This window comes from Roseateles sp. P5_D6, from assembly GCF_054049415.1.
Genome location: NZ_JBFUMK010000003.1, coordinates 282,181 through 339,212 on the forward strand (window position 1 = coordinate 282,181; position 57,032 = coordinate 339,212).

Here is a 57,032-nt window from a genome sequence, read left to right on the forward strand (position 1 = left end):
CGCCTGGCTGATCTGGTCGCGATCCAGCGGCCAACGCAGGTCGTCCGGGGCTTCGACAGTCAACGCAATGCCCGGCCAACGGCCGGCGAACAGCCGCGCCAGATCGCCCAACATCGGCCGCACCGCCACCGGGAGCAGCAAGGGATCGGGCAGACGGGCCAGCGCGCGATAGGCCTCGGCGAAGCGCTGCAGGCCTTCCGCGCGGCGCGCCAATGTGGCGAGGATTTCCCGCAGCAGCGTCAGGTCGGCGTTGGGCTGCCCAACCGCCGCCAGCCCGCTCTCGGCCAGAGAAGCGATCGGGGCCAGGCCGTTGAGCAGCTCATGGCCGAGGACCTGAATCAGTTCGGCGCTCGCGCGCGCCTCTGCCGCGCGTTCTTCCTGTTCGATGTCGATGAGCGCGACGACCATGCCGCTGCCCAGCATGATGCGATCGATGCGCCAGCTTCGCGCTTCATGGCGCAGGTGGCGGGCATCGCGGTCCAACAGTTCAAGGGGCACCGGCAGGACACGGTCGTCGGTGGCGAACAACCGGCGCGCGGCGCGGTTGAGCGCACGGGCGCAGCCCCTCTCGATCGCCAGTATCGGCGTCGGCGCGACGTCCAGCAGCAGGCGAGGCGTGGCCGCATCCGGCGCTGCGGTGACAGCGTTGGGCGTCGATCGTGGCCTTGCGGCTCGCCCCCAGTCAAGCGCGCCGAGCCACACGGCAGCCAGCGTCGCCCCGACGAGCAACCCCCAATATCCCTGGTGCACTGCCGTGCCCGCGGCGACGCCGCATGCGACGAACCCGATCGCATGGAGTGCCGCCCGCAAGCCATGCCTAGAGCCCATGGCGCGCCATGCGGCGGTACAGCGCACCGCGGCTCAAGCCCAGCGCGGTGGCGGCATGGGTGACGTTATGGCGATGCTCACGCAACGCCGCTGCGATGACGGCGCGTTCGGCGTCGATCAGGTCGAATCCACCCGTGGGCGTTTCAGCGACGGGCACGGGCACGGGCGGCGCGAGCGCCGCGGCGGTGATCGTGCCGTCCTCGGCCAGGAGCACCGCACGCTCAATCGCAAGCGCCAGGCCGCGGACCTCGTCGGGCCACCCGCCCGCTTGCACCGCCGCCTCGGCTGCTTCGCTCAGCCTTGCCGCGGGACGTGCGAATCGCTCGGCGGCGACGCGGGTGAAGTGCCGCGCGAGCAAGACCGCGTCTTTTCCACGCGCGGCCAGCGGCGGCACCGCGATCTCGACCGTCGCCAGGCGACGCTGCAACGCAGGTGTCAGCGACGCCACGCTTTCCGCAATCGCGATGCATCTCACCGCTGAAGGCAGACGGTCGAGCAGACGTGCCTGCGCCACCGCATCCAGCCGGTCAGGATGGCGCAACAAAACGGTACGCGACGCGCCGTCGAGCCGATCCCATGCGGCATCGTCGCGAAGGTCGATGCGCAGCAGGGGTGTCGCGGCATCGGGCGAGTGGGCGTGCATCGCCAGCGCGGTAAGCGTGCGGCCGCTCCCCGCCGGCCCCGTGATGGTGACGCCCGCGCCAGTCGGACCGAAGCGGCGCACGAGATCGCGCAGCCGCTGCATCGCCGCGCTGTCACCGAGCAGCCGGGCCAGCTCCTGTGTCGCAGCGGCCTGCACCGCCGCCATCGGCCGGTTGCGCGCGACCGCGGCTTCGACCTTGGCAACCAACTCCGCGTTGCGCCAAGGCTTCATCACGAAGTCCCGGGCGCCGGCTTGCATTGCCGCCACTGCGATGCGGATGCCGCTGTGCGCGGTGATGACGACGGCGCACGTCGCTGGATCGTCGGCGACGATCCGATCGAGGCATTCCAAGCCTTCCGCGCCGTCTGACCGGCCCGCGGCAAAGTTCATGTCCAGCAGCACCGCGTCGTAGCGGGACTGGGCCAGGCGTGAATACGCGGCCTCCGGCCCGTTCGCGTTGTCCAGTCGATGCCCGGCGATACGGAACGCGATCTCCATCGCCTCTGCAACGGCCGGGTTGTCATCCACCAGCAGGATTGACAGGCTTTTCGACCGTCCACTTCCGGACAGTGTGTCCACCGCCGGACGGAGGGCTTCCTGCGGATCCTCGCTAAGTTGTTGCGGCATCACGTTTTAGTCCTTCAGGCCTTCTGCAACCACACTGTCAGCATGATGACCGAACGGCTCGTGCACGCAAATATGCCGCCTGCATCAATCACCGGCGTGGGCATGGACAGCCGCGTCGAACGCGCCGCGACGCCGTGGTGGCGCCACCGTGCAACGCTGATGGCGGCGACGCTGGTGCTTGCAACGGCGCTGGTCTGGCGCTTCCTGCCCGCCAGCGGGTCGACCGACATCGCCGCCGCTGACATCGAAAGCGGCGCGGTCGTCCGCGCGCCCTTTGCCGACTACCTGCCGGTGCGTGCCACGGTCGCCCCGAAGGTGACGACGCTCGTCGGCGTTCTGACCGGGGGGCATGTCGAGAAGCTGCTGGTCCAGGACGGCGCGACGGTGGCTGAGGGACAGGCTCTGGCGACCCTCGCCAATCCTGCGTTGCGGCTCGACGTGTTGACGCGTGAGGCGCAAATCGCCAGCCAGTTGGGCGGTGTCGCGGGCGAGAACCTGGGCATTGCGCGCAACCGGCTGGATCGCGCGGCCCAGATTGCGCAGGCCACCTACGACCTTCTGAAGGCGCGGCGCGAGCTGTCGACCCGCCAGCAGCTGCACGAGGACGGGTTCGTGTCCGCGGCGGGAGTGAAGAGCTATGCAGAGGAGGCCGCCTATCAGCAGAAACGGCTCAACCAACTGCAAGCAGGCAACGACGACGAGGCGCGCATCACCGCGACCCAGGGCGCACGGCTGGATGACACGCGCGGGCAGTTGGAGCGCAGTTTGGCCGCGGTCCGTGCTGGCCTGGATACGTTGACCATCCGCGCGCCCAACGCCGGGCGGTTGATCAACTTCACGATCCAACCCGGCCAGACGCTGCGCCCCGGCGATGCGGCGGGGCAGGTCGACAGCGAAGGCTCGTGGAAGCTGACCGCGGACGTCGATGAATACTATCTTGGACGCATCGCCGTCGGCCAGCGGGCGAGCGCAGAGAGCCTCTCGCTGACCGTCTCGAAAGTGCTGCCTGCGGTGAAGGACGGCCGCTTCCGCATCGAACTCGCGGTCGAAGGCATGCCACCCGCTGGCCTCAATCGCGGTCAGACACTCGACATCCGCATCACGCTCGGCAGCACCGCACCCGCCCTGATCGCGCCGGTGGGTGGCTGGCTCGACGCCGGCGGCGGCACGTCGGTCTTCGTGTTCGACGCCGATGGCGAACACGCCCGCCGCCGCGCCGTGAAAACGGGCCGTCGCAACCCTGAGCAGGTCGAAATCCTGTCCGGCCTGAAACCCGGCGACCGCATCGTCACCTCCCACACCGCCTCCATGAGGGGCGACGTTCTCAACATCCGCTGAAGGGCAAGCCGTGATCCGTCTCGAGAAGATCCAGCGCCGCTACGTCTCTGACGAGGTGGAGACGACCGCGCTCCACGACATCGACCTCCACGTCGAAGCCGGCGAGTTCGTCGCCATCATGGGGCCATCGGGCTGCGGCAAATCAACGCTGCTCAACACCCTTGGCACCGTCGACCGCCCGACCGCTGGCCGCTACCTGTTCGGTGATCGCGACCTCGCCGCGCTCAATGAGAAGGAGCTGGCGAAGTTCCGCGCCGCGACGCTGGGCTTCGTCTTCCAAAGCTTCAACCTGATCGACGAGCTGACGATCGAGGAGAACGTCGCGCTCGGCCTCGCTTACCGGGCCGATGTTGGCGACCGGCGCGCACGGGTGGCGGCGGCGATAGACAAGGTCGGCATCGGCCACCGCGCGCGCCACTTCCCGCATCAACTGTCCGGCGGCCAGCAGCAACGCGCCGCGATCGCTCGCGCGATAGTCGGCGATCCCAAGTTGATCCTCGCTGACGAGCCGACCGGCAACCTTGACACCGTCAATGGCGAGCAGGTGATGAGCATCCTCGCCGGCCTGAACGCGGAGGGCGCCACCATCGTCATGGTCACGCATTCGCCCAGCCACGCCGACGTGGCGAAGCGCCGCATCGACATGCTTGACGGCCGTATCGTGGCCTCCGCGGCCCGCTCGATCTGAGGACCGCGCTCATGAACCGCTTCGCGCTGCTGTCGCTCTACCGCTCGCTGACTCGCCACAAGCTCTACGCTGCGCTCAACATCGGCGGGCTGGCTGTGGGTATCGCTGTGTTCCTGGTGCTGTCGCTCTACGTCCGGTTCGAGACCAGTTACGAGAGATGGCTGCCAGGCCATGGGCAGATCTACCTGGTGCAGACGCGCATTGACCTGCCCGGCAGTCCATTCAGCGGCGCCTATTCGATGACGATGGGAGGCTTGCTGGAACAACTGCGTGAGGAACATCCGGGTGTCGTGGGGACGCGCATCCGCGGCGGCAAGGATGGCGGGAGCGTGCAACGCGGCGCCGAAGCGATCAAGGAAGACGTGGCGCAAGTTGATCCATCGTTCTTCGATGTGTTCGCCCTGCCGATGCTCAAGGGCAGCGGCAGCGCGCTCAACGATCCGACCAGCGCGCTCATCAGCCGGTCGGCCGCCCGCAAGTATTTCGGCAGCACTGATCCGGTCGGCCAGACACTGACCGTCTCGATCGACTGGCCCGCCGCCTACCGGATTGCCGGCGTTTTCGAAGATCTGCCGGCGAATAGCGAACTGCAGTTGTCGATCCTCATCCCCCTGCCCAAGGGTGCGCCTGCGGGCCAATGGCAGTGGTACATGTGGGGGACGGCGTCGGTCTCCACTTTCCTGCGCTTTGACACGGCGGCGCAGCGGCTGGCGCTGGCTCAAACGCTGCCAGCCATGATCGATCGCCGAGCCACGAGCATGGGACCGCAGCCGTCACGGTTCCTGTCCTTGCCGTTGCTGCCTTTGTCTGACATTCACCTGCAGCCGCAGGGATCCGAAAGCGCGGGCCGCAAGATGACGGTGGTGGCGCTGGGCATCGTCGGGCTGATCGCCCTGCTGATCGCCATCGTCAACTACGTCAACCTCGCGACCGCCCGGGCCGGGGTGCGCGCGCGCGAAGTGGCGATGCGCAAGGTGCTGGGTGCGGACCGGCGTGCACTGGTCGGCCAGTTCCTGGGCGAAGCGGTGCTGACGGTCGCCATTGCTGCGTTGGCCGGGTTGATCCTTGCGGAGTTGAGCCTGCCGTGGGTCAATGCTGCTGGCGGGCTGTCGCTCACCATGCCCTATTCGCTGGTCGTGCCGGCCCTGGCGGCGGCCACGCTGCCGATCGGGCTGGCGGCAGGCTTCTACCCGGCCTTGCTCCTTTCACGTTTTCCCACGGCGACGGTGCTCGCCTCGGCGCGAGCACCGGGTGGCGGCCGCGCCGGCGTCCGCGTGCGTGAGGCGCTGGTCGTCTTGCAATTCGCACTCGCGACTGCCTTCGTCATCGGCACGGCAGTGCTGGTCGCACAGACCCGTCACATGCGCAACGCCGATCTCGGCTTCCAGCGCGAAGGCCTGCTGATGGTGCCCTCGCTCGCGGAAACCGGCGTCAGCCCACCGCAGGCCCGCGCGATCCTTGCAGCATTGCGCGAGCTGCCCGGGGTCCGCGCCGTCGGCAGCGCGAACGTGGGTGCGGGCGTCGATGGCAATGCCGCGCTCGACGCCATCGACATGCCGGGCCGCCCGGCGCCGGGCTTGACGATCCGCGTGATCAGCGTCGGCCCGGGGTTCTTCGAGGCCTATGCGCCGCGCCTGCTGGCGGGCCGGCTGTTCGATGACGCGCATGCCGCAGACGACGCCAGCGACTGGCAGAAATGGAAGCTCGGCCGCAACATCGTCATCAATCTCGAGACCGCGAAGCGGCTCGGTTTCGCATCGCCACAGGAGGCGATTGGCAAGACCGTCGGCGGCGCGATGCCGCGCACGATCATCGGCGTCATCGACCAGTTGCGATTCTTCTCGCCGCGCGCACCGGACGACACCACCAGCTATCAGTACTACCGAGAGGGTCCTGCAAAGCCCGTCGCCGCGGTCCGGTTCACCGGCGATCCGCAGGTGACCTTGGCCGCCGCGCGGCAGGTCTGGCTGCGCCTCGCGCCGCAGGTGCCGTTCGTGGCCGCCACCGCGGACCGGCGGCTGGCCCAGTTCTACGAAGCCGACGATCGCGCCACTCACCTGTTTGGCATCGGCGCGGCGCTGGCGGTCATGATCGGCTGCTTCGGGCTATGGGGCCTCGCATCGTTCAATACCCAGCGGCGGGTGAAGGAGATCGGCATTCGAAAGACGCTGGGGGCGTCGTCGGCCGATATCGCAAAGCTCCTCGTCGGCCAGTTCCTGCGGCCCGTGCTGATCGCGAACCTGCTCGCATGGCCATTGGCATTCGTGGCGATGCGGGCGTGGCTGGCCGGTTTCGACGACCGGATCGAACTCTCGCCGCTTTACTTCGTCGGCGCGACATTGCTTGCCACGGTCATCGCGGTACTGACGGTGCTCGGCCAATCACTGCGCGCCAGCCGCGCCGCGCCGGCCTGGGGGCTACGTCACGATTGATCTATCAGAGGCGTGTATCCAAAGCGATCAATCAATCTCATGAGGGGCGTGCTTAACTTGCAACTGCTCGAAGGCTGTGTTGGTTCTCTTTCGACCTTAGAAATCGCACCGCCGCTAAGTCAATGACTTAAGGCCGACAACTTCAGCACAGGCTGACCTGGCGTTTCAGCGAAGTCTGAACTTACGGGAAAACGTTTCACCGAAGTTTGAACTTGGCCACGTGCGGCCAGCATACCAAGCGAGAGGCTATAGAGCACGCCCAATCGAGCAGCTCTGCTCCTCGCTTCACGACACTTGCTCATCACCGTCGCCCCAGCAGTTCAGGACTTTTGGTCCCAGTTCGGCCTCACCACGAAGTAGCGAACCTTGAGCGTATGCACGTCGGCCGGCTGGGCCGCGCGGCTGATAGCTTTGAGGCGCCGCACGACATTTCTCCACAGCCTAGACGACGGAAGCCGGTGAGCGCTTCTATGAGCGTGGGCCGGCGAGCTCCTGGAGGGCATCGAGCAGCAGCGGCAGGACGAGTGCAGCGCAGGCGTGCCGAGCCGCGGCCGTGAAGGCTTGGCGCGCGAATCAGGATCACAATCATCGGCACTCGTGACAAGCCCGGATTGCTGAAGACGGACGATGGCGAATAGACAAATGAGCGCCGCGCGGGCGTCGCCCCAGCAGGCGCCGGCGGCCCAGTGGCCGAACTACAAGCGGGTGCGCGAGTTGATCGCGCTGTATGGCGGTGCAGGCGTTCCCCGGGTGGCTGGGGCACCGCCGCGCGTGGCGGTGGTGGGGGCGGGGATCGCTGGGCTTGTGGCGGCCCACCTGCTCACGCTGGGCGGCTGTAGGCCTAGGGTATTCGACGCTGCGGAGACCGTCGGAGGGCGCATCCGCACCGACCATGGTCAGCTGGCGCCGGGCGTGGTGACGGAGCTGGGTGGCGAACTGGTGGACACTACCCATGCGGACATGATCGCGCTGGCGCGCAGCTTCGGCTGCACGCCCATCGACACCGAGGCTCGCAGCGAAGCCGGGTTGGCGGCGTTGATCCACGTCGGCGGCCGGTCACACTCGCGCGACGAGGCGGCTCGCGCCTTCCAGCCTTTCGTGCAGCGCATCGCGCGCGATGCCGCGAGCCTCAGCACGCGCGTGGGCCGCAGGCGCCACACCGAGTTGGACGTCGGCTTCGACCGGCTCTCGATCGACGACTACCTGGACCGCATCGGGCTGGACGGCTGGCTGCGCCAGCGCATCTGTAGTGGCTACACCACCCTCAACGGGCTGGACAGCTGGGACCAGTCCAGCATCAACCTGCTGCAGCGGATCGGCGTGACGGCCCGCGACGGGTTCTCTTTGTTCGGCAGCAGCGACGAGCGCTGGAAGGTGGCAGAGGGACTGGACTGCATCGTCCAGGGGCTGGTCGGCAGCTTGAAGGCCCCGGCCTTGACGGGGCATCGTCTGGTGCGCGTGGCACGGCGGGGATCATCACTGCTGCTGGAATTCGAGACTGCGGGCCGCGTCGTGTCCTATGAGGCGGATGCTGTCGTGCTGGCCCTGCCGTTCACGATGCTGCGCCAGGTGGAGGCGCCTGGCGTGTTCTCCGAGGCCAAGGCGCGGGCCATCCGTGAACTGGCCTACGGCACCAACAGCAAGGTTATGGTGGGCACGCGAAGGCGACTGTGGCGCGAGAAGGGCAGCAGCGGCGACGTCATCACCGACGGCGTGCTGCAGTGCGGCTGGGACGGCAGCCGCCTGCGTCCTGGCGAGCAAGGCGTGTTCACCTATTTTCTAGGCGGGCGCAACGGGCTGGATATCGGGCAGGGAAGCACCGAAGCACAAGTGCGTCGCCTGAACGCCGAGGCTGAGGCTCTGTGGCCCGGTTTCGAGGCCGCCTGCACTGGCTGCGCCGTCCGCGTGCACTGGCCCTCCGAGCCCTGGGCCCAGGGCTCATACTCGACCTACCGACCCGGTCAGCGCACGAGCCTCGCGGGCGACGAGGCCACGCCCGACCGCGAAATTTACTTCGTGGGCGAGCACTGTTCGGTGGTTTGGCAGGGCTACATGCAGGGCGCGGCCTCCACGGGCCGGCAGGCCGCGTTGGCCATCTTGCGCAGGATGGCTTGAGGCGCCGCCCACTGGGGCAGGACGCGAATGTCTCGTCACAAGGGCGGCTACCACCTACACCGGCCAGAAGAGGCGCTCACGATCCACGCGTCAGCCGGCCGCAGTCGAATGCTTCATGACGAAGGTGTGTGGACCTCCTGCGTCGTCTTTCCAACGCGTCAATTCGCTCGACGATGAGCCGGGAGTTGCACAGCCCATGTTTACACTCAGCCGCGGCTCAACCTGGTGAACGCATCCGATGATGACGATCCCCGATTCCACCCGAGGCTTCCCGATCATCGTTGGCATAAGCGGCCACCGATTGATCGACCCCGAAGGCGCCAGCTCGGTGCGATCCAGCCTGTTGGATGCGTTAAAGCGGCTGCAGGACCGCCTGGACGGCAATCTCTACGTTGCCACTGGCCTAGCCGAAGGCGCGGACCAGTTGGCGGCGGAAGTGGCCGGCGAGCTAAAGATCGCGCACATCGCCGTACTGCCGATGCGACTCGCGGATTTTGAGGCCACGCTGTCGACGGACGATGCCAAGGCCAGCCTGCACCGGCATTGGCAAGCATCGGCGCTGCGGGTGGAGTTGCCGCCGATACCCGCCGAACCTGGCGACACGGCCGCTGACGCCGACAAGCTGCAATACGAACAACTGGGCGCAGTGCTGTCGCGCTTCAGCCATCTGTTGATCGCGATGTGGGATGGCGTCGTTTGGCCCAGGGACGACGTCGCGGCGCGGCAGGCGAGGCGTGGCGGCACGGCGCACGTGATCGAAATGCACAGCCAGGGCGAACGCATGGCTATGGGTTTTCGCCGCAGCCCGCTGTTCCGTGGCGCCAGCTCGCACCTGGACATGGCCAGCGGCGGCCCCGTGCTGCACATCATGGCGCCGCGCTCGGGGGAAGGCAGCCCGCCTCGGCCGGCCGGCAGTTGGTCGCTGCTGGACGCTCCGGCGCTGAGCGATCGTGCAAGCATCATCAACGAATTACTGGGAGACGCCCGCGACGAGAAGACGGCCAGCGCGACCTCGCAGTTCTTCAAAGAGATCCTGCATCTCAATGAACGCGAACGCTGCTTCAACGAGCACTACCTCGCCATTCTTAAAAGGCAGATGAGCTATCTGCGCATCGACCGCGCCGCCGACACTGATCCTTATCTGGACTTCCTGCGGCGGCGCCAGGCGGCTGCGGATACGGCGGCGCAGTTCTACCAGCACAAGCTGCTGGGCGATGCGCCCACCACGGTGAGCGTTGTTCAGCGCATGCGGCATTGGGCAGATAGCCTGTTTCGCCAACGACGTGTGGCCAGGTTGGGCGTTGTCTTCGGGTACGCGTTCTGGCTGATGGTCAGCGTGATTTGTTTCGAGCTCTTCGCTCATGTTTTTCTCGAGGCCGCGTGGCTGCTCGTCATTCAACTCGGCATCCTGTGGGGGGCCTATGGGTTCCACAGCGGATTGGTCAAGGAAAGGAAGTGGCAAAACCGCTTCCAGGACTACCGCGCGGTGGCCGAGGCGATGCGGGTGCAGGTGTTCTGGGCGCTGGGCGGGATTCCCAGCGCGGTGTCCGACCAGTACATGCGTAAGCAGCGCGACGAAATGAGCTGGATCTCGTTCGCCTTGCGCGGCCCGGCTTTATGGTCCATCGCGGTGGCGCTGAAGCAGGCAGGCAAGCCGCAGCGCGACCTGATCGAGAAGGCGTGGCTGTGCGACCAGCGCGACTATTTCTCGGGGCCGGACGGCGCGACCGGCAAGGCGATGCAAAACCACCATGCGCACAAGCGGAACCAGCGCCTGCGCAATGTGCTCGTCGGCGTCGCCTTTTTCCTGACCTTCGTGCTGATCACGCCGCTGCTTCTGCAGCTATGGCAGTTCGTGAGCGGCGCACCGCTGCATAGCCTGGAGAGCTGGAACGAATGGCTAAAGTTCGAGCATGTGCACGGCAGCTTTGTCACGGCCATCGTGCTGCTCCTGGCCCTGGGCGCAACCGTGCACCTGGTCAGCGAGAAGTTCGCCTTCGAGGCGCATGCGCTGGCCTACTCCGCGATGGGTAAGCTCTTCGCGCAGGCCATTGATGTGGCCCAGGGCCGCGAGTGCAGCACGGACGACGCGGCCTACCAGACCCTGCTGAGGGAACTCGGCCGCGAAGCGCTCGCCGAGAATTCCGACTGGCTCGAGGACCACCGGCGCCGGGAAGTGGCGCCGGAGCAGCCGGGCTGAGTTCCGCCTAGGGCTGGTGCTGCTCGACGAGCCTGTTCGCTTTGTTGACCGTCAGCCCGGTACTCGCCTGCGATTGGCTGTACAGCAGCGAGGGCGGCTCGGTGTCCAGGCTCAGCATGCTGTCGAGGTTCACCACGCGGATGATCCCGTCCAGGCCACCATAGGCCAGCCGGGTGCCCTGGTTGTCGAAGGTCACCCACCAGATCGTGCCCTGGTGTCCGCGCAGGCTGCGCACGCGCTTGTGCAAGTCGCCCACCTCATAGATCTCGACGCTGGGGCCGACGCCGCCGGCCGCCACCCAGTGGTGCTTGGCGTCGTAGCCGATGCTGTTAATTGTGGGGTTCACCTTGGCGTCCTCGTCGGACGTGCTTTGCTTGTCACCCTGAGGCTCGCCCTTCCAGCCGGGATCCTTGGGTATCCAGCGGTACACGCGGCCGTCGGAATTGCCCGACAAAATCGCGTGCGGCGCATCGGCCAGCGCCAGGCTCCAGACGTTGACCTCGCCCTTTGTCACGTTGACGGTCTGCGCCTTAGTCGTCAGGTGCTCGGCATCCAGCACGACGACGCGGGCCTTGGAATCGCCAGAGACGAGGCGGTTCCCTGCAGCGTCACACGCCAGTGCGTAGACGCTGTCCTGCAATTGCCCCGGCTTTGTCTCATCCTTCAATGACCAGTCGGCCACGTTCCAGCGCTTGATCTGCACGTCAGGGCTCATATTGCTGGAGGCCAGCCACTGGCTGCCTGGGCTGAAACACAGGCCCCAGATCGCGCCCCCGTGCGTCATCGTCTTGCCGGAGTCGGCCACCAGCGACCACTGCGGCGCTTTGCGATCCCAGACATGGATGAGGTTGTTCTGGTCGTTGCCGCCAGCAGCGGCGACCCAGCGGCCATCCGGGCTGAAGGCAATGCCATTGGTCGCCTCTTCCTTCGACTGCGGATCGAGCAACTGGACCTGGCGATTGGCACGATCCCAGACGCGTACGCGGCCTTCATCACCACTGCCACTGCTCGCCATCAGATCGCCAGTGGCATCAAACGCGATGGCATTCACGGTCGCGCCTCCGTTCCACAGCCGCGTCACTAGAGAACTGCCGTTTACCAGCCAGTGGCTCCAGCCGCCCTCGCTGCCGATGTACACGCCCTCTTCAAAGCGGGCAGAGGTCACCGAACGCACGATGCCATGGTCCGGCTTGAAGGCGTTAAGCAGTCGGCCGGCGCCAGCATCCCAGAGCCCTGCCGAGCCATCGCTTGCGCCGGAACTGAGCAGCTTGCCGTCGTCGCTGAACGACAGTGCGAAGACGGTGCCTTCATGTCCTGCCAGCGTGGCCACTGTCTGCGGCTGAGGGCGCTTCTTCTTGTCGGGCCGGGTGATCGCGAAGTCCCAGATCCGGATGGTGCGGTCGTAGCCGCCGGAGGCTAACCGCTTGCCGTCGGGGCTGAAGGCGACAACGAACACCGAGTCGTAGTGACCACCCATGTCGAAGACCGGCTTGATGGCGTGCTCGCGATACGGTTGATCCACCGCATCCCCTTTCGTCATGGCAGCCGTATCCCAGACCTTCACTCGGTAGTCACCGCCGCCCGAGGCCAGGCGCGAAGCGTCGGCGCTGAAGGCAATGCCGTGCACGTCCGGATCGTGGGTGTCCGCCTGTTCCCAGATCAATCGGGGTCGTTCCTGTGCCAGATCCCAAAGGCACAGCTTGCCGTCCTCGCCCCCAGTGGCGATCCAGGGCCGGTTCACCGCCCGGCTGAACGCGATGGACGGGATGCGCTTACTGTGGCGCCCGGGCGCGCGGGGGCCGCCGGTGAGTTCGCGGAACTGCATCGGTGCCGCCTGACCCGGGACCAGCTTCCAGATGCCGACACGAAAGACCGTGCCATCCTGTTCGGGCCAGGCGATGGCAAGCTGCCGCGCCGACCCGGCGTCGGCCTCGCTAAAGGCCATCGCGTCGGGCGTGCCCGCGGCGGGCGGCAGCGTGATGCGCCATGCCGCCTTGGAATCGGCATTGGATGAGTCCACCTTCACCACCACCGCGCCGGCCTGCCGGTCATGTAGCGCGGAGGCGACCAGTTGCCCGTCGCGGCTGAAGATGTTCTGGTCTGAGGCCAGCGCGCCCTGCGAGCCGGCCTGGAAATGCACGCCACCCAGCCGCGCGGTCAGCAGCAGTTCGCGCGTGGCCGTCAGGTCCCGATAGGTCAGCGCCTTGGCTGCGGCGATCTCAGCGCGGGCATAGTCGCGCTGCGCTAACTGCGACCTCGCTTCGGCGACGAACTGCGCCGAGTTGGCATCCTTGTTCTGGCCGATCAGGAAGTAGACGATGATGCCGAGCACTCCCGCCGTGACCATGCCACCGATGGCAGCCTGCGTCAGTCGGCGCAGACGCTGCCGTTCAAGTTCGCGCTGCTTGAGGGTGTCGTAAGGGATTCTCAGCAAGCCCGCGATCACTTTCAGCATCGCGTTCTGCCAGCCATCGCCCTCGCGCTGCGCGTCGGCCGCAAGAGGCTCTGCAGGCGTGCTGCTCAGTTCGCCATCGGGCCCAAGCATGAAGCGCAGGGCTGGGGGAAAGCATTCCAGCGCCGGGTTGCTGCCCGGTGTGGTGCTGGCATATGGCTCGCCCTCGATGATGAACGGGAAGATGCGGCCCTCCCGCCCCAGCCGTTTGAAGCTCAGGATTTCCTCGTTGACCCATTTGCTCTTCGCGCTGTGCGGCGAGCAGACGACGATCAAAGCGGGAGATTGCCCCAGCGCCTCAGTGATCTTTTGCGTCAAATTGGCGTCGGCCGGCAATTCGTCGCGATCACGAAAGATGGGGAACAGGACCTTGCCATCCTCCTTGCTTGCGCCCGGCTTGAGCAGGCGTTTGGGTAGCAGATAGCTCTCCAGCGCGCTATGCAGCTTGACGCCTTTGCGTTTGTCGCGATGGCTGTAACTGAGAAAAGCCTTGTACGCGCCACCCGCTGCCGGTTCGCTGGATGTTGTCGTCTGATTCACGCCGTCGCCTCCTTGCGCTTCTCGCGGCCGCCGCAGAATAGCTGGGGTGGGCGCGCGGAGGCGCAACGTACATCCTGCCGGGAGAGGATGCACCGGCGTGCGTCGTCAGGCTAGATGGCCTATTTCCGCAGCCCTTTGAAATTCACAAACGCCGATGAACCCCATCTCCCGCCGCGACTTCCTCAATGGCACCCTGATGGCACTGGCCTCCCCGCCAGCCGCCGCGCAGGCCGGACCTCAGGGCCAGACGCTAGAACTGGCTGCCGTAGCGCACCGGATGCGCGACTCGCCCGGGCTCTACCGCGATGCAGTCGTTGAGCTCGACGAGGCGACAGAAGACTTGGTCGTCGTCGGCGGCGGCATCAGCGGCCTGAGCGGCGCCTATCTGTATGCGCGACATGTCGGACGGCCTGTGCGTATCCTGGTGCTCGACGCCCTGGACCAGGTAGGCGGCCATGCACGGCGCAACGAGTTCGTCTCGCGCTCCGGCAAGACCCTGGTCGGCTACGGCGGCTCGCAGTCGCTGGACACACCGAGCCTGTTTTCACCTGCGGTGCATGGGTTGCTGAAGGACGTCGGGATCGAGCTATCGCGCTTCGAGAGCGAGTTCTTCGACGAAGGCTGGGCGACGCGCCAGGGCTTGAACCGCGAGGGCGTGTTTTTCGGCCGGGAAGTCTGGGGCGAAGAGCATCTCGTGCTGCGCGATAAGGATGAAGCTCCCGAGAGCTGGCTGGCACGCACGCCGATGCCGGATCGCGCAAAGGCTGACCTGGCCCGCGTGATGGCGTCCGATGCCTTCAACCCGATGGCACACCTGCGCCGGGCGCAGCGCCGCGACCGGCTTGCGCGCATCACCTACAAGGCGTTCCTGTCCCGGCTGTGGAAGGTCGACCCAGCGGTGCTGGCCTATTTCCAATCGGCGACGACGGCCTACTTCGGCGTCGGCATCGACGCCACCTCGGCATTGGACGCCTGGGCCGCTGGCCTCCCGGGCTTCGACGGGCTGGACCTGGGCGACGCCGTCGACCCGCGCAACAGTCCCAGCGGGCGGCAGCTCAAGATCGGCCAGGACAAATACATCTACCACTTCCCCGACGGAAACACCGGTGTGGTCCGGGCCCTGCTGCGCGCGATGCGGCCGGCGCTGCTGCCCGGACATGGAATGGAGACGCTCAGCAGCGCGCGGCTCGACGAGGCGGCTCTGGATGAGCCGAATGCCGCCATCCGTTTCCGGCTGCGCGCCACAGCAGTCGGACTGCGCCATCTGGGAACCCCGTCAGCGGCCGAGTGGGTGGAGATCCGCTACGTCGATAGCCTTGGCAGGCTGAGGGCCGTGCGCACACGAAACGTCATCCTGGCCTGCTGGCACCGTGTCATCGCACGGATGACCGACGAGATCCCGCAGGTACAGGTGCAGGCGATGAACGACCAGGTGAAGGTCCCACTGCTGTATGCGACGGTACTGCTCTCGAACTGGAGGGCCTGGGCCAACGCCGGCGTGCGCTCGTTCAGCGTGCCGGGCGGGTTCTGGGAAGAGGCGACGCTCGATTTCCCGGTCAGCATGGGGTCACTGAAATTCCCGCAATCGCCCGATGAGCCGATCCTGATGCATCTTTCGAAGGTGGTTGTGATCGGTGATGGCAGCCCTGCGCGGAGCCAGGCCGCGGCAGGCCGGGCGCAGTTGATGGGCTGGTCCTTCGAGGACCTGGAAGCGCGCATCCGGGAGTTGCTGCAGCGCGCATTGGGAGCGCATGGTTTCGATGCAACGCGGGACATCGAGGCGATCACCATCAATCGCTGGTCACACGGCTACAGCTACGAGTACATGCGGCCGTGGGATGCATATTGGCCCGCGGGACCGCTGCCGGCGTCAACGGCTCGGAAAGGATGGGGCCGCGTAGTGATTGCCAACAGTGATGCCGGTGCCTATGCCTATGCCCATTCAGCTATCGACCAAGCCACGCGAGCGGTTCACGAACTACTGCCCGACGCCCAATTGCCCGCCTGGTCGACCTTTCCCGGCCCAAACCGCCCGGCGCCACCTTAACCCCGAACGACCACCCGCTCGCCCTACGTTTTGGCAGAGTTCAGCCTTCAGTGTCGGTTTGCGTTCAACCCAAAACTGAAAACCGGCGCTGATCAACCACTTGACTCTGGACGGGTCAGCAGGCTTTGACCCGTGTCTCACTCAAGTCTGAACTATCGGTTTTTTGTTTCACTCAACTCTGAACTTCCGGCACCGTCAACGCGGCCACCAGAGGAAGCGGCGCTGGCCGATGCGGAAGCCGGATCAACCCGCCGACCGTTGACGTAGACCACGCCATCCCGCGCTTCGATGAGTATGTCGCTGTCGGTTTGTGCTCAACCCAAAACTGAAAATTGGCCCTGATCAATCACTTGCCGCTGGACGAGTCAGCACGCTTTGAACCCGTGTCTCACTCAAGGCTGAACTTTCGGCTTTCCGTTGCACTCAACTTTGAACTTTCGGCCCCAGGGAAGCGCCCGCAGGCAGGCGCAGGCGCAGGCGCCGCATCAACCCGCTCACTGTTGACGTAGGCAGCAGGTTTGGCGTCATTGAGTTGAGAGAGTTCGTACGACGCGGAAACCGAGGTCGTTTCGTGCAGTGTCCCGATCCACATAGCTACGAGAGGCAGAGCGAAGCATATTGACGACGCCGTCCCAACTCCCGCCTCGCACCATTCGTGATTTCCCGTTTTCTTGACAAACGCCACTGCTTGCAGATGCGCTATTGGTGGCAATGTAGATAGTCGATGGCATACCCTCTCGACTGGCTTTAGGCTGAAATTTTGTAAGTTTCAAGCAATCCCGAGTCCATTCACGTGCATTTCCTGCCATATCGAAAAGTCCAAAAGCGTTGGGGAGTAAGTGGCGAACTTCTGTCGTCCCTCGGTGTCGGGGACAGAATTTCATGCTCTGAATTGAGCTCCGAGCGTTGGCGTACTTACACCATTCTTGAGGCTCATGGTCATCACCCCAGTAAAAGCGCCAATGCTGATCGCTGGCACTTGTGACCGCACGAGCTGCATATTCCCATTCGAACTCATGGGGCAATCTAAAGCGATCAATTGCATCTTGGCGAATGCCAGCTTCATCGTTCAGCCAGCCGATGTATTGTTGAACTAAGTCATAGCTGACACAAACAACTGGATGATCTGCACTCTGCTCGAACCCTACATTGCTCCAATTTCCGAGTGATTCACTCCAGGCACCGCAGGCTGCCGACAGAACCTTGTGTTGCGGGCGGGCATCCATGAACCTCTTGAACTGACCCACGGTGACCTCAGTAGCACCGACGGCCATGATGTGGCGAATGTCGACCCTTGTCGGCGAGGTCTCCGACCCACCGCTCCGGCCTCGCTCAGTCTGGGGGCTCCCCATCATGTAGCTGCCCTTGGGCAGCACAACAAGTCTTGGAGCGTCAGCAAATGCGGGTGGCATTTCGGTAAGCTTCGTAGGCGAAACGGGCAGTTGGCGCTTTGTCTCGGAAGTGGCTGAGGGTGCAACGTCGGTCGAAGCCTCTGTGCGATTCGAAGGTTCGCTAGGTGATGGTTCCGCGCGTGCCTGTCTTCGCGGCTCAGGAAATGCCGCCGGCGGAGACGATGGCACGGGCACGGCCGAAGCAGCCGACGCTAAGCCCGGCGTCTTATCTTCGCCAGGAAGTTTCTGCCGCACCGGAGAGCCTGACTTCATCACGCCAACGACCGCAGCCAGTCCGATGACGCCCACCAACGTGGCAATCCCAAGCCGACCCATGCTCAAACGGCGCATCTGGTTGAGCGCTGTGACCAGCCCTATTTCGGACGGCGCATCTCCTACCTTGCGAGGCCCCGTCGAAGTTCGCTGGCTTATGTCTGCAGTTGGTGAAGGAGCAGCGGCTGGCGCGCGCAACCGCTGCATCAGGTGCTCGAAGGAATCTTGGTACCGGGCGAAGTCCCTGAAGTCTCCGTAGAGCTTCCCGGCGAGGAAGGTCGGCAACGAGCAGTCGTCAATAACCAGCGGGAGCACCTTGACTCGGCGTCCGGCAATCTCGTGATTGATGGCGATGTCGAGTTCGCGAGTGACCCAAGGCGACTTCACCGAGTGAACCGACAGTACGGCTCCGACAAAGCTCATCGTTTCAAGCGCTTCCCCGATCTTGGCTACCAGGGAATCGCCAATCATCATCTCCGCTTCATCCACCCAGACACGGACACCGTGGGCTTGAAGATCTGCAGCCAGTCGCCGAACGAACGGCTTGTCCTTGTGACTATGGCTTAGGAAGATGCTGGCGGGCACCGACACTTGGCTGCTCCTTTGATGCCGCAAACCACCAGCGGGCGCAGCGCATGACATGATGTTATCTAGTGTTGTTGTCGCCGACCGAAAACTGAGCCACTGGGGGTACGGCCAAAAACTTGGACTGGTTATGCAGCGATCCCCAAGCTCCTGCGGTGCTCGGCGGGGCTGCGGAACCCGAGTGAACACCACAGGGGTCGTCACTCGTTGTGGAGATGTCGCCCAGTCTGAAGGGACTCGGCTCGCGGGTCCCGGAGACGGTAGATCAAGAGGGTGAGCACGTCACTTTCGCGAAGAAATAGAGCATGCGGCATGCGCGGATCTGGCTCTAGCGTGCAATCTCGTTGAGCATCTCGTGCACTGGCTCGCGTGGCAGGCCTTTGCCAGGCCAAGCGCGCCACGCCATGACCTCCCAGTCGCAGCTGTCCTTGGCGAAGGTCGCGGTCACGGTCTCGCCGGACTCGCACTTGATCTCAAAGCCGTCTGAGCACCACCTCGTGTCGCTCGCGCTCACCTCCACCTTCCCTTCGTGCTTGCGGCTGGACTGCGGCCGGCGCAGGGCCCTCGGTACCAACCAGGCCAATTGCTGTGCGTCGAGCAGCCCATCCCCCCAAATCTGCAGTCTGTCGCCCCCCGCTAGGCCTCCCCCGGGGTCGGAGATATGGTGTGCTACATCAGCAACACACCTCGGAGCTCCCATGACTCCCACCTGGACAGACCAGGCACCGATCTACCAGCAGCTCGCCGACCGACTGGCCGTGCAGCTGCTTGACGGCAGCCCCCCGGAAGGCGAGGCGCTGCCGTCGGTGCGACAGCTCGCCAGCCAGTACGTCATCAACCCGCTCACCGTCACGCGGGCGCTGCAGGCGCTCAGCGAGCACGGCCTGATCGAGTCGCGCCGCGGCCTGGGCATGTATGTGATGAGCGGCGCCCGCGAGCGCTTGCTGCGCCAGGAGCGCGAGCAGTTCCTGCAGAAGGACTGGCCGGCCCTGCGCGCCAAGCTCAAGCGGCTGGGCCTGACCGCCAAGGATCTGAACTGGGAGTCGACATGAACCTCATCGAAGCCAAGAACATCACGCTGCGCTACGGCAAGAAGACGGCGCTGAACGACGTGTCCGTCGCGGTGCCCAAGGGCCGCGTCGTCGGACTGCTGGGCCACAACGGTGCCGGCAAGACCTCCCTCATGAAGGCGATGGTCGGCCTGCTGCCGGTGCAGGGCGAGCTGAGCGTGCTGGGGCTGGAGCCGACCAGGAACCGCCAGCAGCTGCTGACCGAGCTCAGCTACATCCCCGACGTGGCCGTGCTGCCGCGCTGGGCCCGCGTGCACGAGCTGATCACGCTGATGAGCCGGCTGCAGCCCAAGTTCTCGGCCGAGCGCGCCCGCACCTTGCTCAAGCGCACCAGCGTCAGCGAGGGCGACAAGATCAAGAGCCTGTCCAAGGGCATGGTGGCCCAGACGCACCTGGCACTGATCGCCGCCATCGACGCCAAGCTGATGATCCTGGACGAGCCGACGCTGGGCCTGGACGTGGTGTCGCGCAAGAGCTTCTACGAGATGCTCATCGACGAGTGGTGCGACGGCGAACGCAGCGTGCTGATCTCGACGCACCAGGTCGAGGAGGTCGAGGCGCTGCTGTCCGACGTGATCATGCTGGACGAAGGCCGCGTGGCGCTGTCGATCAGCCTGGAGGACATCGACCGCCGTTTCGTGGCGCTGAACCACGACCCGGCCGCCGCCGACGCGATGGCCGCCGCCCACCCGCTGCTGCGCTACCGCGAGCAGGGCCGCACGACCTCGCTGTTCGATGGCCCCCCGCCCGAGCACATCACCAGCCTGGGCCAGCGCGTGCGCCCCAGCCTCGTCGACCTCTTCATGGCGCTGACCCGCAACCCGGCGCTGAACGGCAAGCAAGCCTGAACTGGAGCAAATGCCATGAACAACCACATTCCCACCCTGCTGCTGCGCGAATGGATGCAGCACAAGCGCGGCTGGCTGATCGCCGCCTTCGCCCCCCCGATCCTTTTCCTGGCCATGCTGCCCTTCGGCCATGTGCAGGGCCTGCCGATGGAACACCCGGAGCTGATCGGCCTGGCCATCCTGCTGCTGAGCACCTGCGCGGTGTATGTCATCTGCCTGCTGGTGGCGTTGTTCCAGTTGCCCGGCTTGGCGCGGCGTGATGCGCAGGACCGCTCGATCGAGTTCTGGCTGTCCCTGCCGGGGCGCCCGAGCGAGAGCGTCGCGTCGACTGTGCTGGCGCATGCCTGGCTGGCGCCCTTGGGTGGCGCCGTCGTGGGGGCACTTTTTGGCCTGCCGATCGCGATGTCGGTGCTGGGCAGCAAGGCGGGCTTGGGCGCGGCCATGTCGGTGAACTGGGGCGAGGTCGTCTCGGCGGCAACGCCGCTGCTGCTGCGTGGCCTCGTGGGCACCGTGCCGCTGATGCTGTGGCTGGCGCCGATGATCTTCGTGCTGATGGCCGCTTCGGCCTGGCTCAAGCGCTTGGGCGTGCCGCTGGTCTTCGTCGGCGGCTTCGTTGTCACCCTGGTGCTGCACAAGGTCTACAGCATCGACTGGCCGCTGCAGGCGCTGAGCGATTGGAACGAGCGCCTCGGCCACTCGATGATCAATGACGCTGACGGCCTGAAGTCGGCCCTGATGTCGGATGTCAACCTGTGGACCTGGTCGCTGCAGGACCTGAGCCACACGCTGGCCGATCTCGCCTCGCCGCAGTTCCTGGGCTGGGTCGCCGTGGCCGCCGCTGGTTTCGCGCTGGTGGTGATGAAGCGGGCACGCGGCGCCTGATCGGCCGGCCTGCCCAAAAGCAAACCGGGGTCAGTTCAACTGGCCCCGGTTTTTTGTTTCTGAACGCCTCAGGTCGGTGAACTGGCCAGAGCGTCGGGCGCCGCCGGCGGCACGATGCGCGCTGCCACTTCCTTGCGGAAGCGGTTGAGCTCCTGCACGGTGGCGAAGCTGCGGTCCATCAGCAGGCTCATGTTGTGCAGGATGCGCTCGACGACCTTGTTCTCCCAGACCGAGTCGAACTGGATCTGCTTGTCCAGCCAGCGCTCCAGCCACTCGGGATCGGGCAGGCGGCTCTGGATGGTGTCGCGCGGGAAGAGTTTGGCGTTGACGTGCAGATTGGTCGGGTGCAGGGCCTGGGCCGTGCGGCGGGCGCTGGCCATGAGCACGCCCACCTTGGCGAAGGCCGCGCGGGCCTCGTCGCCGAACTTGGCCATGGCCCGCTTCATGTAGCGCAGATAGGCGCCGCCATGGCGGGCCTCGTCGCGCGACAGGGTTTCGTAGATGGCCTTGATGACGGGCTCGTTGTGCCACTCGGACGCGCGGCGGTACCAGTGGTTCAGGCGGATCTCGCCGCAGAAATGCATCATCAGCGTCTCGAGCGCTGGCGCGGGGTCGAAGTCGAACCGCACCTCGTGCAACTCGGCCTCCGTGGGCACGAGATCAGGGCGGAAGCGCTTGAGGTACTCCATCAGCACCAGGCTGTGCTTTTGCTCCTCGAAGAACCAGACCGACATGAAGGCCGAGAAGTCACTGTCTTCGCGGTTGTCGCGCAGGAACATCTCGGTGGCGGGCAGGGCCGACCACTCGGTGATGGCGTTCATCTTGATGGTCTGGGCCTGTTCGTCGCTCAGCAGGCTGGCGTCGAACTTGTCCCACGGGATGTCGCGGTCCATGTTCCAACGCACGGCTTCGAGTTGCTTGAACAGTTCAGGGTAAAGCATGAGAAATCCTCGTCTAGAGGCGGGATTCTAAAGTTCGCGCCAGCGTGCCATCTCCGGCGCGATTGCGGCCAGGCCGTCGAGGCAGCGCACGCCGTCCTGAGAGCCCGGCAAACGGAGTGCCCGGCTGCTGCAGCTGGCCCAGATTTCGACGGCGGCCGGCAGCTGTGTGCGCAAGCTGGCCAGTCCGTCCAGCGCGGCTCGGGGGGCCAGCTGGCCGGCGAAGCTCAGCGCGACGACATCGACCCGGCAGGCCGCCGCGGCGGCAGGCAACTGCGCCAACGGCGTCTGCACGCCCAGTGACAGGCAGGCGGCGCCCTCCAGGCCCAGCAGGGCCTCGACCATCAGCAGGCCCAGCGCGTGGCTTTCGCCGGGCAGGGTTGTCAACAGCACCCGCGGCTGGCGACCGGTCGGGGGCGGCAGCGCATGCATGGCCTGGCGCAGCACCAACTGCAGGGATTCGCTGTAGAGGTGCTCCTGGAAGATCTGCAGCGCCCCGCTCATCCACAACTCGCCAATGCGCGTCGTCAAAGGCGCGAAGACCTCGATGACGCCACGCCCCAGACCGCGGCGCAGCACGACCTCGGACAGCGCACGCCGCAGCCCCTCGACGTCATGGCCTTGCAGCAAGGCGGCACAGGCGGCGATCTCGAAAGGCTCGACAGCCGCGCCCGCGACGGGCACGGCCGCAGGAGGCTTCAGCAGGGCCGACAACTCCTGCACCGACGCAGCAACGACACGGCCCGGACGGTGGCCGGCGTCCAGCAACCGCTTCACGAGCCGCAGCCGCTGTACCTGTTCCGGCGGGTACAGGCGCTCGCCGGTCGCGTCGCGCCTGGGCGACGGGAAACCATAGCGGCGCTCCCAGACGCGCAGCGTTTCCTTGTGGATGCCGGTATCGCGCTCGACCGCGGTGATGCCGATGCCGTCGAACGAATCATTCATCGCTGGATCTCGGATCGCGCATGGTTCGCCCTGCACAAAGCTGGGACAGTAGTTGATTCCGGCCGCGCGAGAGGGGCGGCCCGCACACCAACAGAAATATTCGACAAAGCGACTTACACGTCCTACTGTTTGTAATTCCGCTGCAGCCACACGGGGCAGAGAAAAACAGCCGCGGCGAGGACAACAATCGTCACAGGAAACCGGTACACGGCCTTGGAATTTCGCGCTCAGTGCCCACTCTCAGGCTACACACCAGTAAAAACCCGAGCCCTGGCTCGGCTCGTACTCTCCGCTCAACCACGAATTTAGGTCGCGCAACCTCTCTGATCTCAGAGCAGCAATCTCGAAGCCGTTCTCCTCCTCCTCCCTCCCTCCCTCGTTGGCTTCGAGGCGTTCTGCGGCCACTTTTATGACCAAGGCCTGCGTCCACGCGACGCAGGCCTTTTTTCAGCTGCGTGTGAGGTGCGCCTGGACTATTTCAACCATCCTTTGCGGCGGAAGTAGATGAAGGGTGCCGCGACGGACAACAGCATCAGCACGAGGGCGAATGGGTAGCCCCAGCTCGACTCCAGTTCCGGCATGTTCTTGAAGTTCATGCCGTAGATCGATGCGATCAGCGTCGGTGGCAGCAAGGCCACGCTGGCCACCGAGAAGATCTTGATGATCTTGTTCTGGTTGATGTTGATGAAGCCGACGGTCGCATCCATCAGGAAGTTGATCTTGTCGAAGAGGAAAGCGGTGTGTGAGTCGAGTGAGTCGATGTCACGCAGGATCTGGCGCGATTCCTCGAACTGCTCGGCGTTGAGCATGCGGCTGCGCATCATGAAGCTGACGGCACGGCGCGTGTCCATGACGTTGCGGCGAATGCGGCCGTTCAAGTCTTCCTCGCGCGCAATGGCCGACAGCACCTCGCCGGCGGCGGCGTCGGTCACGTCGCTCTTCAGCACGCGGACGCTGACGGCCTCGAGCTTGTCGTAGATGCCCTCCAGCACGTCCGCCGAGTACTCGGCGTCGGCGTCGTAGAGCTTGAGCAGCACATCCTTGGCGTCCTCGATCAGGGCCGGAATGCGCCTCGCGCGCAGCCGCAGCAGGCGGAACACCGGCAGGTCCTCGTTGTGGATGGAGAACAGGATGTTGTTGAAGAGGATGAAGGCCACGCGCACATTGCGCGCCGACTTGCCGTCGGGGCCCTCGTCGCCCTCGATGAGGAAGTCGGAGCGGATGTGCAGCTCGCCGTTGTCTTCCTCGTAGAAGCGCGCCGATTCCTCCAGGTCCTCGTCGACGATGTCCTCGGGGATGGTCAGGCCGAAGCGGTCGCGGATCCAGCCCTTCTCCTCGGCGCTCGGGCTTTCCAGGTCGACCCAGACCGGGCGCGACTGGGCCAGGTCCTCGGCGGTTTCGATTTCTTCCTGGAACAGGCCGCCCTTGAGGCGCCCGTTGTCCAGCGTGAACACATTCAGCATGCATCGTCTCCTGGCAGCGCTGGCCAGACTGGCGGAGGACGACGGCGCAGCGCCGTCCGGGGTGGCGGGATTCAGGTCAACCGTCTCACTCCGGGCGGGGCCTCAGGAAGGCCGGCAGCGGGAGTGGACGGTCACCGAGGGTGATCGCTGTCCAAGAAGGGCTCCGTAGGGTGAATAGCCGCGGATTATTGCACCCGCTCAAGACGTGAAAGAAGCCGCGAAAACGAGGCCCTCCAGCCGACAAACGGTCACCGTCATCCCCTTGTCATGCCGCGGCTTCGCGAGCAAACTGGACTCGTCGATTTCCCCACTCCCACCCACCTCCGCTACCCGAAAGACTCTCCTCCTCCCTCCCCCTTCGTCTGTTTTTTCTCAGTTTTCTGGTTTGTTTTCCGACCCATTCCTCTGAAAGGAGGCTTTATGAATCTGACGATCAGTGGCCATCATCTCGAAGTCACGCCCGCTCTGCGCGAGTACGTGCTCACCAAGCTGGACCGTGTGACCCGCCACTTCGACCAGGTCGTTGATATCAACGTCCTGCTGACCGTAGAGAAGCAAAAGGAGAAGGAACGCCGCCAGCGCGCCGAAGTGACCCTGCATGTGAAGGGCCGCGACATCTTTGTCGAGCAATCCCACGAGGATCTGTACGCCGCCATTGATCAATTGATGGACAAGCTGGACCGTCAGGTCTGCCGCCACAAGGACAAGGTGCAGGACCATCACCACGCCTCGGCCAAGCGCCTCGAGGTACCCGCACGCTGAAGCCCCTGGCTCATCTCGCGGCGGCCTGCGGGCCGCTTTTGTTTTTGCGATGCACAATCCATGGCTGCTCTCGGCAATCGGTTGTTGCTGCAGTGCCGCAAAAACCCGCATTCATGGGTGGTCAGAGGCGTTTTCCACGTCTCTAGGGGCTACCGCCCACCCCAAAACGACGCAGGGTTCCATAATCTGTCGCTCTGATTGACCCACCAGCCCGGCACGGCCGCGCCTATCCGGCGCCCCCGATGCTTGGCCTCAACCCATGAACCGTCTCGCCGCCATCCTGCCTGCCGACAACGTGTTGGTGAACGTGGATGCGTCCAGCAAGAAACGCGCCTTTGAACACGCTGGCTTGCTGTTCGAAAACCACCACCAGATGGGCCGGGCGCTGGTCACCGACAACCTCTTCGCCCGAGAGCGTCTGGGCTCGACCGGCCTGGGACACGGCGTCGCCATCCCGCATGGCCGCGTCAAGGGCCTGAAGAACCCGCTGGCTGCGGTGCTGCGGCTGGCCCAGCCCATCGGCTTCGATGCGCCGGATGACGAGCCCGTCGGGTTGCTGATCTTCCTGCTCGTGCCCGAAGCGGCCACGCAGCGTCATCTGGAGATCCTGTCCGAGATCGCCGAGATGCTGTCCGACCGCGAACTGCGCGAGCAGCTCAAGGCCGAGCCGGACGCCGCCACCCTGCACAAGCTGATTGCGGCCTGGGAGCCGCTGAAATCAGTCGCTTGATGCCGCTTTTCGACGCTTCGCGTAAACCCTCGGTTTGAAACCCACCTCGATCAGCGCGGAAAGGCTTTTCGAAGAGCACCGCGAGGCCTTGCGCTGGGAGTGGATCGCCGGCCACGCCCACCCGGAACGCCGCTTCGACGAAGCGGCCGTGCGCGATGCGCAGAGTGCGGCCGACCTGGTCGGCTACCTGAACTACATCCATCCCTACCGCGTCCAGATCGTCGGCCGTCGTGAGGTGGCCTATCTGAACCAGGAAGGCACCGACGTTCAGGACCGGCGCATTTCCCGCATCGTCACGCTGGAGCCGCCGGTCATCATCGTCGCCGACGACAGCTTGCCGCCGCCGCGCCTCGTCGCCATGTGCGACCGGGCCGAAATTCCGCTGTTCCGCACCAATGAGTCCGCCGGTCATGTCATCGACCTGGTGCGCGGCTACCTGTCCCAGCTGTTTGCCAACCGCACGACCCGCCACGGTGTCTTCATGGACATCCTGGGCCTGGGCGTGCTGCTGACCGGCGAATCGGGCCTGGGCAAGAGCGAACTCGGCCTGGAGCTGATCTCGCGCGGCCACGGCCTGGTCGCCGACGACGCGGTCGACTTCTTCCGCATCGCCCAGACCGCCATCGAAGGCCGCTGCCCGGAGCTGCTGCTCAATCTGCTGGAAGTACGAGGCATCGGCCTGCTCGACATCAAGTCCATCTTTGGCGAGACGGCGGTGCGCCGCAAGATGCGCCTCAAGCTCATCGTCCACCTGGTGCGCAAGGAGACGATGGAGCGCGACTTCGAGCGCCTGCCCTATGAGCCTCTGTATGAGGATGTGCTGGGCATGCCGGTGCGCAAGGTCGTCATCGCCGTGGACGCGGGCCGCAACTTGGCCGTGCTGGTGGAGGCCGCCGTGCGCAACACCATCCTGCAGCTGCGCGGTATCGACACCTACAAGGAGTTCGTCGAGCGCCACCAGCGCGCCATCGACAACGGCTCGATGGATTGAAGCCCCTCGCCCGAGGGGAGCGCTCAGCTGCGGTTCGGGCAGTCCGTCTTCAGGCAGGTCGCGTACAGCGCCAGCGAATGCTCCTGCAGCTGGAAGCCACGTTCGCCCGCGATGGCGTGCTGGCGCTCCTCGATGCCGGGGTCGAAGAACTCCTCGACTTTGCCGCAGTTCAGGCAAACGAGGTGGTCGTGGTGGTGGCCCTCGTTGAGCTCATAGACGGCCTTGCCGGTCTCAAAATGGTTGCGGCTCAACAGGCCCGCCTGCTCGAACTGCTGCAGCACGCGATAGACCGTCGCCAGGCCGATATCGGCGCCCTCGCCAAGCAAAGCCTTGTAAACATCTTCAGCGGTCATGTGACGCTGCGCCGCGCGCTGGAAGATCTCGAGGATCTTGATGCGCGGCAGCGTCGCCTTGAGGCCGCTGTTCTTGATGTCGCTGGTCTGGTTCTTGGCGGAAGAGGGCATGGCGGGGAGCAAAGGAGGCCAGGGAGGGCCCCGCTAGAATCCGCCGATCATAGCCAGCCGGCCTGCCGGCCGGCGCTTCCCGTCCCCTTCCTGCCCCTTCAGCCAGCCGCCCGATGCGTCCCCTGCTTGCCTCTCTCCCGCTGCTTGCACTGCTCGGCGGCTGCTCCTACTTACCCACCTGGGATTCCCTGCCAAGCCTGCCGTCGGTCACCGGCGAAAAGGTGCTGGGCCTGCTGACGCCCTATCGCGTCGAGGTCGTGCAGGGCAATGTGCTGACCAAGGAGATGGTCGCCCGCGTCAAGCCCGGCATGCCCAAGGCGCAGGTGCGCGACCTGCTCGGCTCGCCGCTGCTGACCGACGTCTTCCACGAGGCGCGCTGGGACTATGTCTTCACGATCCGCCGCCAGGGTGCCGCGCCGCAGCAGCGCCTGGTTGTGGCCCTGTTCGACGGCGACAAGCTCAAGTCCCTGGATGTGCCCGACGACCTGCCGGCCGAGAACGACTTCGTGGCCGCCATCAACACCTTCAAGCCGAGCAGCAAGAACCCGAAGCTGGAATTGAGCGAGGCCGAGCGCGACGCCCTGCCCCCGCCCAAGAAGAGCACCGAGGCCGCGCCCACGGCCGCCGCCGAAGGCCCGGCGCCGGGCCGCACTTATCCGCCGCTGGACGCCAAGCCGGGTTCGGGCTCGTGATCAAGGTCGCAGTGATGGGCGCCTCCGGGCGCATGGGCAAGATGCTCATCGAGGCCGTCGAGGCGGCCGACGACTGCAGTCTGCACGTCACGCTGGATAGGGGCGACGACGTCCGCGCAGGCCTGGCTGGCGCCGACGTGATGATCGACTTCACCCGCCCCGAGGCGACGCTGGCTCATCTGGCTGTTTGCGCCGAACTGGGCGTCAAGGCCGTGGTCGGCACGACCGGCTTCGACGAAGCCCAGAAGGCCGAGATCGCCAGATTCGCCGAGCGCACCGCCGTCGTCTTCGCGCCCAACATGAGCGTTGGCGTCAACGTCGTGCTCAAGCTGCTGGACATGGCCGCCCGCGCGCTGAACGAGGGCTATGACATCGAGATCGTCGAGGCCCACCACCGCATGAAGGTGGACGCCCCCAGCGGCACGGCCCTGCAAATGGGCCAGGTCGTCGCCGACGCCCTGGGCCGCGACCTGAAGACTAGCGCCGTGTATGGCCGCGAAGGCGTCACGGGCGCGCGCGACCCGTCCACCATCGGCTTCGCCACCGTGCGTGGCGGTGACATCATCGGCGACCACACCGTCCTGTTCGCCGGCATCGGCGAGCGCATCGAGGTCAGCCACAAGGCCACCAACCGCGGCATCTATGCCCAGGGCAGCCTGCGCTGCGCGCGCTTTCTGGCCGGCGGCAAGAAGGCCGGCCTGTTCGGCATGAACGACGTCCTCGGATTCAACGGCTGATATGGGCGGCTTCGCGGACTTCTGGGCCCAAAGCGACCTGGTCGGCCGCGCGGTGGCGCTGCTGCTGCTGGCCATGTCGGTCAGCGCCTGGGCGCTGATCCTGTGGAAGGCCTGGCTGCTGCGCCGCGCCCGCCGCGGCCTCGTGCGCGCGGTGCCGGCCTTCTGGGGCGCGGCCGGTGTTGCTGAGGGCCGCAGTGCGCTGCTGAGCTTCGACACCGAAGGCCTGTTGCTGCCGCTGCTGGACGCCGCCACGGCCGAGACCCGCAGCGCCACGCTGGACGCCGCCGGCAAACGTGAATCCCGCCTGACCCGCCGCCTGCGCGACGCGCTGCATGCCGTGCTGGCCAAGCTCCAGTTCGGCCAGGTGCTGCTGGCCTCGGTTGGTGCGACGGCGCCCTTTGTGGGCTTGTTCGGCACCGTCTGGGGCATCTATCACGCGCTGGCCAGCATCTCCGCGGCCGGCAACATCACCATCGACAAGATCTCCGGGCCCGTCGGCGAGGCGCTGATCATGACGGCCGCCGGTCTGGCCGTGGCCATTCCGGCCGTGCTGGCCTACAACGTCTTCGGCAAGCTGGTTGCGGCCTGCGAGGCCGACCTCGAAGGTTTCGCGCACGACCTGCGCGAGTTGCTGGACCACGATTGATCATGAGCTTCGGGCGACTTGAAAGGCCTGACGCCGCTCGCCCGATGAGCGACATCAACATGACGCCGCTGATCGACGTCATGCTGGTGCTGCTGGTCATCTTCATGATCACCGCGCCCTTGATGACCGCATCCCTGCGCCTGGACCTGCCCAAGAGCGAGGCCGCCACGCCCAGCGATGCGCCGAGCTTCATCGCCGTGGCCATCACGCCGGACGGCAAGCTGCATCTCGGCGACGACGAGCTGCCGCCCGAGGCCTTCCAGAAGCGCATTTCCGAACTCGGCCGCGCCAATGCGCAACTGGAAGTGCAACTGCGCGCCGACCGCGCCGTGCCCTATGGCCAGGTCGCCGAGCTGATCGGCTGGGTGCAGGCCGCGGGATTGAACCGCATCGCCTTCGTCGCCCAGGCCGCCGCTTCAGCACCGTGATCGAAGGGTCGCCAGAGGGGCGACCCATACAATTTGGCGTATGAACGCCAAGACCGAAGCGCCCAGCTACAACCCGAACGAGATCGAAGCCGCCGCCCGTGCCTACTGGACGGAGCGCGATGCCTACCGCGTGACCGAAGACGCGAGCAAGCCGCACTTCTACGCCTGCTCCATGCTGCCCTACCCGTCGGGCAAGCTGCACATGGGCCATGTGCGCAACTACACGATTAACGACATGCTGGCGCGCCAGCTGCGGATGAAGGGCTTCAATGTCCTGATGCCCATGGGCTGGGACGCCTTCGGCCTGCCGGCTGAAAACGCCGCGATGAAGGGCAAGGTGCCGCCCGCGCAGTGGACCTACTCCAACATCGCCCACATGAAGGGCCAGATGCAGGCCATGGGCCTGGCCATCGACTGGAGCCGCGAGGTCGCGACCTGCCAGCCCAGCTACTACAAGTGGAACCAATGGCTGTTCCTGAAGATGCTGGAAAAGGGCATCGCCGAGCGCCGCACTCAAGTTGTCAACTGGGACCCGGTGGACCAGACGGTGCTGGCCAACGAGCAGGTCATCGACGGCCGTGGCTGGCGCTCGGGCGCGCTGGTGGAAAAGCGTGAGATCCCGGGCTACTACCTGAAGATCACGCAGTACGCCGAGGAGCTGCTGTCGGCGGTCGCTGATCCGGCTGACCCCAATTACCTCAGCGGCTGGCCCGAGCGCGTGCGGCTGATGCAGGAGAACTGGATCGGCAAGAGCCAGGGCGTGCGCTTTGCCTTCCCGCACACGATCGAAGGCGGCGGTGGCCGGCTGTGGGTGTTCACGACACGCGCCGACACCATCATGGGCGTGACCTTCTGCGCCGTGGCGCCGGAGCATCCGCTGGCGACCGTTGCGGCCAAGGACAAGCCTGAAGTCGCCCGCTTCATCGAGGAATGCAAGGCCGGCGGCACGACGGAGGCCGAGCTGGCGACGCAGGACAAGAAGGGCGTGCCCACGGGCCTGTTCGTCACGCACCCCATCACCGGTGCGCAGGTCGAGGTCTGGGTCGGCAACTACGTGCTGATGAGCTACGGCGACGGCGCCGTCATGGGCGTGCCGGCGCACGATGAGCGCGACTTCGCGTTTGCGCTGAAGTACGGCCTGCCCATCAAGCAGGTCATCGACGTTGACGGCCAGGCCTACGACGACAAGAAGTGGGCCGAGTGGTACGGCGACAAGCAAAAGGCGCGCTGCATCAACTCCGGCGTGCTCGATGGGCTCGGCCATGTCGAGGCCGTCAACAAGGTTGCCGAGCTGCTGGCCGACAAGGGCCTGGGCGAGAAGAAGACGACCTGGCGCCTGCGCGACTGGGGCGTTAGCCGCCAGCGCTACTGGGGCACGCCGATTCCCATCATCCATTGCGAGACGTGTGGCGTGGTGCCGGTGCCGGAGAAGGACCTGCCCGTCGTGCTGCCCGACGACCTGATCCCCGACGGCAGCGGCAACCCACTGAACAAGCACGCGGCCTTCCTGAACGTCGCCTGCCCGAGCTGCGGCAAGCCGGCCCAGCGCGAGACGGACACGATGGACACCTTCGTCGATTCGTCCTGGTACTTCATGCGCTATTGCGACCCGACCAACGATCAGGCCATGGTCGCGGACGGCACGAAGTACTGGATGCCGATGAACCAGTACATCGGCGGCATCGAGCACGCCATCCTGCACCTGCTGTACGCCCGCTTCTGGACCAAGGCGATGCGCGACCTGGGCCTCGTGACGATCAGCGAGCCGTTCGAGAAGCTGCTGACCCAGGGCATGGTCTTGAAGGGCGCGTTCTTCCACAAGCCCGAGGGTGGCGGCAAGGACTACTACTGGGACCACGAGATCGACGTCATCCACGACGACAAGGGCGGCATCGCCGGCGCCAAGCTGAAGAAGGACGGCACGCCGCTCGAGTACGAGATGACGACGATGTCCAAGTCCAAGAACAACGGCGTGGACCCGCAGGCGCTGATCGACCAGTACGGCGCCGACACGGCCCGCCTGTTCGTCATGTTCGCCAGCCCCCCGGAGCAGACGCTGGAATGGAACGACGCGGCCGTCGAAGGCGCGCACCGCTTCCTGAAGCGCGTGTGGAACTTCGGCGCGCGCAATGCCGACGCGATCAAGTCCGGCGGCCAGGACTTCGCCGCGCTGAACGGCGACGGCAAGGCGCTGCGCCGCGAGGTGCACAACGTGCTCAAGCAGGTCAGCTACGACTACGAGCGCATGCAGTACAACACCGTCGTCTCCGGCGCAATGAAGCTGCTCAATGCACTCGAGGGCTTCAAGGCCGAAGGCCAGGCGGCAGCGGTGCGCGACGGCTTCTCGGTGCTGCTGCGTGTGCTCTACCCCGCCACGCCCCACGTTGCCCACCAGCTCTGGCAAGACCTCGGCTTCGCGGCCGAACTCGGTGACTTGCTCGACGCACCCTGGCCGACGGTCGACGAGGCCGCGCTGGTGCAGGACGAGATCGAGCTGATGTTGCAGGTCAACGGCAAGCTGCGCGGCGCAGTCAAGGTGCCGGCCTCAGCCGACAAGGCGGCCATTGAAGCTGCGGCGCTCGCGACCGAGGAGTTCGCCAAGTTCGCCGAGGGCAAGGCCCCGAAGAAGGTCGTCATCGTGCCTGGCCGCCTCGTCAACATCGTCGTCTGATGGACCGCCGCATCGCTCTGTTCAGCCTCGCAGCCCTCGCCGGCTGCGGCTTCGAGCTGCGCCACGAGCCCGTGCTCTCCTTCCAGACCCTGGCGCTGACCGGCTTCCCGCCGGAATCGCCACTGGCTGCCGGCCTCAAGCGCCAGATCAAGCGCACACCGGTGCAGCTGCTGGACGACCCGGCCCGCGCCCAGGTCGTGCTGGAAGCCACCCGCGAGTTCCGCGACCGCACCGTCGTCGCGTCCACCAGCGTCGGCCAGGTGCGTGAGTTCCAGCTCCGCCTGCAGTTCGACTACCTGATCCGCACGGCGGCGGGCGAGCTGCTGGTGCCCAAGGTGGAGCTGCGCCTGGCCCGCGACATGACCTACACCGAGACCTGGGCGCTGGCCAAGGAGCAGGAGGCCGCCAACCTGTACGGCGCGATGCACTCCGACGCGATCGCGCAAGTCATGCGCCGCCTCGCCGCCGTGAAGCTCCAAGGCTGATGCAGCTGCGCGCCGAGGGCCTCAGCGCCCATCTCGCCAAGGGCCTGGCCCGCATCTACACCGTGCACGGCGACGAGCCGCTGCTCGCGCAGGAGGCGGCGGACCAGATCCGCGCCGCCGCCCGCGCCAACGGCTTCGGCGAGCGGCAGATCTTCATCGTCAGCGGTGCCTATTTCGACTGGGYGCCGGTGCTGGCCGCCGCGCAGGCCATGAGCCTGTTCTCCGAGCGCCAGTTCATCGAGATCCGCATCCCCAGCGGCAAACCCGGCAAGGAGGGCTCCGAGGCCTTGCAGCGCTATGCCCAGGCCGCGCCCGACGACGTGCTGACCCTGGTCACGCTGCCGCGGTTGGACAAGACCCAGCTGTCCAGCGCCTGGTTCATGGCGCTGGACGGCAACGGCGCGTCCATCCGCGTCGAACTCGTGGAGCGACGCCTGCTGCCCGCCTGGCTGGCCCAACGCCTGCGCGCGCAGGGGCAGTCGGTGCCCGAGGGCGAGGATGGGCAGAAAGCCCTGGCCTTCTTCGCCGACCGCGTCGAGGGCAATCTGCTGGCCGCCCACCAGGAATTGCAGAAGCTCGCCCTGCTGCATCCCAAGGGCGAGCTGACGCTGGAGCAGATCGAGGCGGCCGTGCTGGACGTGGCGCGCTTCGACGTCTTCAAGCTCAGCGAGGCCGTGCTGTCGGGCGCCGTGCCGCGCATGCTGCGCATGCTGGACGGCCTGGAGGCCGAGGGCGAGGCCGCCGTGCTGGTGCACTGGACGCTGGCTGAGGACACGCGGGCTTTGGCCCGCGTGCGCGCCGCGCTGGACGCCGGCAAGCCGCTGCCATTGGCGCTGCGCGAGGCGCGCGTCTGGGGCGCCAAGGAGCGTCTCATTGAACGCATCGCGCCGCGGCTGGACGCTGCCCAGGCTGGTGCCCTGGTGCAGGCGGCGCAGATCTGCGATGGCCTCGTCAAAGGCCTGCGCCACCCCGACTGGCCCAGCGACCCCTGGGCCGCGCTGCGCCGCCTGGCCCTGATGCTTGGCGAGGCCGCCAGCGGAAAAACTGGGGCAGTTCTGGCTGCCCGTTGACCCCGATTGGGCTATCGTCGGGGCGGTAAACCTGCCGTCATGCCGCCGTCTCTTCACAAACTCGTCCCTACTGCTCTTGCGCTGAGTTCGCTGGCGGCCCACGCCGTGCCCGTCACGGTGCAGTTGCACGGGCCAGGCGGCCAGCCGCTGGCCGGCGCCGCGGTGGCCATCGAGGTCAAGGGCCGCACTGGCAAGACCAGCACCACCAAGGCCGAGATGGGCCAGCGCGACCGCCAGTTCACACCCGAGCTCCTCGTCGTGCAGACGGGCACGGCCGTCAGTTTCCCGAACTTCGACGCCGTGCGGCATCACGTCTACTCGTTCTCGCCCATCAAGGTCATCGACATCAAGCTCTACTCGGGCACGCCGGCCGAGCCCATCGTGTTCGACAAGCCGGGGGTCGCCACGCTGGGCTGCAACATCCACGACCGCATGAGCGCCCACATCGTCGTGGTGGACACGCCGACCTTCGGGCGCACCGATGACAAGGGCCAGGTGGCGTTTGACCTGCCGGTGGGCGAGCACGTCGCCAAGGCCTGGCATGGCGGCCAGAAGTCAACCAACCTGCAAAGCGTCAAGCTCGAAGTGCCGGCGGGCGGGGGCCCCGTGGCCCTCACGCTCGCCGAGTAACGCCACCGCAATGCGCTGGCCAGCCTGGCTGAACCTGCGCCGCCTCGAGGGGCGCATCGTCGCCCTCTTCCTGGCGCTGCTGCTGGTCGTGCAGCTGGTCAGCTTCGGCGCCATCCACGCCAGCATCACGCACAACGCCGAGGATTCCCTCGCCAGCGAGCTGCAGACCGGCGAACGCGTGCTGCGCCGCCTGCTCGACCAACGTGCCGGCAAGCTGCGCGACGCGGCCGAGCTGCTGGCCAAGGACTATGGCTTTCGCAGCACCGTCGGCCTGTCGCTGGCCGAGGCCGGCACCGTAGAGACCATCAAGGACGCGCTCGTCAATCAGGGCGAACGCGTCGGCGCCTCGGTCGTCGCCTACTTCGATGACCAGCAGCACCTCGTTGCCGCCACCCGCGACGGCGCGGCCGGTTTCGGCGCAGCGCTGGGCCAGCTCGTGCACAGCAAGGATGGCGCGGCCCTGGCCGTGCAGGGCAGCAAGGTCTACCAGGTGGTCGCCGTGCAGGTGCGCACGCCGGCACCGGTGGGCTGGGTGTTGATGGCCTTTGCGCTGGACCGCGAGGTGCTGGACGATCTCAAGGCGCTGTCGGAGCTGCAAGGCGTCGTGCTGCTGCAAGGTCCGACCAAGCAGTGGCAGACCACCGTCGACAACCTCGATGGCAGCGCAGTCAACGCCTTGCGTGCTGCGCTGGGTCAGGCCGCTCCAGCCGACGGCATCGTTGAGCTGGCCGGCGAACGCATGCGCGCCCTCTTCGTGCCCCTGATCGGTGGCGATCAAGCCCTTGGCGTGCTGCTGTTGCGGTCGCTGGACGCGGCCCTGGCGCCCTATCAGCAGTTGCAGCTCGTCCTGCTCGGCCTGACCGTGCTGGGCGTCGTCGTCTTCGCCCTCGTCAGCGTGCTGCTGGCACGCGGCATCAGCAATCCCATCACGGCCCTGTCGGCCTCGGCGCGCCGGCTGGAGCGCGGCGACTACGACACGCCCGTGCCGTCGACCTCGCGGCTGGAGGAGGTGCACAAGCTGGCCCTGGCGCTGGAGAGCATGCGTGAGGGCATCCGCCGCCGCGATGCCCTCGTCAACAACCTGGCCTACGTCGACCCGCTGACGCTGCTGCCCAACCGCGCGCGTTTCGCCGAATTCCTGCAGCACCACCTGACCCACAGCAACACGCCGGGTGCCGTGCTGATGCTGGACCTGGACCGCTTCAAGCACGTCAATGACGTGCTCGGCCACGAGGTGGGCGACCGCCTGCTGAAGTCGGTCGCCGAGCGCCTGCAGGCGTTGTGCGCGCCGGCGCATTCGGTGCTCGCGCGGCTGTCGGGCGACGAGTTCGCCGTGCTGCTGGCGCACACGGACGCCCATGCCGCCAGCGAGGCGGCGCTGGCCATCCTGAAGGACTTCGAGCGTCCGCTGCAGATCGACAACGAGACCATCGACCTCGGCGCCGGCATCGGCATCGCCCTCTTCCCCGCGCATGGCCGTGAGGTCAACCTGCTGCTCGGCCGCGCCGAGCTGGCCATGTATGCGGCCAAGGCCCGCCAGTGCGGCAGCCTGATCTACCACGCCCAACTGGACGCCGGCAGCCAGGAATCGCTGTCCCTGCTGACCGAGTTGCGCCACGCGGTCGAGAAGAATGAACTGCGCCTGTACCTGCAGCCCAAGATCGACCTGCAGCAAGGCAAGATCCTCGGCGCCGAGGCCCTGGTGCGCTGGCAGCACCCGACGCGCGGCCTGGTACCGCCGATGCAGTTCATTCCTTTTGCCGAGCAGACGGGCTTCATCCGCCTGCTCAGCGCCTGGGTGCTGTCCAACGCGGCCAGGTTCGCGCGCCAGGCCGCGGACGCGGGCCTGACGCTGCGGCTGTCGGTCAACCTGTCCACGCGCGACCTGATGGACCAGGACCTGCCGGCCAAGATCGAGGCCATGCTGGCGCCGCTGCAGGTGTCGGCCGACTCGCTGTGCCTGGAGATCACCGAGAGCACCATCATGGACGACCCCGAGCGGGCCCTGTCCACACTGGAGCATCTGCATGCAATGGGCTTCAAGCTGTCCATCGACGACTTCGGCACCGGCTATTCGTCGCTGGCCTATCTGAAGCGCCTGCCGGTGGATGAGCTCAAGATCGACAAGAGCTTCGTCATGGCCATGGAGCGCGACCTCGACGACGCGCGCATCGTGCGCTCGACGATCGAGCTGGCGCACAACCTCGGCCTCACCGTCGTCGCCGAGGGGTTGGAGACGCTCAAGGCCTGGGCCATGCTGGCCCGCCTGGGCTGCGACGAAGGCCAGGGCTACTTCATCAGCAAGCCCATGCCGCAGGAGCAGTTCATCGCCTGGGCCAAGAGCTGGCAGCCGCCGGACATCTCGGTCGTCACGGCCGAGAGCCTGATGGCCAAGCTCGGCTAGTTGTCCCGGTCTTCCAGCGCTTCACACAGCGCCGTCAAACCCGCCGTCACCGTCTGCAAGCGCACCGCATGGCGGTCGCCGCTGAAGTTCTCGCGCCAGACCTGGGCCGGCCGCCCCGCATGCACCAGGGCCAGCCAAACGGTGCCGACCGGCTTGGCCTCGCTGCCGCCCGTCGGCCCGGCCACGCCGGTGACGGCCAGTGCCCAATCGACGGGTGCGTGCGCCAGCAGGCCACGCGCCATGTGTTCGGCCACCTCGGCGCTGACGGCGCCGTGCAGCGCGATCAGGCCCTTGGGCACGCCCAGCAGTTCGGCCTTGGCCTCGTTGCTGTAGCTGACGACGCCGCGCTCGAACCACGCGCTGGAGCCGCTCAGGCTGGTGCAGGCGGCGGCGATGAGGCCGCCGGTGCAGCTCTCCGCCGTGCCGATGCGCTCGCGCCGCTGGATCAGCGCCACGGCGATGCGGTCGATCAGTTCAAGGTCGTCGGCAAACATGCTTACCCCATCACAAAGCGGTAGAGCGCGATGACAGCGAGCGTACAGCCGGCCGCGACGAAATCGTCGAACAGGATGCCGAAGCCCTGCGCCCAGGTGACCGCGGCGCCGCGCTCGCCCTTGAAAAGCCGGTCGGCCCAGCCCACCGGCCCGGGCTTGGCGGCGTCGAAGAAGCGGAACAGGCCGAAGGCAATGAGCTGGCCCAGCCAGCCCACCGGCGCGATCAGCCACAGGATGAGCCAGAAGGCCAGCACCTCGTCCCAGACGATGGAGCCCGGGTCGGGTGTGTTCATGTCGCGCGCCGTGCGCGTGCAGGCCCACCAGCCCACCAGCGTGCCGATGCCGATCAGCAGGCCCCAGGCCAGCTCGCTCATCCACGGCGAGATGACCCAGAACACCAGCCAGGCCCAAAGGGTGCCGACGGTACCGGGCGCTTTGGGGCTCAGGCCGCTGCCGAAGCCCAGGGCGATCCAGCGCGCCGGGTGGCGCAGCATGAAGGCCGGGGTGGGACGGATCGGTGCGCCGCTCATGACTTGAAGTGGTCGAAGGAGCGCAGGCCGTGCTCAACCACTGCGCCGCGCGCGTCGACAACGCGCAACCCGGGCTCGGCTTCGATGACGCCGATGCGCGTCAATGCCACGCCCACATCGGGCAGCCGCGCACCGGCTGGCGCGGTGAAGACCAGTTCGTAGTCGTCGCCGCCCGCCAGCAGGCATTCCTGCTGCACGGCGGCCGCCTGCGCAGCCAGCACCTCGCTGCGGGGCAGCGCATCGACGTCCAGACGCGCGCCAACGCGGGAAGCCGCCAGGATGTGGCCCAGATCGCCGAGCAGCCCGTCTGACACGTCGATGGCCGCCGTCGCGATGCCGCGCAGCGCCTGGCCCAGTGCGACGCGCGGCGTTGGCAGCTCCATCGCGGCACGCACTTCCTCGAAGCCGGCGCCATCCACGGCCACAGTGCCACGGAACACCTCCAGCGCCAGCCGCGCATCACCGAGCCGCCCCGACACCCAGATCTCGTCACCCACTTGCGCGCCGCCGCGCAGCAAGGCCCGCCCCGGCGGCGCCTCGCCGAAGACGGTGATGCAGAGATTCAACGGCCCCTGCGTCGTGTCGCCGCCGATCAGCGGGCAGGCATGGGCGTCGGCCAGGGCCAACAGGCCGCGCGAGAAACCGGCCAGCCAGGCTTCGTCAACGCGCGGCAGGGCCAGGGCCAAAGTGAAGCCTCGCGGCGTCGCACCGCAGGCGGCCAGGTCGCTCAGGTTGACGGCCAGCGCCTTGTGGCCGAGGCGCACCGGATCGACCGTCGACAGGAAGTGCCGCCCCTCGACCAGCATGTCACTGGAAACCAGCCAGCGCGCACCGGGCGTGGGCACGAGCACTGCGCAGTCGTCGCCCACGCCCACCTCGACGCCAGCCACCGCGGGGCGCTGGAAGTAGCGCCTGATCAGATCGAATTCGCCCATGGCCACGATTAGACCTTGTGGACATCCACAGCGCCCGGCGCGCCCTTGGGTGGCATGATTCCAGCCCCGTCGGCACCTTGTGATCCCGCCATGTCCAGCTCCGAAGAAAAACGCGCCCAACTCCGCCAGGCCGCTCTCGAGTACCACGAGTTCCCGACGCCGGGCAAGATCGCCATCGCGGCGACCAAGCAGCTCGTCAATCAGCACGACCTGGCTCTGGCCTACTCGCCGGGCGTGGCTGCGGCCTGCGAAGAGATCGTCGCGGACCCGGCCAATGCCTTCCGCTACACCTCGCGCGGCAACCTGGTCGCCGTCGTCTCCAACGGCACGGCCGTGCTGGGCCTGGGCAATATCGGGCCGCTGGCGTCCAAGCCCGTCATGGAGGGCAAGGGCGTCCTGTTCAAGAAGTTCGCCGGCATCGACGTGTTTGACCTCGAGGTGGCCGAAAACGACCTCGACAAGCTGGTCGACTGCATCGCCGCGCTGGAGCCCACCTTCGGCGGCATCAACCTCGAAGACATCAAGGCGCCGGACTGCTTCTATGTCGAGCGCAAGCTGCGCGAGCGCATGAAGATCCCCGTCTTCCACGACGACCAGCATGGCACCGCCATCGTCGTCGGCGCGGCCTTCCTGAACGGCCTCAAGGTCGTCGGCAAGGACATCAAGCAGGTCAAGCTCGTCACGTCGGGCGCAGGCGCGGCGGCGCTTGCCTGCCTGGGCCTGCTCGTCAAGCTCGGGCTGCCGCGCGAGAACATCTGGGTGACCGACCTGGCCGGCGTCGTCTACGAGGGGCGCACCGAGCTGATGGACCCGGACAAGGCCGTCTTCGCGCAGCCGACCTCGCAGCGCAGCCTGCGCGAGGCGATTGCCGGCGCCGACGTCTTCCTGGGCCTGTCGGCCGGCGGCGTGCTGAAGGCCGACATGGTCGCGACCATGGCCGCGCAACCGCTGATCTTCGCGCTGGCCAATCCGACGCCGGAAATCCTGCCGGAAGAAGTCCAGGCCGTGCGCGGCGACGCCATCATGGCCACGGGCCGCACGGACTACCCCAACCAGGTCAACAACGTCCTGTGCTTCCCCTACATCTTCCGCGGCGCACTGGACTCGGGCGCGACGACGATCAACGTCGAGATGGAGATCGCCGCGGTGCACGCCATTGCTGATCTTGCCCAGGCCGAGCAGAGCGAGGTGGTGGCCGCAGCCTATGTGGGCGCGACGCTGAGCTTTGGCGCGGAGTACCTGATTCCCAAGCCCTTCGATCCACGGCTGATGATGCGCATCGCGCCGGCCGTCGCCAAGGCGGCTGCCGACTCCGGCGTCGCGGCGCGGCCCATCCAGGACTGGGACGCCTACCGCGAGAAGCTGCAGAGCTTCGTCTACGCCTCGGGCAACACGATGAAGCCCATCTTCACCGCGGCCAAGCGGGCGCCCAACAAGCGCGTTGCCTACGCCGAGGGTGAGGAGGAGCGCGTGTTGCGCGCCGCACAGGTCGTCGTCGACGAAGGCCTGGCGCGCCCGACGCTGGTGGGCCGCCCGCAGGTCATCGCCGAGCGCTGCGAGCGCTTCGGCCTGCGCCTGCAGCAGGGCCGCGACTATGACGTCGTCAACGTCGAGCACGACGACCGCTACCGCGACTACTGGCAGACCTATCTGCAGATGACCGAGCGCAAGGGCGTCACCCAGCAGCTTGCCAAGATCGAGATGCGCCGCCGGCTGACGCTGATCAGCTCCATGCTGCTGCACAAGGGCGAGGTCGATGGTCTGCTCTGCGGCACCTGGGGCACGACCGCCACGCACCTGCAGTACATCGACCAGGTCATCGGCAAGCGCGCCGGCGTGAAGACCTATGCCTGCATGAACGGGCTGATCCTGCCGGGCCGCCAGGTCATGCTGGTGGACACCCACGTCAACTACGACCCGACCGCCGAGCAGCTTGCCGAGATCACCGTCATGGCCGCCCAGGAGATGTGCCGCTTCGGCCTGACGCCGAAGGCCGCCCTGCTGTCGCACAGCAACTTCGGCACCAGCGACAAGCCGTCGGCCGTAAAGATGCGCGACACGCTGGCGCTGCTGCGGCAGCTCGCGCCCTGGCTGGAGGTCGACGGCGAGATGCACGGCGACACCGCGCTAGACGCCCCCTACCGCAAGCAGATCATGCCCACCAGCCCGCTGACGGGCGAGGCCAACCTGCTGGTGCTGCCCAATATCGACGCCGCCAACATCTCCTACAACCTGCTGAAGACGGCCGCCGGCGGCGGCATCGCCATCGGGCCGGTGCTGCTCGGCGCGGCCAAGCCGGTGCACATCCTGACGCCTTCGGCGACCGTGCGCCGTATCGTCAACATGACGGCCCTGACCGTCGCCGACGCGAACGCGGCACGCGCCTGAACCTGGCACCGGCTCCAAGGGGGAACAGGGCAAAAGCGCCCGGACTCCCCCAATTGACAGAAGTTTTCACGACCCAAAACTGCGTCATGCAGCTGTCATGCCGCAATTGAAATCAATCACTTAGACGCGCGTGAGTGCTGGCTCACATGACCCTATTCCAGACTCCGGCGCCCGCACCGAGCTTGAGCTTTTGGGGTCGCTTCGGTACCATTACGGTTTCTCGTTCAGGGTTAACCCGTGTTTTTGCTCTCGTGGCTGGCGCGCTCCGGCGCCTCGGCGGTCACCACCGCCCTGCTGCTTTCCGGCTTGGCCGGAGGCGCGCAAGCCAAGGAAGCCGTCGGCGATAAGCCCCCCACCGCAACGCCCGCTCTGGCTGAAATTTCGCTGAGCGAGCTGCCCGCCCAGGCCCAGGAAACGCACCGGCTCGTTCTCGCCGGTGGCCCGTTTCCTTATGCCAAGGACGGCGTGGTGTTCGGCAATCGCGAGCGTCTGCTGCCCCGCAAGGCTCGCGGCTTCTATCGCGAATACACGGTCAAGACCCCTGGCGCCCGCAACCGCGGTGCCCGCCGCCTTATCTGCGGTGGCACGCCGCCGACGGCGCCCGAGATTTGTTATTACACCGGCGATCACTATGCCAGCTTCAAGCGCGTTCGCGCCCAAGCGGCCCGGTGAAGTCGAGGGTTCAGCAGTTTTGTGACTTGAAAGGAGGAACGCGACCATGCTTTTGCAGACCGTCCGTCCCAATATCGTGCAGGCCATACGGGCCTACAGGGTCGAGGACTTGATGCAGGCCGCCCAAGAAGCGGGCCAGCATTTCCTGTACGCCAACCTGTCGGAGGCGCAGTCCAAGCAGGACGTGCTCGATGGCATCGCGCAGGCCTTCCTGTTTCCAGCGCATTTCGGCAAGAACCTGGACGCCCTGCATGACTGCATGACCGACCTCGTGCACAAGTCTGGCTCTCAGCCAGGCTTTGTCGTGGTGCTGGAGCAGTTGCCCGACAACGTGCGATTCGACCGCGAGGCGAGAGAGCAATTGCTCGATGTCTTCCGAGACACGGCCGACTACTGGGCCGACAGGAAGATAGCGTTCAGGTGCTTCTATTCTTTTCAGTAGCCCGCTCCCAAGATAACGGGTCATGGGAGCGGGCTACTGAAGTGGCCCCGGTTATTGAAAAGCCTGCGCCGAAAAGCGCCAAGGCGACGGTTGGCAACCCCAACTTCGGCATGAACATGCCGATGATGTGCAGTGCCTTCGACACCTCGATGTGGCTCAGCGCAGCTTGAAGCGCTGAACTATCGAAAGCAGAACGGGACCCTCGGGTCCCGTTTTCATTTCTGCTGCGGCACTTCAAGCGCCAGCGCGACGAATTCGTCGACCGGCACCTCCTCGGCGCGGCGCTGCAGGTCGAAGTGGCCTGAAAAGCCGCGCTCGGCCAGCCAATGGCCCAGGCTGTGGCGCAGCAGCTTGCGGCGCTGCGAGAAGGCGCTGGTGACCAGCGCCCCCAGCAGGGCCGGGTCTACCGCTGGCGGCCTGGCCAACGGCTGCATGCGCACGATGGCCGAGTCCACGCGCGGCGGCGGGTCGAAGGCCTCGGGCGGCACGTCCAGCACCGATTCGATGTCGTAGCGCCACTGCAGCATCACGCTGAGGCGCCCATAGTCCTTGCGGCCCGGCGCGGCGGCCATGCGGTCCACCACTTCCTTCTGCAGCATGAAGTGCTGGTCGACGACGTCGTCCACCGCGTTCAACAGGTGAAAGAGGATGGGCGTGGAGATGTTGTAGGGCAGGTTGCCGACCACGCGGAGCTTGGCGCCCTTGGTGGCAGCCAGCGCCTTGAAGTCGACCTTGAGCACGTCCGACTCGATGACCTCGACGTCGTCGCGCTTGCGCAGGCGCGCAGCCAGGTCGCGGTCCAGTTCGATGACGGTCAGCGGCTTGTGTCGCGCCAGCAGCGGCAGCGTCATCGCGCCCAGGCCAGGGCCGATCTCGACCAGGGTCTCGCCCGGCTGCGGATCGATCAGGTCGACGATGGCCTCGATCAGCGCCTTGTCGGTCAGGAAATGCTGCCCGAAGCGCTTGCGGGGGATGTGGGAACTCAATCGAGCCACTCGCGCACTTCAACAAACGCCTTCGCCCGCAGATCCTTGACCCACTCCTGATAGGCCTCGTCGTATTTCTGCTCGCGCAGTGCGCCGCGGGCCTGGTCGCGCAGCTGCTTCATCTCGACATCGACCGTGCGGCGCTCCAGCACCTGGATCAGGTGCACGCCGAAGCGCGACACGACCGGTCCCGAGATGCCGTTCAGCGGCAGCACGTTCATCGCTTCCTCGAATTCCGGCACAAAACCGCCGGCAGCCATCCAGCCCAGGTCACCGCCTTCGGGGGCGCTGCCGTCCTCGGAATTGGCGCGGGCGAGTTGCTCGAACTTGGCCGAACCGGTCTCGATCTGGCGCTTGAATTCGGCCAGGCGGCGGGCCGCGACTTCGGCCGTCAGCTGTGCCGAGGGGCGCAGCAGGATGTGCCGGGCATGGGTCTGCACGGCCTGCGTCAGGGATGCGCCACCTTGGCGCTCGATGACCTTGAGGACGTGAAAGCCCGCGCCGGTGCGCAGCAGCTGAGGCGCGACCTCGCCGCTCTTCAGCCCCTTGACGGCATTGACGAACACGTCGGGCAGCCGATCGGCCGGGCGCAGGCCGATCTCGCCGCCGCGCGCCTTGTTGCTGTCTTCGGACACCTCGCGGGCGACGCGGGCGAAGTCCTCACCGCCCTTGATGCGCGCCAGGGCACCTTCAGCACGGGCGCGGCGTTCGGCGACGACGCTTTCCGGCGCGCCATCGGGCACCGGCACGAGCACCTGGGCGAGGTTGACCATGCCGCCGCTGGCGAGTTCATTGCGCTTCTTGTCGAGATAGGCGTCGATCTCGGCGTCCGTCACCTTGATGCGGCCCTGCACTTCGCGCTCGCGCACGCGCTCCGTCATCATCTGGTCGCGCAGGTTCTCGCGAAAGCTCTTGTAGTCGGTGCCGTCGGCCTTCAGGCGATCGCGCAGCTGCGCCATCGTCAGCTTGTTCTGCGCGGCGACGTTGGCCACCACGCGATCCAGCTCGGCCTCGTCGATCTTCTGGCCGGTCTCGCGGGCGTAGGTGACGAGGACGCGATCCTCGATGAGGGCCTCCAGCGCCTGCTTGCGCAGGCCGGCCGTCTCGGGCATGACCTCGCCCTTCTGGCGGGCCTCCTGGCGCAGGCGTTCGGTGCGCTGGATGACCTCACTGGCGGCCACGACGTCCTGGTTGACGACGGCGGCGATGTAGTCCCCCGGCTGCAGCGTGGGCGTCTGGGCCTGGGCCTGGAAAGCGGCCAAGGCCAGCGTCACGGCAAGAAAGAGGGGAGCTAGGCGATAGATCATGGTTGGAAATCTGAACTCGGTGAGCGGTCGGAGCTCAGCCTTCGGTAACCGGGCACATTGTCCTTCAAGACTTTGAGGGCGTTCGAACCGAGCTGTGACAGGCCGACGAGCTCCAGCTGGAGCATCAGCCGCGTGTTCGTTTCGGCGCGGCCGGTGGACAGCCGCTCGACGCCCCAGCGCAGCACCCAGCAACCGGCGTCGTACTCGAAGCCCATGACCGAATCGGTCAGGCGCCGGTCGCGCAGCGAGTACTGCACGCGGCCGGCGCTGTACCAGGCGCCGCCGCAGGCCTTGCTGTCGGCACCGCGTGAGGTGACAGGGGTACCGTAGATCGGCCATTGCCAGGCCAGTTCGACCTGCTCGCTCTGCCCCCGCGCCAGCCGGTAGGCGACGCTGACGGTCTTGTAAGGCCCGGGCGAATAGCGCCCGCGCAGCACCGATCGAACCGAACGGTTGGTCTCGGGGTTGAACTCCAGCGTGCCGTCGGCCCACCACTTCTCGTCCAGGTGGGCGGCGGCAGCCAGCAGCAGATCGGAGAAGCGCTGCGTGACGGGCTGGCCGTCGGGTGTGATCTTCTGATCGCGGAACAGGAAGCGCTGCACGGCGCCCAGGCGCAGGATCTCCTCGCCCGTGTTGGTGCCGATCCAGCGGCTGGTCACGCCCGCGCTCAATGCATGAAGGTCCGACACCCGGTCCACGCCCGAGAAGGGGTTGTCGGTGTAGATGGAGTCGAAGTTGAAGTCCTTGGCCGCAGCGTCGAAGTTGGGCAGGTTGGCCTGGTCGCGGAAGGGCGTGTTGACGTAGAGCAGCCGCGGCTCGAGGCTTTGCCGGTAGTCGCGGCCGAACAGCGTCGTGTCGCGCTCGAAGACCCAGCCGTGGTCGATGCTCAGCGTCGGAATGACCCGGCCCATGCGCCGACGGCCGTCGGGCTGGGGCCGGTCGAGGTCGTAGGCAGCCGCATTGAACGAGGCTCGCGGGATGAACCACCAGGCCTCGCCACCCAGCGGTGCGCTGATGTGGCCCAGCGCATGCACGCGCTGACCGCCACGCGGCTGGCCGGCCAGCGCCGAGCCCGGCAGGTCGAAACGGTTGTACTCCAGCTCCAGCCCGCCTTCCAGCCTCGCCTTGCGGCCCCAGGGGCGGAAGCTGTCCAGCACCGCCTCATCGGCCGCCGTCGTCACGCGAACACCGACCTGCGGGCTGCGCTGGAACGGCGAATCGAACTGCGAGGGAACGTCGGTGCCCTGCAGCGCCTGCCAGCGCTGCACGCGAGCATAGGTGTCGATGACACCCCAGGACAGCTCGCGTTGGCGGTTCAGCGTGAAGTCATTGGCCAGCAGGCGCGGCGTCTGGCTCTCGACGCGGCGCGACATGTCCTTCCAGTAATCGTCATCGGACACGCGCTCGCTCTTGAGCCGGTAACGCCAGTCGCCAAACACATGGCCGTCGTTGTTGAGCTTGAGGCTCCAGCGCGAACGGCCGAAGACGCGGTCGCCGGGCAGCAGGTCGACGTTGATGCGGCCGGCATGGTCAGGCTCGAGGTAGCGGAACTCGCTGTCCAGACCCACGCCGCGCTTGCTCATGATGAAAGGCGTGAAGGTCGCATCGCGCTGCGGCGCGATGTTCCAGTAATAGGGCACGCCGAATTCAAGGCCGCTGCGGTTGTCCAGGAACAGATTCGGCGGCAGCCAGCCCGACTTGCGCGCCGAGCTGAGCGGGAAGCTCAATGACGGTGCGGCGAGCAGCGGCATGCCCAGGAAGCGCAGCACTGCGCCGTCGGCCTGGCCTTCGTTGGCGGCCAGGTCCATGCGCAGCTGCTTGGCCGTGATCTGCCAGGCCGGCTCCTGGTTCTCCACGGCGGGGCAGCTGGTGTAGCTGCCCTCGGTGGCGCTCATGTGCTCGCTGTCCTGAAATTTCAGCACCTTGGCCTTGCCGGCGCCGCCCGTGGCCGCGAGGAAGAAGCGGGGGGTCAGGAACTCGCCCTCGAAGCGGCTCACATAGAGCTGCAGCAGCGGGCCGGAGAAGACATTGCCGTTGTGGTTGATGTGCACCTGGCCTTCAGCCCGGGCAAGGTCGTCCACGACGCTGTAGTCCAGCTTGTCGGCGTTCAGCACCAGCTCGCCGTAGCGCAGCTCGACGTCGCCCAGGCCCTCAGCCTTCTGATCCAGCTGGGCCGAGACCTTGTTGGCGCTGATGACCAGGGCCGGCTTGGCACCGGTCTTGGACGCCGGCCCGAGCACGCGGCTGCCGCGCAGTGGCAGGGCCTCTGCGGGGCCAGCCTGCTGCTGGGCCGACGCCTGCCCCCAGGCGCACAGGGCCAGGGCAACGAGGGCGGGTAGCAGGGCTGCGGTGGGAAATCGGGAGAAGCGCGGCACGGACGGCAAAGGCTCGGAGTCGGTGAGGATGCCGGGGCCGGCAGGTAAGGAAGCGCTGAACAAGTTCCTCGCGCGCGGCGCATCCGTGTTTTGGGCGGTCTGCGGCGTTGCAAATGCTCGCCATGGCCCCAGCCATGGCTGTGCTTTGCGCCTTGCAGCCCATCCCAAATCACGGCGCGCCGCATCGCGGGAACTCATTCAGCGCTTCCCTAGAATTTCATTATCCACGAGGGCCCTTCCCTATGACCTATGCCCCGACCTCGGCCTTGATTGCCGAACTGCTTGCCCGCCCCGCCGACGCCGACCGCCTGATGCGCGCCGCCTGCGCCGAGTTGCGCGCCCATCCCCTGCCGCCAGCCCCGCCCGATGCCAACGCCCTGCGCACCGGCCTGGGCCGCGTTGCCGAGGCGGGGCTGGACGGCGTGCTGCATCGCCTCGTCGCCGATGTGCCACACGGCTGCGTGACGGAGAGCCTCGCTGCACTGCTGCGCCCGCCCGAACTGGCCTGGGACGAAGCCCAGGAGATCGACTGGGCCGCACGCCATTGGCAGGAATGCCGCGCCGAGGGTCAGCTCGACGAGGAACTGGCGGCCGACTTCGGCGAGTACTGGCGGCGCCTGGAATGGAGCGCGCTGCGCCAGCACCTTGTGCTGCTGGCGAACCTGGGCGAAGGCCATGCCGAGGAGCGCCGGCTGCTGGCCCATGTCGCCAAGACCTCGAGCCGCTATGTCGCCTTCGGGCCGCTCAAGCGGGCGATGGAGGCGCGCCATCCAGAATTCTTCGTGCTCGGTTTCAGCCTGCGCTGAGCCGAAAGCAAAACGACCCCGGGGCCGAGGCCGCGGGGTCGCCGTGGGGTGCGGATGAATCAGGCCTTGCGGCGGCGCTTGGCCAGGCCGACACCGGCCAGGGCAATGCCCACCAGCGCATAGCTGGCCGGTTCAGGCAGCGCAGCGGCACCGGTCTGGTAGGCCCACAGGCCCAGGTCGCTGTAGGCCGAAGTGTTATTGGGGTTGTAGTGGTCCCAGCTGCCATTGGTGCCGGCGTAGGCGTAGGCATAGGCATTCGGGTTGCTGGCACCGACGTCGGCGTAGTTGCCCCACATCAGGCCGCGCGAGGACGAACCACCGATGACCGAGCTCAGCGCGTTCCAGTCGCTGCCGGGCGTGCTGGTCCACAGCGCATCCACGTCGCTCAGCGAAGCGACCGAGAAGCCGGCAGCGGTGGCCGTGTTGACCTGAGCCGTGTAGTTCATGTTGAACAGGTCGGGCAGCTGGAGCCAGACACGGCCGGTGGTCGTGTCCTGGAAGGTGGCATAGCCGTTCACATCGGCGTGCGCCACGAGGCCGGCGTGAGCGGCACCGGCGCCCAGGCCGATGACGGTAGTGAGGGCGACGGCCAACAGCTTGGTCGAGAAGGTCATTTGATTTATGAACTAGGGGTTGACGACGGACGCATATTGCCCGGGTCACCTCCAAGCTCCGCCCCCTCGCCTCCAGGGGGTCAGGCCATGCCTTGTGAACAAGTTCGCAGCCGCCCGGCCGCGTCTTCCCCCGTGATCACGGGGGCAGCGCCTCAGGGGCAGGTCGCGCAGCCCGCCGCGACCAGCCAGGGGTCCTTGTCCTCGCCGCCGAAGATCTGCAGCAGGAAGTCGAGGAAGGCGCGCGTGCGTGCCGGCACGTATTTGCGGGTCGGCATGCCGGCCCACAGCGTCGTGCCAAACAGCCGCCACTGCGGCATGACGCGCTCCAGCGCCTGCTCCAGCAGCGCGTCCTCGACCATGAAGCTGGGCAGCCCGGCCACGCCCAGGCCGTGCAGGGCGGCGGCGTAATTGGTGTCCATGTGCGTCGTCGACAGCGCGGCGCGCGAGGGCACGATGGGCAGGGTGATCTCCTCGGTGCCGTCGCCGCGCTGCAGCGTCAGGCCGCGCATCAGCGAAGGCGTGGGCGGCAGCAGCGCGTCGTGCTGCTTGAGGTCGTGCGGGTGCTGGGGGCGGCCGCGCTGGTCCAGATAGTCGGGCGAGGCGCACATGATGAATTCACTGCGTGCCAGGCGGCGGGCGATGAAATCGCCGTCCAGCGTCTCGCGGGACAGGAAGATGGTCAGGTCGTAGGCGTCGTCCACCGTGTCGACCGGGCCCGGCGACGTGATCTCCAGCGTCACCAGCGGGTACTCGCGATGGAACTTGGGCAGGTGCTTGGCGAGCTGATGCACGGCGATGGCCGGCGGGCACAGGATGCGCAGCAAGCCGCGCACCTCCTGCGTGGCCGAGGCGGCCAGGGCTGCCGCCTCGTCGACATCGGCCAGGATGCGCCGCGCCCGCTCCAGATAGGCCTCGCCGATCTCGGTCAGCGACAGCCGCCGCGTCGTGCGGTTCAAGAGCCGCGTGCCGAGATGCTCCTCCAGCTCGGCCACCAGCCGTGTGACGACGGCGGGCGCCAAGTCCAGCCCGCGTGCCGCGGCGGCAAAACTGCCCTCGTCGATGACGCGGACGAAAACCTTGATGGCGCGTAGCTGATCCATTCAGGGATGCGCAGCCATGACCTGGGCCACGGCTGCGGTCAAGCGCTTGCCATAGGGCACGTGCAGGAACTCGTTGGGCCCGTGGGCATTGCTCTTCGGTCCGAGCACGCCGCAGACCATCATCTGCGCCTTGGGGAAGCCCTTTTGCAGCATGCTCATCAGCGGGATGGTGCCGCCCTGGCCGATATAGCCGACCGGCGCGCCGAAATGGGCCTGGCTGGCGTCGTTGAGCGCCTGGCTGAGCCAGGGCGACAGCTCCGGCGTGTTCCAGCCGGTGGCGCCATAAGCGCCGGCACGACCGTCGGGCGTGAAGGTCACCTTGGCGTTGTAGGGCGCGTTGTCCTCCAGCAGGGCCTTCAGCTTGAGGGCAGCTTCGTTGCCGTCAATGAGCGGCGGCAGGCGCAGCGAAAGCTTGAAGGCGGTGTAGGGCCGCAGCACGTTGCCGGCGTTCTTCAGCTCGGGGAAACCGTCGGCGCCGACCACCGACAGCGTCGGCCGCCAGGTGCGGTTCAGCAGCACCTCGACCGGGTCGGTCGTGACCGGCAGCACCGGGCCGCCGTCCGCACCGCAGGCCCAGGGCATGCGCTTGTAGACCTCTTCCTTCAGGATGGCCGCCGTGGCCTTGACCTGGTCCAGGCGGGCGCCGGGGATGTCGCAGTGGAAGCTCTCGGGCAGCAGACGGCCCGTCTTGCTGTCCTCCAGCCGGTCCAACACCTGGCGCAGGATGCGGAAGGACGAGGGCACGACGCCCGAAGCGTCGCCGCTGTGGATGCCTTCGGCCAGCACCTCGACCTTCAGCACACCCGACACCATGCCGCGCAGCGAGGTGGTCAGCCAGAGCTGGTCGTAGTTGCCCGCGCCGGAGTCCAGGCAGACCACCAGGGACACGTTGCCCAGCCGGGGACCGAGCAGGTCCAGGTAGGCCGGCAGGTCGAAGCTGCCGCTTTCCTCGCAGGTCTCGATCAGGCCGACGCAGCGCGGGCGCGGGATGCCCTGCTTGTCCAGCGCCATGATGGCCGTCAACGACGCGTAGACGGCATAACCATCGTCGGCGCCGCCGCGGCCATAGAGCAGGCCGTTCTCATACTTGGGCGTCCAGGGGCCGAGGTCGTTGCGCCAGCCGCTGAACTCAGGCTGCTTGTCCAGGTGGCCGTAGACGACGACGGTGTCCTCGGAGCCTGCCTTGGTGGCCGGCACCTCGAAGAAGATGACCGGCGTGCGGCCGGGGAGGCGCACCACTTCGAGCTTCAGGCCGGCAACCTTCTTGCTCTCGACCCAGGCGGCGGCCTGGGTCAGCACCTTCTCGATATGGCCGTTCTTCGCCCAGTCGGCGTCGAACATCGGGCTCTTGGCCGGAATGGCGATGTAATCGGTCAGCGCGGGGACGATTTCCTCGTCCCAGACGCGGGCGGCAAATTCGCCCAGCGCGCTCGTCTCATCGGCTTGCAGGGGCAGGTGGGGATCACGTGCGTTCATGGCGTACTCCTGGCGCTTGTGGCGCGACTTACCAGTTTAGGCTTGGCCGCGACAGGCATCACGCCGCCTGGGATAACTACCGGCGGCATTCACGGCGTCAACCGCTTAGGCTCGACGCCAAGATGCGCTTGTTACTGATTGTTCTGATTGCGCTGCTGACCGGCTGTGCCTCAGGCCCCAAATTCACCGTGGACGACGGCCGCAAGGTCGACGAGACGCTGCTGGCCGGCATGCGTGCCTATGGCGCCGGCGAGCGCCTGATCCGCCCGGCCATCGCGCGCAGCGCGGCGCTGAAAGACAAGGACTGCGACAAGCAGTGGGAGCTGCCCTTCGCCGTGGCCACCAGCGCCGGCTGGAGCGCCGATGACCGCGTCGCCTGGGTGCGCGCCCTGCAGGTGGACGAGAGGCTGACCGTCATCGCCGTCACCCAGGATTCGCCGCTGGCCCCGAGCGACCGCATCGTGCGCGTCGGCAGCCGTGAGGACATCGACGGCGAGCGCCTGCTGGAAACGCTGGCCGAGGCGCGCGACGCTGGCAAGCCCTTCAACGTCGGCCTGGCCTCAGGCCGCACCGTCGCCATCAAGCCCTTCGAAGTCTGCCGCGGCTACACACGCTTCGCACCGCCCAACACGGCGCAGCTGCAGGACTACCACTGGCTGCTCAGCCTGCACCCGCTGGAGGTGACCCAGGCCGAGCCCACACCCGACGAGGCGCTGTGGATGGTGTTGTGGACGCAGGGCCTGTCCGAAGAGGGCGGGGCCCGCATGAAGACCTACCACTACGCCATCAAGATCGCCGGCACCCTCTACAACCTGGCCACACTGGCCTCGGGCGTCAAGGCCGCGGCGCTGGCCGCCGACGCCGCGATGAGCGCGGCCAAGAGCGCCGCGGCCAACGTGGCCAGCGAGTTCCTCAAGCAGCAGCTCATCGAGCAGGGCAAGGCGCTGGCGACGCAGAAGATCCGCGAAGGCCTGGTGGACGCTGCTCAACAGCTGACGCGCCAGCAGGTCATGAACGTGATGCAGGCCGCGGCCGCCAACCGCGGCTCGCTGTCGGGCATCTCCCGCATCGCGGCCACCACCTTCGACTATGCCGACGCCTGGGCCTTTACGCGCATGGCGGCCCTGGGCGCGTCGCCGCTGGCGGGCTTCACGCTGCACCAGAAACTCATCGAGCGCAGCCTGGCCGCCAACGCCTTCCTGTTCGACGCCGACCGCCTGGCGGCCATCAACAAGATCGCCGCCGCACGCGGTTTCGAGGCCGAGGTGGTCGCCATCCTCGGTGGCCTGCGCGCCGACACGCTGCGGGCCGAGATCGGCGCCATGCCGCTGGCCTCGTCGCGCGGCAGCTTCAGCTTCGACAACCCCGACGACCCCGGCGCCAGCCGCTTCTCCCGCGGCCTGGTCGACGCCATGCTGGAACTGCCCGCCGAGTCGGCCACCAAGAAATGAAGTTCGCCATCACGCTGCTGCTGTTGACGGCCGCCTGGGCTCAGGCACAGACGCCTCCCGAAGCCGCGGCGTCGGCATCCGAGCCCGCAGCTTCCGAGCCCGTCGCCGCGCCGGCCCCACCGCCGCCCAGCTGCGCCCAACTGTCGAGCCGGGCGCTGTCGGCCGACCTGCGTGCCGCCACGGCCCAATCGCAGAACCAGCCACTGGAGGCCCTCGTCAAGCTCTACGACGAGGCGGTTGCGCAATGGGGCGGGGCACTGGCCAGCTGCGACGGCCGCGCTCGCGAGCGCGCCCAACGCAACCTGGCCGACAGCCAGAAGACCCGCGAAGCCCTGGCCGAGAAGCTGCAGTCCGGCAGCCAGTGCGAGAGCGCCCACCGCGATGCCGCCTCGCTGCAGGAGCTGGCCCGCGCGGCCTTTGGCGAGCGGCGCTTTGGCGACGCCGCCAGCCTCTACCGCAAGGCCGAGGGCATGTGGGAGCTGGCCGCCGAGCAGTGCAACGGCAGCCAGCAGCAGACTGCCCAGCGCCGCCGCGAGCAGAGTGAGATCGACGGCCACAACGCCGAGTTCTGCGCCGCGCCCTTCGAGCGCGCCCGCGAGTTCTCCGCCAAGCTGCGCAACACCGGCGCCGCCCTGCCGCTGGCCGAGCGCCAGACACAAAGCCAGATCGGCGAGACGCTGTGGCGCGACACCGCCAAGCTCTGCAAAGGCAGCGCCCAGGAGCTGGCGACGAACAACGCCCAGGCCCTGGCTCGCGAGCGCGGCACGCCCTGGGTGGCGACACCGCTGCCCGGCGTGCCGGCACCGGTGGTTGCGGCTGCGCCCAAACCGGCGGCCGCGATGGCGGCACCCGTCACCAACAAGGCCGCTGCCAGCGCGCCACCGCCGGCCACGCCTGCGCTGCGCCAGGCAGCAGCCGCACCGATCACGCCCCTCGCCCAGGCCACAGCAGCGCCGGTGCCGGTTCCCGAGCCCAAGCTTTTCGATCGCATGGCCGGTGACACGCGCTACGTTGGCCAGTTCGTGCGCAATGACGACGACACCGTCACGGGCTCCGGTCGCGTCGAGTGGAAGAACGGCGACGTCTACGAAGGCCCGCTGCTGCGCAGCCAGCGCCAGGGCGTCGGCGAGATCCGCTGGGCCGCCGGCCAGCGCTACAAGGGCGACTGGGTGGCCGACCGCGCCACCGGCCGCGGCACCATGAGCTTTGCCAACGGCAATCACTACGAAGGCACGTTGATGGACGGCCAGCCAGAGGGCGAAGGCAAGCTGACCTATGCCTCGGGCGATGTCTACAGCGGCCAGATCCGCCAGGGCCTGCCGCATGGCCGCGGCAGCTATGTCTGGATGAGCGGCCAGCGCTACGAGGGCGAATGGGTCAACGACAAGCCACAGGGCCAGGGCAAGATGCGCTTCAGCAACGGCAACCAGTACGAAGGCCAGATGGCCGCCGGCCTGCCCCAGGGACGCGGCCGCATGATCTTCCCTGGCGGCGACGTCTACGAGGGCGAGTTCGACGCCGGCAAGGCCCACGGCCAGGGCAAATACGCCTGGCGCAGCGGCGAGCGCTACGAAGGCGCCTGGGCGCGCGGCCTCAAGCATGGCCAGGGCACCTTCCACTGGCCCAGCGGCGATCGCTGGGAAGGTGTGTTCAAGGACGACGAGCGCACGGACGAGGGCTTCATGGTGCGCAAAGGCAGCTGAGGGGCGGCCCGAGACTGCCGCCTCCGTTACGCTTGCCCCATCAGCTTTTCTTTTGGAGATCCACGATGAAGACCCTGCTCACCGCCCTCGTCACCGCCCTCGCCATCGCTGCCCCGGCGGCCGAGGCGCGCGTGGCCCAGCACCACAAGACCAGCCAGGCCAGCAGCGGCATCCATGCCAAGACCGCCGCCAAGAAGACGACCAAGGCCAAGCACAAAAAGGCGGCCAAGAAGGGCCACAAGAAATCGGCCTGAGCTGCTGAAACCTAGGAGGCTGTCGGGCTTGGGGTCGGGTGCGCGCCAGGGCGAGTTGCGGGGTGAGACAAGGCGCGGGCGAGGCGTGTGGCGGGCCACACAACGAGTTCGCAACGCCGGATCGCCCCGCAAATCGCCCTGGCCCTGCGGGTTGGGCCTGCAAGGGCGCCGATCCTGCGTTGCAAATGCTCGCGGTACGCCCGGTACCGCTGCGCTTTGCGCCTTGTCTCAGCACCCTTGCAGGCCCAACGCGCACCCGACCCCAAGCCCGACAGCCTCCTAGGGCCGGATGAAGTAGCGCGCCGGGATGGCGCGCGTGGCAGCACTCAGCCCGGGGTTGTCGATCTGCAGCACGCGGCGCTCGGCCAACCGGGCCTGCGCGAGCCCCGCATGCCGGGCAGCGAACAGCGTGTTGAACGAGCCGTCTTCGAAGGCCCGCGTCAGCCCCTCGGTGATGGCCGCGTAGCGCTCGCCGTCGCCGCGTCGCACGAAGAGCAGGCGCGCGAACGGGTAGACCAGGGCGAGGTCGGGCTCCACGACAACATCCGGCGCCAACGCCTGCCATTGGGTCAGCAGGCCGTGGATCTCATTCAGACCCAGGGGCAAGTAGTCGAAGCGGCCCGCCTGCAACTGGCGGAACAACGTCGGCAGGTCGCTGCCGCTAACAACCCCCAGGCCGGCGGCGAGCAGCAACTGCGTATCGGGCCAGTCCTGGCCCTGACCGGCACGCAGCCGGGCGAGGCCGGCCAGGTCGTGCACCGCGCGGAACGCGGGCACCATGCCGGCACGAACCAGCAACAGTCGCCAGCCACTGAGGCCTCGGTCGACAGGCAGGTGCACCGGCTGAAAACGAGCTTCGAAGGCTCGACTGGTGCCCATGTCTATCACGTCGATTTCGCCCGTCTCAAGCTGGTACAGCGAGCGCCGGTAGTTGGTGGACGTGGGCGCCAGCAACAGCTCGAAGGGCCGCCCCCATTTCTGCAGCGCCAGGCGCAGCCCTTGGAAGCCGAAGGCCTCTTCGCCCTGATCGTTGACGCGCGGGTAGACGAAGCGCAACGGCGCGGCCTCAGCCCGCACCCAGGGCGCCACACCGGCAGCCAGCATGGAGGCGAGGAAACGAGCGCGCAACATGTAGCGAGCCTAGCGAATCAAGGCGCGCCGTGGGCTAGGGTTTGAGTCCGTTGCGCGCCGGCCGGGTGCTCACTCTCGTTCGAACTTGAACACCGCCACGCTGGCCATCAGGTTGGGCCGCGTGCGCACCACGCCGCCATCCTGCAGCCCGAAACTGTCCAGGATCTTGAGCCGGTTCTTGCGCGCCAGCACGCCGAAGTCGGCAAAGGTGCCGACGCGGATATTGGGCGTGTCGTACCACTCGTAGGGCAGGGCTCGGGTGACCGGCATGCGCCCGAACAGCACCTGCAGCCGGTTCGGCCAGTGTGCGAAGTTGGGGAAGCTGACGATGCCCATCTTGCCCACTCGCGCTGTCTCCTTGAGCATGGCCTCGGCGTTGCGCAGGTTCTGCAGCGTCTCCAGCTGCAGTACGACGTCGAAGCTCTGTTCCTCGAAGATGGCCAGGCCCTCTTCCAGGTTGCGCTGGATGACGTTGACACCGCGCTTCACGCAGGCCAGCAGGTTGGCGTCGTCCAGCTCCACGCCGTAGCCGCTGCAGCCCTTGTGCTTGATGAGGTGCTCGAGCAGCTCGCCTGTGCCGCAACCGAGGTCGAGCACACGTGAGCCGGGCGGCACCAGCGCCGCGATGGCCGGGTCGAAGCTCATATGGCCACCCCCTTCAGCTGCAAGCCGGCGGGCCGCTCCAGGCTCGTGGCGATGCGCTCGAAATAGGCCCCCAGCACACCGTGATAGCGCGGATCGTCGAGCAGGAAAGCGTCGTGGCCATGCGGCGCATCGATCTCCGCATAGGACACGTCCAGCCGGTTGTCGAGCAGCGCCTTGACGATCTCGCGTGAACGGTCGGGCGAGAAGCGCCAGTCGGTCGTGAAGCTGACGATGAGGAACTTGGCGCGAGCGGTCGCGAAGGCGCGCGTCAGGTCGCCGCCATGCTCGGAGGCGGGGTCGAAGTAGTCGAGGGCGCGAGTGATGAGCAGATAGGTGTTGGCGTCGAAGTAGTCGCTGAACTTGTCACCCTGGTAGCGCAGATAGCTCTCGATCTGGAACTCGATGTCCTGGGTCGAATAGCCCAGTGCGCCACCCTTGAGCTCGCGGCCGAACTTCTCGGCCATGACGTCGTCGCTCAGGTAGGTGATGTGGCCGATCATGCGCGCCACGCGCAGGCCGCGCTTGGGCACCACGCCGTGGGCGTAGAAGTGGCCGCCGTGAAAATCGGGGTCGGTGACGATGGCGCGGCGCGCGACCTCGTTGAAAGCGATGTTCTGCGCCGACAGATTCGGCGCGGTCGCCACGGCAATGCAGTGGCTCACGCGCTCGGGATAGCGCAGCGCCCAATCCAGCGCCTGCATGCCGCCC

Annotated in this window: 48 protein-coding genes and 1 pseudogene (2 of these 49 only partly in view); 28 read left to right on the plus strand and 21 right to left on the minus strand. The window is 66.8% G+C overall.

Going from position 1 to position 57,032, the window contains the following annotated elements; all coding sequences use genetic code 11:
- Positions 1-828, minus strand: the 5' portion of a protein-coding gene (locus tag ACXJKM_RS05345) for a sensor histidine kinase (protein ID WP_457350787.1). It extends 318 nt beyond the left edge of the window; the window shows 828 of its 1,146 coding nt (coding positions 1-828); its start codon is at positions 826-828; the stop codon falls past the left edge of the window.
- The gene (locus ACXJKM_RS05350) at positions 818-2,098 is read right to left on the minus strand and encodes a sigma-54-dependent transcriptional regulator (RefSeq protein WP_457350789.1); all 1,281 of its coding nucleotides are present in this window, start codon (positions 2,096-2,098) and stop codon (positions 818-820) included. Before ACXJKM_RS05350 ends, ACXJKM_RS05345 begins: the two co-directional genes overlap by 11 nt.
- A 42-nt stretch (positions 2,099-2,140) precedes the next feature.
- Between ACXJKM_RS05350 and ACXJKM_RS05355 the strand changes: the two genes are divergently transcribed.
- The 5 genes from ACXJKM_RS05355 (at position 2,141) to ACXJKM_RS05375 (ending at position 10,871) form a co-directional block, all read left to right on the plus strand.
- Entirely contained in the window at positions 2,141-3,436 is a 1,296-nt protein-coding gene (locus tag ACXJKM_RS05355) for an efflux RND transporter periplasmic adaptor subunit (protein ID WP_457350790.1), read from the plus strand.
- 10 nt (positions 3,437-3,446) lie between these two features.
- The gene (locus tag ACXJKM_RS05360) at positions 3,447-4,124 is read left to right on the plus strand and encodes an ABC transporter ATP-binding protein (protein ID WP_457350792.1); all 678 of its coding nucleotides are present in this window, start codon (positions 3,447-3,449) and stop codon (positions 4,122-4,124) included.
- A gap of 11 nt (positions 4,125-4,135) precedes the next feature.
- Positions 4,136-6,556, plus strand: coding sequence for an ABC transporter permease (locus ACXJKM_RS05365; protein WP_457350794.1), 2,421 nt, complete (start codon positions 4,136-4,138; stop codon positions 6,554-6,556).
- Between the two features lie 627 nt (positions 6,557-7,183).
- Positions 7,184-8,671 (plus strand): flavin monoamine oxidase family protein, encoded by a 1,488-nt coding sequence (locus ACXJKM_RS05370; RefSeq protein ID WP_457350796.1) that lies wholly within the window; start codon positions 7,184-7,186, stop codon positions 8,669-8,671.
- A gap of 238 nt (positions 8,672-8,909) precedes the next feature.
- Positions 8,910-10,871, plus strand: coding sequence for a hypothetical protein (locus ACXJKM_RS05375; RefSeq protein ID WP_457350798.1), 1,962 nt, complete (start codon positions 8,910-8,912; stop codon positions 10,869-10,871).
- 7 nt (positions 10,872-10,878) lie between these two features.
- Here the strand turns inward: ACXJKM_RS05375 and ACXJKM_RS05380 are convergent, their stop codons facing one another.
- On the minus strand, positions 10,879-13,863 hold the full coding sequence (locus ACXJKM_RS05380) for a TIR domain-containing protein (RefSeq protein ID WP_457350800.1): 2,985 nt from the start codon (positions 13,861-13,863) through the stop codon (positions 10,879-10,881).
- A 154-nt stretch (positions 13,864-14,017) separates the two neighbouring features.
- Here ACXJKM_RS05380 and ACXJKM_RS05385 point away from each other — a divergent pair, with 154 nt between their 5' ends.
- Entirely contained in the window at positions 14,018-15,910 is a 1,893-nt protein-coding gene (locus ACXJKM_RS05385) for an NAD(P)-binding protein (RefSeq protein WP_457350802.1), read from the plus strand.
- A gap of 524 nt (positions 15,911-16,434) precedes the next feature.
- Here ACXJKM_RS05385 and ACXJKM_RS05390 read toward each other — a convergent pair.
- Positions 16,435-18,165 carry an SUMF1/EgtB/PvdO family nonheme iron enzyme gene (locus tag ACXJKM_RS05390; RefSeq protein WP_457350804.1) on the minus strand — a complete coding sequence of 577 codons (1,731 nt, stop codon included), beginning with the start codon at positions 18,163-18,165 and terminating at the stop codon, positions 16,435-16,437.
- Between the two features lie 334 nt (positions 18,166-18,499).
- A pseudogene (locus ACXJKM_RS05395) lies at positions 18,500-18,745 on the minus strand (IS3 family transposase); the annotation flags it as partial.
- 112 nt (positions 18,746-18,857) lie between these two features.
- Here ACXJKM_RS05395 and ACXJKM_RS05400 point away from each other — a divergent pair.
- Genes ACXJKM_RS05400 through ACXJKM_RS05410 form a run of 3 tightly spaced genes read left to right on the plus strand, consistent with a single transcriptional unit; the run spans position 18,858 to position 20,959 of the window.
- Positions 18,858-19,211: a GntR family transcriptional regulator gene (locus tag ACXJKM_RS05400; RefSeq protein ID WP_056200043.1), complete on the plus strand. Its 354-nt coding sequence runs from the start codon at positions 18,858-18,860 to the stop codon at positions 19,209-19,211.
- Positions 19,208-20,077 (plus strand): ABC transporter ATP-binding protein, encoded by an 870-nt coding sequence (locus ACXJKM_RS05405; RefSeq protein WP_056200047.1) that lies wholly within the window; start codon positions 19,208-19,210, stop codon positions 20,075-20,077. The genes ACXJKM_RS05400 and ACXJKM_RS05405 overlap by 4 nt, the downstream gene beginning before the upstream one ends.
- A 15-nt stretch (positions 20,078-20,092) precedes the next feature.
- Positions 20,093-20,959, plus strand: coding sequence for a hypothetical protein (locus tag ACXJKM_RS05410; protein WP_457325001.1), 867 nt, complete (start codon positions 20,093-20,095; stop codon positions 20,957-20,959).
- 68 nt (positions 20,960-21,027) lie between these two features.
- On the opposite strand, the gene ACXJKM_RS05415 is transcribed toward ACXJKM_RS05410, so the two are convergent.
- The 3 genes from ACXJKM_RS05415 to corA all read right to left on the minus strand — a co-directional run bounded on the left by ACXJKM_RS05415 (position 21,028) and on the right by corA (position 24,305).
- Positions 21,028-21,900 carry a ferritin family protein gene (locus ACXJKM_RS05415; protein ID WP_056200052.1) on the minus strand — a complete coding sequence of 291 codons (873 nt, stop codon included), beginning with the start codon at positions 21,898-21,900 and terminating at the stop codon, positions 21,028-21,030.
- A gap of 27 nt (positions 21,901-21,927) precedes the next feature.
- Positions 21,928-22,842, minus strand: coding sequence for a MerR family transcriptional regulator (locus ACXJKM_RS05420; protein ID WP_457350807.1), 915 nt, complete (start codon positions 22,840-22,842; stop codon positions 21,928-21,930).
- Between the two features lie 473 nt (positions 22,843-23,315).
- Entirely contained in the window at positions 23,316-24,305 is a 990-nt protein-coding gene (corA, locus tag ACXJKM_RS05425; RefSeq protein WP_056200057.1) for a magnesium/cobalt transporter CorA, read from the minus strand.
- 420 nt (positions 24,306-24,725) lie between these two features.
- Between corA and hpf the strand changes: the two genes are divergently transcribed.
- The 3 genes from hpf to hprK all read left to right on the plus strand — a co-directional run bounded on the left by hpf (position 24,726) and on the right by hprK (position 26,788).
- Positions 24,726-25,067, plus strand: coding sequence for a ribosome hibernation-promoting factor, HPF/YfiA family (gene hpf, locus ACXJKM_RS05430; RefSeq protein WP_056200061.1), 342 nt, complete (start codon positions 24,726-24,728; stop codon positions 25,065-25,067).
- A gap of 259 nt (positions 25,068-25,326) precedes the next feature.
- Positions 25,327-25,797, plus strand: coding sequence for a PTS sugar transporter subunit IIA (locus tag ACXJKM_RS05435; protein ID WP_056200063.1), 471 nt, complete (start codon positions 25,327-25,329; stop codon positions 25,795-25,797).
- Positions 25,798-25,831: 34 nt separating this feature from the next.
- Positions 25,832-26,788, plus strand: coding sequence for an HPr(Ser) kinase/phosphatase (gene hprK, locus ACXJKM_RS05440; RefSeq protein WP_056200066.1), 957 nt, complete (start codon positions 25,832-25,834; stop codon positions 26,786-26,788).
- A 23-nt stretch (positions 26,789-26,811) separates the two neighbouring features.
- Here the strand turns inward: hprK and fur are convergent, their stop codons facing one another.
- The gene (gene fur / locus ACXJKM_RS05445) at positions 26,812-27,252 is read right to left on the minus strand and encodes a ferric iron uptake transcriptional regulator (protein WP_056200069.1); all 441 of its coding nucleotides are present in this window, start codon (positions 27,250-27,252) and stop codon (positions 26,812-26,814) included.
- 113 nt (positions 27,253-27,365) lie between these two features.
- Between fur and ACXJKM_RS05450 the strand changes: the two genes are divergently transcribed.
- The 9 genes from ACXJKM_RS05450 to ACXJKM_RS05490 are packed head-to-tail and all read left to right on the plus strand — an operon-like array spanning position 27,366 to position 37,015.
- Entirely contained in the window at positions 27,366-27,944 is a 579-nt protein-coding gene (locus ACXJKM_RS05450; protein ID WP_457321221.1) for an outer membrane protein assembly factor BamE, read from the plus strand.
- The gene (gene dapB / locus ACXJKM_RS05455) at positions 27,941-28,681 is read left to right on the plus strand and encodes a 4-hydroxy-tetrahydrodipicolinate reductase (protein ID WP_268795276.1); all 741 of its coding nucleotides are present in this window, start codon (positions 27,941-27,943) and stop codon (positions 28,679-28,681) included. Before ACXJKM_RS05450 ends, dapB begins: the two co-directional genes overlap by 4 nt.
- Before the next feature lies 1 nt (position 28,682).
- The gene (locus ACXJKM_RS05460) at positions 28,683-29,327 is read left to right on the plus strand and encodes a MotA/TolQ/ExbB proton channel family protein (RefSeq protein ID WP_056200074.1); all 645 of its coding nucleotides are present in this window, start codon (positions 28,683-28,685) and stop codon (positions 29,325-29,327) included.
- Positions 29,328-29,329: 2 nt separating this feature from the next.
- Complete coding sequence (locus ACXJKM_RS05465; RefSeq protein ID WP_457350810.1) at positions 29,330-29,755, plus strand: ExbD/TolR family protein; 426 nt, start codon at positions 29,330-29,332, stop codon at positions 29,753-29,755.
- A 40-nt stretch (positions 29,756-29,795) separates the two neighbouring features.
- Positions 29,796-32,426, plus strand: a complete 2,631-nt coding sequence (gene leuS, locus ACXJKM_RS05470) for a leucine--tRNA ligase (RefSeq protein WP_457350812.1) — start codon at positions 29,796-29,798, stop codon at positions 32,424-32,426.
- Positions 32,426-32,911, plus strand: coding sequence for an LPS-assembly lipoprotein LptE (locus ACXJKM_RS05475; RefSeq protein WP_457321213.1), 486 nt, complete (start codon positions 32,426-32,428; stop codon positions 32,909-32,911). The genes leuS and ACXJKM_RS05475 overlap by 1 nt, the downstream gene beginning before the upstream one ends.
- A complete protein-coding gene (holA, locus tag ACXJKM_RS05480; RefSeq protein WP_457350814.1) occupies positions 32,911-33,981 on the plus strand; it encodes a DNA polymerase III subunit delta in 1,071 nt (356 codons plus the stop codon). The genes ACXJKM_RS05475 and holA overlap by 1 nt, the downstream gene beginning before the upstream one ends.
- 39 nt (positions 33,982-34,020) lie before the next feature.
- On the plus strand, positions 34,021-34,611 hold the full coding sequence (locus tag ACXJKM_RS05485; protein ID WP_457321209.1) for a methylamine utilization protein: 591 nt from the start codon (positions 34,021-34,023) through the stop codon (positions 34,609-34,611).
- 10 nt (positions 34,612-34,621) lie between these two features.
- Positions 34,622-37,015 carry an EAL domain-containing protein gene (locus ACXJKM_RS05490; protein WP_457350816.1) on the plus strand — a complete coding sequence of 798 codons (2,394 nt, stop codon included), beginning with the start codon at positions 34,622-34,624 and terminating at the stop codon, positions 37,013-37,015.
- Here ACXJKM_RS05490 and ACXJKM_RS05495 read toward each other — a convergent pair.
- The 3 genes from ACXJKM_RS05495 to thiL are packed head-to-tail and all read right to left on the minus strand — an operon-like array spanning position 37,012 to position 38,974.
- Complete coding sequence (locus ACXJKM_RS05495; RefSeq protein ID WP_457350818.1) at positions 37,012-37,509, minus strand: CinA family protein; 498 nt, start codon at positions 37,507-37,509, stop codon at positions 37,012-37,014. The two genes, ACXJKM_RS05490 and ACXJKM_RS05495, sit on opposite strands and share 4 nt — an antisense overlap.
- 2 nt (positions 37,510-37,511) lie before the next feature.
- Entirely contained in the window at positions 37,512-38,039 is a 528-nt protein-coding gene (locus tag ACXJKM_RS05500) for a phosphatidylglycerophosphatase A family protein (RefSeq protein WP_457321205.1), read from the minus strand.
- Complete coding sequence (gene thiL, locus ACXJKM_RS05505; protein ID WP_457350820.1) at positions 38,036-38,974, minus strand: thiamine-phosphate kinase; 939 nt, start codon at positions 38,972-38,974, stop codon at positions 38,036-38,038. Before thiL ends, ACXJKM_RS05500 begins: the two co-directional genes overlap by 4 nt.
- A gap of 90 nt (positions 38,975-39,064) precedes the next feature.
- Between thiL and ACXJKM_RS05510 the strand changes: the two genes are divergently transcribed.
- From ACXJKM_RS05510 to ACXJKM_RS05520, 3 genes are all read left to right on the plus strand, one after another.
- Positions 39,065-41,362, plus strand: a complete 2,298-nt coding sequence (locus ACXJKM_RS05510) for an NADP-dependent malic enzyme (protein WP_056200098.1) — start codon at positions 39,065-39,067, stop codon at positions 41,360-41,362.
- A 237-nt stretch (positions 41,363-41,599) separates the two neighbouring features.
- Positions 41,600-42,034, plus strand: coding sequence for a ribonuclease domain-containing protein (locus ACXJKM_RS05515; RefSeq protein ID WP_457350822.1), 435 nt, complete (start codon positions 41,600-41,602; stop codon positions 42,032-42,034).
- A 46-nt stretch (positions 42,035-42,080) separates the two neighbouring features.
- Positions 42,081-42,476 (plus strand): barstar family protein, encoded by a 396-nt coding sequence (locus ACXJKM_RS05520; RefSeq protein WP_056200105.1) that lies wholly within the window; start codon positions 42,081-42,083, stop codon positions 42,474-42,476.
- Positions 42,477-42,691: 215 nt separating this feature from the next.
- Here ACXJKM_RS05520 and rsmA read toward each other — a convergent pair whose 3' ends face one another.
- The 3 genes from rsmA to ACXJKM_RS05535 are packed head-to-tail and all read right to left on the minus strand — an operon-like array spanning position 42,692 to position 47,207.
- Positions 42,692-43,462 carry a 16S rRNA (adenine(1518)-N(6)/adenine(1519)-N(6))-dimethyltransferase RsmA gene (rsmA, locus tag ACXJKM_RS05525; RefSeq protein WP_457350824.1) on the minus strand — a complete coding sequence of 257 codons (771 nt, stop codon included), beginning with the start codon at positions 43,460-43,462 and terminating at the stop codon, positions 42,692-42,694.
- Complete coding sequence (locus ACXJKM_RS05530) at positions 43,459-44,769, minus strand: peptidylprolyl isomerase (RefSeq protein WP_457350826.1); 1,311 nt, start codon at positions 44,767-44,769, stop codon at positions 43,459-43,461. The genes rsmA and ACXJKM_RS05530 overlap by 4 nt, the downstream gene beginning before the upstream one ends.
- Positions 44,766-47,207: an LPS-assembly protein LptD gene (locus tag ACXJKM_RS05535; RefSeq protein ID WP_457350828.1), complete on the minus strand. Its 2,442-nt coding sequence runs from the start codon at positions 47,205-47,207 to the stop codon at positions 44,766-44,768. The genes ACXJKM_RS05530 and ACXJKM_RS05535 overlap by 4 nt, the downstream gene beginning before the upstream one ends.
- 179 nt (positions 47,208-47,386) lie before the next feature.
- Here ACXJKM_RS05535 and ACXJKM_RS05540 point away from each other — a divergent pair, with 179 nt between their 5' ends.
- Positions 47,387-47,950, plus strand: coding sequence for a hypothetical protein (locus ACXJKM_RS05540; protein WP_457350830.1), 564 nt, complete (start codon positions 47,387-47,389; stop codon positions 47,948-47,950).
- A 59-nt stretch (positions 47,951-48,009) separates the two neighbouring features.
- Here ACXJKM_RS05540 and ACXJKM_RS05545 read toward each other — a convergent pair whose 3' ends face one another.
- The 3 genes from ACXJKM_RS05545 to ACXJKM_RS05555 form a co-directional block, all read right to left on the minus strand.
- The gene (locus tag ACXJKM_RS05545; RefSeq protein ID WP_457350832.1) at positions 48,010-48,564 is read right to left on the minus strand and encodes a PEP-CTERM sorting domain-containing protein; all 555 of its coding nucleotides are present in this window, start codon (positions 48,562-48,564) and stop codon (positions 48,010-48,012) included.
- 152 nt (positions 48,565-48,716) lie between these two features.
- Positions 48,717-49,664, minus strand: a complete 948-nt coding sequence (locus ACXJKM_RS05550; RefSeq protein WP_056200116.1) for a LysR family transcriptional regulator — start codon at positions 49,662-49,664, stop codon at positions 48,717-48,719.
- Positions 49,665-51,140, minus strand: a complete 1,476-nt coding sequence (locus ACXJKM_RS05555; protein WP_457350834.1) for a M20 family metallopeptidase — start codon at positions 51,138-51,140, stop codon at positions 49,665-49,667. It abuts the gene before it with no gap.
- Positions 51,141-51,268: 128 nt separating this feature from the next.
- Between ACXJKM_RS05555 and ACXJKM_RS05560 the strand changes: the two genes are divergently transcribed.
- The 3 genes from ACXJKM_RS05560 to ACXJKM_RS05570 all read left to right on the plus strand — a co-directional run bounded on the left by ACXJKM_RS05560 (position 51,269) and on the right by ACXJKM_RS05570 (position 54,548).
- Entirely contained in the window at positions 51,269-52,591 is a 1,323-nt protein-coding gene (locus ACXJKM_RS05560; protein WP_457350836.1) for a hypothetical protein, read from the plus strand.
- Entirely contained in the window at positions 52,588-54,294 is a 1,707-nt protein-coding gene (locus tag ACXJKM_RS05565; protein ID WP_457350838.1) for an MORN repeat-containing protein, read from the plus strand. Before ACXJKM_RS05560 ends, ACXJKM_RS05565 begins: the two co-directional genes overlap by 4 nt.
- 65 nt (positions 54,295-54,359) lie before the next feature.
- A complete protein-coding gene (locus ACXJKM_RS05570) occupies positions 54,360-54,548 on the plus strand; it encodes a hypothetical protein (protein ID WP_056200133.1) in 189 nt (62 codons plus the stop codon).
- A 279-nt stretch (positions 54,549-54,827) separates the two neighbouring features.
- Here the strand turns inward: ACXJKM_RS05570 and ACXJKM_RS05575 are convergent, their stop codons facing one another.
- From ACXJKM_RS05575 to metX, 3 genes are all read right to left on the minus strand, one after another.
- Complete coding sequence (locus tag ACXJKM_RS05575) at positions 54,828-55,679, minus strand: hypothetical protein (RefSeq protein WP_457350840.1); 852 nt, start codon at positions 55,677-55,679, stop codon at positions 54,828-54,830.
- Between the two features lie 69 nt (positions 55,680-55,748).
- The gene (gene metW, locus ACXJKM_RS05580) at positions 55,749-56,324 is read right to left on the minus strand and encodes a methionine biosynthesis protein MetW (protein WP_056200139.1); all 576 of its coding nucleotides are present in this window, start codon (positions 56,322-56,324) and stop codon (positions 55,749-55,751) included.
- Positions 56,321-57,032, minus strand: partial view of a homoserine O-succinyltransferase MetX gene (metX, locus tag ACXJKM_RS05585; RefSeq protein WP_457350842.1) — the 3' portion only. 461 nt of this gene lie beyond the right edge of the window; the window shows 712 of its 1,173 coding nt (coding positions 462-1,173); its start codon lies beyond the right edge, outside the window — the gene reads right to left on this strand; the stop codon is at positions 56,321-56,323. The genes metW and metX overlap by 4 nt, the downstream gene beginning before the upstream one ends.

Coding starts and splice junctions, on each gene's coding strand:
- ACXJKM_RS05485 (WP_457321209.1), top strand. CDS start 34,021: ATGCCGCCGTCTCTTCACAAACTCGTCCCTACTGCTCTTGCGCTGAGT.
- ACXJKM_RS05370 (WP_457350796.1), top strand. CDS start 7,184: ATGGCGAATAGACAAATGAGCGCCGCGCGGGCGTCGCCCCAGCAGGCG.
- ACXJKM_RS05375 (WP_457350798.1), top strand. CDS start 8,910: ATGATGACGATCCCCGATTCCACCCGAGGCTTCCCGATCATCGTTGGC.
- ACXJKM_RS05400 (WP_056200043.1), top strand. CDS start 18,858: ATGACTCCCACCTGGACAGACCAGGCACCGATCTACCAGCAGCTCGCC.
- ACXJKM_RS05495 (WP_457350818.1), bottom strand. CDS start 37,509: ATGTTTGCCGACGACCTTGAACTGATCGACCGCATCGCCGTGGCGCTG.
- ACXJKM_RS05545 (WP_457350832.1), bottom strand. CDS start 48,564: ATGACCTTCTCGACCAAGCTGTTGGCCGTCGCCCTCACTACCGTCATC.
- leuS (WP_457350812.1), top strand. CDS start 29,796: ATGAACGCCAAGACCGAAGCGCCCAGCTACAACCCGAACGAGATCGAA.
- fur (WP_056200069.1), bottom strand. CDS start 27,252: ATGCCCTCTTCCGCCAAGAACCAGACCAGCGACATCAAGAACAGCGGC.
- ACXJKM_RS05550 (WP_056200116.1), bottom strand. CDS start 49,664: ATGGATCAGCTACGCGCCATCAAGGTTTTCGTCCGCGTCATCGACGAG.
- ACXJKM_RS05410 (WP_457325001.1), top strand. CDS start 20,093: ATGAACAACCACATTCCCACCCTGCTGCTGCGCGAATGGATGCAGCAC.
- ACXJKM_RS05415 (WP_056200052.1), bottom strand. CDS start 21,900: ATGCTTTACCCTGAACTGTTCAAGCAACTCGAAGCCGTGCGTTGGAAC.
- thiL (WP_457350820.1), bottom strand. CDS start 38,974: ATGGGCGAATTCGATCTGATCAGGCGCTACTTCCAGCGCCCCGCGGTG.
- ACXJKM_RS05540 (WP_457350830.1), top strand. CDS start 47,387: ATGACCTATGCCCCGACCTCGGCCTTGATTGCCGAACTGCTTGCCCGC.
- corA (WP_056200057.1), bottom strand. CDS start 24,305: ATGCTGAATGTGTTCACGCTGGACAACGGGCGCCTCAAGGGCGGCCTG.
- ACXJKM_RS05465 (WP_457350810.1), top strand. CDS start 29,330: ATGAGCTTCGGGCGACTTGAAAGGCCTGACGCCGCTCGCCCGATGAGC.
- ACXJKM_RS05575 (WP_457350840.1), bottom strand. CDS start 55,679: ATGTTGCGCGCTCGTTTCCTCGCCTCCATGCTGGCTGCCGGTGTGGCG.
- ACXJKM_RS05510 (WP_056200098.1), top strand. CDS start 39,065: ATGTCCAGCTCCGAAGAAAAACGCGCCCAACTCCGCCAGGCCGCTCTC.
- ACXJKM_RS05555 (WP_457350834.1), bottom strand. CDS start 51,140: ATGAACGCACGTGATCCCCACCTGCCCCTGCAAGCCGATGAGACGAGC.
- ACXJKM_RS05520 (WP_056200105.1), top strand. CDS start 42,081: ATGCTTTTGCAGACCGTCCGTCCCAATATCGTGCAGGCCATACGGGCC.
- ACXJKM_RS05420 (WP_457350807.1), bottom strand. CDS start 22,842: ATGAATGATTCGTTCGACGGCATCGGCATCACCGCGGTCGAGCGCGAT.
- ACXJKM_RS05435 (WP_056200063.1), top strand. CDS start 25,327: ATGAACCGTCTCGCCGCCATCCTGCCTGCCGACAACGTGTTGGTGAAC.
- ACXJKM_RS05530 (WP_457350826.1), bottom strand. CDS start 44,769: ATGATCTATCGCCTAGCTCCCCTCTTTCTTGCCGTGACGCTGGCCTTG.
- metW (WP_056200139.1), bottom strand. CDS start 56,324: ATGAGCTTCGACCCGGCCATCGCGGCGCTGGTGCCGCCCGGCTCACGT.
- ACXJKM_RS05405 (WP_056200047.1), top strand. CDS start 19,208: ATGAACCTCATCGAAGCCAAGAACATCACGCTGCGCTACGGCAAGAAG.
- ACXJKM_RS05385 (WP_457350802.1), top strand. CDS start 14,018: ATGAACCCCATCTCCCGCCGCGACTTCCTCAATGGCACCCTGATGGCA.
- ACXJKM_RS05450 (WP_457321221.1), top strand. CDS start 27,366: ATGCGTCCCCTGCTTGCCTCTCTCCCGCTGCTTGCACTGCTCGGCGGC.
- ACXJKM_RS05570 (WP_056200133.1), top strand. CDS start 54,360: ATGAAGACCCTGCTCACCGCCCTCGTCACCGCCCTCGCCATCGCTGCC.
- ACXJKM_RS05490 (WP_457350816.1), top strand. CDS start 34,622: ATGCGCTGGCCAGCCTGGCTGAACCTGCGCCGCCTCGAGGGGCGCATC.
- ACXJKM_RS05475 (WP_457321213.1), top strand. CDS start 32,426: ATGGACCGCCGCATCGCTCTGTTCAGCCTCGCAGCCCTCGCCGGCTGC.
- hpf (WP_056200061.1), top strand. CDS start 24,726: ATGAATCTGACGATCAGTGGCCATCATCTCGAAGTCACGCCCGCTCTG.
- ACXJKM_RS05565 (WP_457350838.1), top strand. CDS start 52,588: ATGAAGTTCGCCATCACGCTGCTGCTGTTGACGGCCGCCTGGGCTCAG.
- ACXJKM_RS05350 (WP_457350789.1), bottom strand. CDS start 2,098: ATGCCGCAACAACTTAGCGAGGATCCGCAGGAAGCCCTCCGTCCGGCG.
- ACXJKM_RS05460 (WP_056200074.1), top strand. CDS start 28,683: ATGGGCGGCTTCGCGGACTTCTGGGCCCAAAGCGACCTGGTCGGCCGC.
- ACXJKM_RS05365 (WP_457350794.1), top strand. CDS start 4,136: ATGAACCGCTTCGCGCTGCTGTCGCTCTACCGCTCGCTGACTCGCCAC.
- ACXJKM_RS05355 (WP_457350790.1), top strand. CDS start 2,141: ATGATGACCGAACGGCTCGTGCACGCAAATATGCCGCCTGCATCAATC.
- ACXJKM_RS05500 (WP_457321205.1), bottom strand. CDS start 38,039: ATGAGCGGCGCACCGATCCGTCCCACCCCGGCCTTCATGCTGCGCCAC.